Source organism: Rhodococcus sp. B10 (genome assembly GCF_011770055.1).
Lineage (GTDB): Bacteria > Actinomycetota > Actinomycetes > Mycobacteriales > Mycobacteriaceae > Rhodococcoides > Rhodococcoides kyotonensis_B.
Genome location: NZ_JAAFYV010000045.1, coordinates 1 through 41697, shown reverse-complemented (window position 1 = coordinate 41697; position 41697 = coordinate 1). Strand labels below are relative to the sequence as shown.

Here is a 41697-nt window from a genome sequence, read left to right as displayed (position 1 = left end):
GTGTCAGTACCGGGAAGATCTGTTCCTGGAAGTACGCGGACAGGCGTTCGCGTTCGGCGTCGTCGAGGTCTCGCCACCGGACGATCTCGATGCCCTCGGATGCCAACTCGGGCAGGATCGAGTCGAGCAGCACCCGCGCGTGGCGACGCGCAAGTTCCTGTGTCCGTTCGCCGATCAGTGCGAGCTGTTCACGGGGAGTGAGACCGTCGGCGGATCGGACCGACAGCCCCGTCTCGTCACGACGTTTCAGTCCTGCGACGCGGACCATGTAGAACTCGTCGAGATTCGAGGCGAAGATGGCGAGGAACTTCGCACGCTCGAGGAGTGGAAGCGACGAATCCTCCGCGAGAGCGAGAACGCGTGAGTTGAAGTCCAGCCAGCTCAATTCGCGGTTCAGATAACGATTTTCGGGCAGAGCGTCCTTGTTCTGCACGACCTCGGGAGTAGTGGCGGCCGGTAGGGCGGACGGACTGCTCGGTGTCACGTTCGCCAGGGGAGCACTCCATTCCGCAGCCTCGACACCGCCCGAAGGGCCAGTGGATTCCGATTCGCCGGTCTGTACTTCGCTGTCGCTCACGAGAACGATCATCCCCCATTCCGTCGACGGTTGAAACTCGGATCGGCCATTTCGATCGCGATGCCGTGGCCGCATCACCAACCGAGCGTACGGAGAACTTCCGCGGTGGCGGGTCCGACACCCAACGAGAGTGCTTGTCGCACGTCGTCGATCGTGTCCACGTCGAGACGGAGGCCGGGCCAGGTGCCGTCGAGATCGTCGGCGCCCGACTGTCGGTGACGCTGGGCCGACGCCGGTCCGAACAGGGGAGTGAAGTCGCTCGCACCTGCCTTCAGGATCAGTGCAGCCGTTCCCGTTCCGTGATGATCGCTGACGACGGACCTCGACGCCGGACGTGCGGTCTCGTAGGCTTCGGCGAGTTCCTCCGAACGCAATGCGGGCAGATCGGCCTGCAGGACGATGATGTCGTGTTCTCCGCCGGCACGAGCGGAGGTCATCGCAGCCGAGAACGCCGAGTTCAGTCGATCGGCGGACGTGCCGTCCTCGCCTGCCGGATCCTCGACGACGAGAGCCCCCAACTCGTCCGCCACGTCGGCGACGGTCGGATCCGGCGTGACAACGGTGATCGACCCGACTGCCTCCACCGCACGGGCCGCCTGCACGGTGTCACGCAGCATCGCCACGACGAGCCGCGCCCGATCGACGTCCGAGAACGAATCGGCCAACCTCGTCTTGGCGGTGGTCAGATCCTTCACTGCGATGACCACGTGGGCGGTACTCATGGGTACCGATCCTGCCAGCGTGCGCGTCGCGCGCCGAGTTCGACCTCGGTGACGGGGCTCGGGCGGCTACTGTGATGCGGCGGCATGCTGGCGGGGTGGCCGACGCGGATTCCGGCGAGACTTTTCGAGAAGGTGGTTTTCGATGACCAGAGCAGCAGTACTCGGTTCCGGATCGTGGGGAACGGCATTCGCGAAAGTGCTTGCCGATGCCGGGACGGACGTCGCGATGTGGGCCCGACGTGAGGAGTTGGCGTCGGCGATCGCCGACAAGCACGAGAACACCGACTATCTCCCCGGAATCACGTTGCCGTCGTCGATCTCGGCCACGAGCGACCCGGAGACGGCGCTCGACGGGGCCGACATCGTCGTGCTCGCGGTGCCCTCGCAGTCGTTGCGCACCAACCTGGCCACGTGGACCGACTTCATTCCGGCGGATGCGACGTTGCTCAGTCTGGCCAAGGGAATCGAGACCGGAACGTTGCTGCGTATGAGCCAGGTGGTCGGTCAGGTGACGGGGGCGGATCCCAGTCGGATCGCGTCGTTGTCCGGCCCGAATCTCGCGCGGCCGATCGCGGAGGGTCAGCCGGCTGCGACGGTCATCGCGTGCCCGGATTCCAGGCGCGCGCTCGAGATTCAGAAGTCCTGTGCGACAGGCTATTTCCGTCCCTACACCAATTCCGACGTCATCGGCTGCGAAATCGGCGGTGCGTGCAAGAACGTCATCGCCCTCGCCTGCGGAATGGCGAGTGGCGTCGGCTACGGCGAGAACACGCTCGCGTCGATCATGACGCGCGGCCTCGCCGAGATCATTCGGCTCGGCACCGCGCTCGGCGCGAAGCCGGCGACGCTGGCCGGTCTCGCGGGCGTCGGCGATCTCGTCGCGACATGCTCGTCGACGCTGTCGCGCAACCGCACGTTCGGTGAGCGTCTCGGGTCGGGCGGATCGATGGAGAGTGCGCAGGAAGCTGCACACGGTCAGGTCGCCGAGGGCGTCAAGTCCTGCACGTCGGTACGTGCGCTGGCCGAGAGCTACGACGTCGAGATGCCGCTCACCGAAGCGGTCCACCGCGTGTGCCACGAAGGATTGTCGGTTCCCGACGCCGTCGGGCATCTGCTCGGCCGTCGTATCAAGCCCGAGTGAAGGTGGGCCACGTCCACTGTGGCCGATGAGGTGGCGGTACGGTTTGGAACCGTGAGCACACCCCGTACCAAGGTCGCCGTCCTCTTCGGCGGCCGGAGCAACGAGCACGCCGTGTCCTGTGTATCCGCAGGCAGCGTGCTGAAGCATCTCGATCCGGAGCGGTACGAGGTCGTCCCGATCGGCATCACTACCGACGGCGCCTGGGTGCTCGGCGCCTCGGACCTCGAAGCACTGGCCATCCACGGCCGTGAACTTCCGTCCGTGGACAAGGACGGCGTCGCGCTGGCACTGACGGCCGATCCGACCCGTCGAGGCGCGCTCGTCGGACTCGGGGAGGGCGACGCGGGCAAGGTGCTCGACGCCGTCGACGTCGTCTTCCCGATCCTGCACGGCCCGTACGGCGAGGACGGAACGGTTCAGGGGTTGCTCGAGCTCGCAGGCATTCCGTACGTCGGCCCGGGCGTCCTCGCCAGCGCTGCGGGAATGGACAAGGAGTTCACGAAGAAGTTGTTGGCGGCGGAGGGGCTGCCGGTCGGCAGGCAGGTGGTGCTCCGGCACGACACCGAATCGTTGACCCCTGCGCAGCAGGATTCGATCGGACTGCCCGCATTCGTCAAGCCCGCGCGTGGCGGATCGTCCATCGGCATCTCACGGATCGTCGCGTGGAGCCAACTTCCGGCGGCCATCGCCGAGGCTCGTCGCCACGATCCGAAAGTGGTTGTGGAAGCCGCCATTCACGGGCGTGAGGTCGAGTGCGGTGTTCTCGAGTTTCCGGACGGTGCCGTGCGCGCGAGCGCGGTCGCCGAGATCAAGTTGCCCGGCGCCGACGCGAACGACCACTCGTTCTACGACTTCGACAGCAAGTACCTCGACGACGTCACCGAATTCGACTTGCCCGCCGATCTTTCCGAGGACGTCGCCGACCGAATCCGTGCGATCGCGGTCGACGCGTTCCGTGCGCTCGATTGCCAGGGACTCGCGCGTGTCGACTTCTTCGTCACCGACGACGGCCCCGTCATCAACGAGATCAACACGATGCCCGGATTCACCTCGATCTCGATGTACCCGAAGATGTGGGGCGAAAGCGGTGTCGAGTACGGGGCCCTGCTCGATACGTTGATCGAGACGGCCGTCGCCCGGGGTGTCGGACTGCGCTAGTTCGGGGTCTGACGCAGAGGCGCAGGATCGAGCGGTGTCTGCGGCAATGCGGCGGTGATTGCGTTCGACGCGTCCTGCAGCGGTGTCGGTCCCGACCCACCGGGAACGGTCAATGCGACGTAGACGGCGCGGTCGACGGCGAACCACGTACTGGCGTCGATGCCGGAGTCGGCACCGGACACCTCGAACCATTGCACATCGTTGACGACCTGCAGGGGCGCTGCGACGTCGAACCCGTCAGGTCGGTCGAGGCCACAACGCAGGACGACAGGTTCGGACTCGTCGTCGCCTGGTGCCCACGCGCGAGCGCCCGCCGGGGCAGGGTCGAGCAGTTCGGCCGAGCGGTAGTCACCGAGTTGCTCGGGCAGAGCGCCCAGCAGCGAGGTGCATTCCGGACTCTCGGCTTCGGGCGCGTTCACCGGTCCGAGTGCTTCGGGTGGGCGCGTGGACTTGCCCGACACCATGACGGCCGCGACGATGACACCGATCAGCAGCGCGACCGGAAGCGCGACCGCCGTCGCGATGACCGCCGGGTGACGCCGCTCGGGTTGCTCCTGAAGTGTCGGCTCTGTCGGTGGCTGGGGCCTGGATTCGGGTTCGCTCATGGTCCTTCGGTCTTTTCGCAGTGTGAGGTCAGTGCTGGTCGACGACCTGGCAGGTCAACGTGCGAGTGATCGAGTCGACCTTCTGGATGTGTCCGACGATGTCGCGAACCTGTGCGTCGCCTTCACCCTCGGCGCGCACGACGACGTCGTACGGTCCGGTCACTGCTTCTGCCGACACCACGCCGGACACCTCGCGCAACGCGGATGCCACGAGGCCCGCGCGCCCCACCTCGGTCTGAACGAGGACGAATATCTGCACCATTGCTGGTCCCTTCCGGCGATCCTCGGCCGCGACACCGGCGGTAGTGTCGAGCGAGGGGAACGTGATCGTGGTGAACAGTTCACCGCCTGCGCACCTGCCGCTAAAAGTACCGCAGCGGCGAATCGGGTCCTCGCGCGCACGACCACCATCGACACGAGGGAGCTTTCGTCATCGACAACGGAGAGACGACCGTCGGCAGCGTCGGCGAGTTCGGTGTCATCGACAGGATCACCCAGGGGCGGCATCATCCGGCCGACACGGTCCTCGGCCCGGGAGACGACGCGGCGATCGTCGCCGCGCCCTCGCGATCGGTCGTGGCTACGACGGATATGTTGGTGCAGGGCAGGCATTTTCGACTGGACTGGTCGAGTCCGGTCGACATCGGACGTAAAGCGATTGCGCAGAACGCTGCGGACGTCGTGGCGATGGGTGCACGGTGCACCGGCTTCCTCGTCGCCCTCGGCTGCCCGTCGGACACGCCGATCTCGGTCACCGACGGACTCACCGACGGGCTGTGGCTCGAAGCCGAGCGCACGGGAGCGGGCATCGTCGGCGGTGATCTCGTGCAGTCGGAAAGCCTCGTGATTTCGATCACCGCCCTGGGGGATCTGGACGGGCGACCCGCCGTACTCCGTTCCGGGGCGCAACCGGGAGACGTCGTCGCCGTCGCCGGTCGGCTGGGACGGTCGGCCGCTGGGCTCGCCGTCCTGCTGGCGGGAATCGACGGTCACGACGGACTCGTCGACGCGCATCGGGTTCCCAGCCCGGACTATTCCCGAGGGGCGGCTGCCGCGCGTGCGGGTGCGACGTCGCTCACCGACGTCTCCGACGGGTTGCTCGCCGACCTCGGGCACATCGCGGACGCGTCGTCCGTGTCGATCGACGTCGTCACGGAACTGCTGCACCCTGACGACGACATGCGCTCTGCGGCAAACGAACTCGGGGTGTCCGTGTTCGACTGGATGCTCGGCGGAGGTGAGGACCATGCGTTCGCCGGAACCTTCCCGGCGAGCGTGATTCTGCCCGACGGATGGGTCGTGATCGGGGCCGTGCACGACGGGTCGGGCGTCACCGTCGACGGGAGAGGCCACGACGGGAGCCACGGCTGGTCGAGCTTCTCCGTGTGAGGACGGTTTCTCGGCTATGTTGCACGATATGACGAAGAAGCAGCTCGCGGAGGTAGTCGAAAAGGGTTGGGCTACAGCGCTCTCCCCGGTCGAGGATCGAATCACGCACATGGGGAACTTCCTGCGTGAGGAGGTCGCGAACGGTCGGCAGTATCTGCCGTCGGGGGACAACGTGTTGCGCGCGTTCACCCGACCGTTCGACGACGTCCGTGTCCTGATCGTCGGGCAGGACCCGTACCCGACGCCGGGACATGCGGTGGGACTGAGCTTCTCGGTCGCCCCGGATGTGCGCCCGGTGCCGCGTTCGCTCGCGAACATCTTCAAGGAGTACACCGAGGATCTCGGCTTCCCGACGCCTACCTCCGGCGATCTGACGCCGTGGGCGGATCAGGGTGTGCTGCTGCTGAATCGAGTCCTCACCGTCGAACCGGGTGTCGCCGCGTCGCACCGACGGAAAGGGTGGGAAGCGGTGACGGAACAGGCCATTCGAGCGCTCGTCGCCCGCTCCGAATCCGGTGAATCGGCGGGCTTGGTCGCCATTCTGTGGGGACGCGACGCGGCGACGCTGAAGCCGATGCTCGGAAGCACCCCGTACATCGAATCGGCCCATCCCTCACCGCTGTCCGCGTCGCGCGGATTCTTCGGTTCTCGGCCGTTCAGCAGAACGAACGACATCCTCGCCGACGGCGGCCACCGGCCGATCGACTGGCGGCTGCCCTAGCGGAGGAGAGGATCAGGAGAAGTCGGGGCGACGCTTCTCGACGAACGCGTCGACGCCTTCGCGTCCGGTAGGACTGTCGGCGGCGGCCGAGATGGACTCCGTCTCCGCAGCCAATTGCTGTGCGAGAGTGTTGTTCTCGGACTGCAACAGCAGCGCTTTCACGCCCTGGAACGCCGCGGTCGGGCCCGCGGCGAACGTGCGCGCCAGACGTTCGGCCTCGCTCACGATGATGTCGTCACCCACCAGACGGCTGAGGATGCCGAGGCGAACGGCTTCCTCGCCGTTGATGATCGAGTCGTTCAGCAGAATGTCCCGCGCCCGAGTGGAACCGACGATGCGGGGGAGCGTCCACGTCAGTCCGCCGTCCGGAGTGAATCCGATTCCGGGGTAGGCGGGACGAAGTTTGGTCGCGCGGCCGCCGATCGCGACGTCGGCGTGGCACACGATGCTCATGCCCGCGCCCGCCGCCCAACCCTGGACGCCTGCGACGATGGGCGCCGTGGCTGCGGCGAGCTCGGAGACGAAAGCGTGGAACGCGTCGGCGACCTCGCGCACGTACGCGCCGCGATCGGGTGCGTCGGCGAAGGCGCGGACGTTGCCGCCTGCACAGAAGTTCGGACCGGATCCGACGAGCAGAACACATCCCGCGCGAAGTTCGTCTGCGTTCAGCAACCGAAGTGCCGCAGCGCCTTCCGTCATCGCGTCACCGTTCAGCGACGTTCCCGCGGCCTCGGTGGCCACGGTGATTCTCAGTACACCGTCCTCGAGATGGACGTAGTTCGCGCTTTCGATGTTGGTCACCGTCGCACTGTAACGTGCCTCACCCGAGCGGACGCGAACCCCCTCCGGCAGATACGACGATGCCCCCGAAAACAACTGTGCCCCGACGCTGAACAGCGTCGGGGCACAGTCGATGATGCAGTCGGTGAGGGCTCGATCAGCCCCGAACCACCTTGCCGGCCTTGAGGCAGGAGGTGCACACGTTCATGCGCTTGCTGTTGCCGGGGGCAACCTGAGCGTGAACGGTCTGGATGTTCGGGTTCCAGCGACGGTTGGTCCGTCGGTGCGAGTGCGAGACCGACTTACCGAAGCCGGGCCCCTTGGCGCATACGTCGCAGACGGCAGCCATAGTCGCGAACTCCTTGATAGATGTTGTTCATTACATGAGGGCATTTGCTCCGACACGTACGGCGCGCACAGCACACCGTGCCGCATCAGGCAACCCTGCAAGAATAGCCGTGCCCCCGGAATTAACCAAACCGCCACCTGAGGGCGTACGTCACAGCCGCTGGGAACGGTAGCCGCGCGTCACCGAGTCTAGGCTTGTCCGGTGTCGGTCCGCCGACGGACGGGGAGTTCTCGATCGATCTGCAGCGTCGAACAGGGGGTGTACGTGGCGGAGAGCGAGCTCGAGGCGACGTCGACAGAACTCGGCGTCGACGAGTTGCGTACGTGGGCGTACCGATGTGTCGACGATCTGACCGCGCGGTGCGACGAGATCAACGAGCTGAACGTCTTTCCCATCCCCGATTCCGACACAGGAACGAATCTGGTGTTCACCGTCCGCGCCGCCGTCGAGAGCATGCGTGCGGCCGGACCCGACGCGGATCTGCGGGCGACGGCGTCGGCCCTCGCGGCGGGAGCAGTGGCAGGCGCGCGAGGAAACTCGGGCGTCATCGTGTCGCAGGTTCTGCGAGCGGTCGCCGAAGTGGCGTCTCGTGGCTCATTCGACGGTGCGGCGTTGACCGATGCTCTCGTGCGCGCAGCCGAACTCGTCGTCGAGGTCGTCAGCGTTCCGGTGCAGGGCACCATCGTCAGCGTGCTCGCGCGGGTGGCCGAGGACGTGGCGTCGCTCGATCGGCAGGCCGACGTGGCGGTGGTGGCTCGCCGGGCTGCCGAATCGGCGTCCAGTGGGCTGGATCGCACACGCAAGCAGTTGCCCGCGCTCGACGCAGCAGGTGTCGTCGACGCCGGAGCACTCGGTCTCCGCGTGATGCTCGACGCACTCGCCACCACGCTGACCGGTGCTGTCCCGTCGCGGCAGCGTTATCACCGACGGGTCGACCCGCAGACGCGACGAAGCGCCTCACCCCGGTTGCTGCCGCGCGCGACGGCTGTCGGCGACGTCACGCACGGCGAAGCGACGGTCGGATACGAAGTTCTGTACGGGATTCGCGACATCGACGACGACGGTGCGCGACAGCTTCGACTCGGCCTCGCAGACATCGGGGATTCCGTCGTCGTGGCGGGCGACGGCGACGGCGGGTGGTCCGCGCACGTCCACACCGCCAATGCAGGGCTGGCCGTGGATGTCGGTCTGAAGATCGGGAACGTGCACGGGGTGAGGATCGAAGTGCTGGAGTCCGCCGAGGCGGGTTCGGGTGGGCACTGTCACCCGGGTGACTCCACTGCCGACGTTCGCGGTGGGCGCGACATTCTCGCGGTCGTGGCGGGCGACGGTGCCGAAGGGCTCTACTCGGGCGAGGGTGCGAGCGTCCTCCGATCCGACAGACAACGCCTCGGGCCTGCCGAACTGTGCGCCGCGATCGTCGAGTCGAACCACCCCGAAGTTCTCGTCCTGCCCAACGGAGCTCTGTCCGCCCAGGAATTGGTGCACGTCAGCATCGCGTCGCGCAACGCGGGCAAGGACGTGCTGATGCTGCCGTCCGGTTCGATGGTGCAAGGACTCGCTGCGCTCGCGGTCCACGACGCGTCGCGTGCAGCGGTGGACGACGCCTTCGCGATGTCCGAAGCGGCGGCCGGCACCCGGTGGGCGTCGCTGCGTCACGCCGAGGAACGCTCGCTCACGTGGGTCGGAACCTGCGAGCCCGGTGACGGTCTCGGACTCGTCGGGCACGAAGTCGTCGTCATCGGCCCCGACGGGGTCACCGCCGGCCGCGACCTGCTCGATCAACTTCTGTCGGTGGGTGGTGAGATGGTGACGATGCTGATGGGGCGGGCCGCGTCGGACGAGTTGGGTGAGCAGCTGACCGAACACGTACGCACCCGCTATCCAGGTGTGGAAGTCGTCGTCTACCACGGCGGGCAGATGGACGAACTGGCGCAGCTCGGCATCGAGTGACTGACGAGAAGGGACGGACGACAAGCAATCATGGCCGTACTCTCGGATCGGCTCGACTCCGTGTTGGGCGCCACTGTGGCCACGCCGCTGCACGAGTTCTTCGACATCTCCACCGTCGAGGACCTGCTGCGTCATTACCCACACCGGTACATGACCCACGGCGGGGAACTCAGCGAGAAGGAACCGCCGGAAGGTGAACACATCACCATCGTCGCCACCATCTCGTCGGCGACGATGCGGCAGATGAAGGTACGCAAGGGCCAGTTTCTCGCGGTGTCGCTCGCGGCCGACGGCCAGCAGATCGACGCCAGCTTCTTCAACCCGCACAAACTCAAGCACGTCCTGGTGCCGGGACGCCGTGGCATGTTCTCCGGGAAGGTCAAGTACTTCGGCCGTCGCTGGAATCTCGCACACCCCAGTTACGTGCTGCTCGGTGGTGACGACGAGGACGGCGCGATCGTGCCGGCCGGCCGGATCGTCGGAGGCGGGGCGCTCGCCGGCTTGGCTCGCGGGTCGGTCGACTCCTCGGGCAGCGTGGACATGGCCATGTTCGAGCGCAGGTACGTGCCGATCTATCCGGCCACCAAGGACGTCGAGAGCTGGACGTTCATGCGCTGCGTTCGTCAGGTTCTCGACCGACTCGACCCGACGCCGGATCCTGTTCCGGCCGACATCCTGGCCGATCGCGATCTCGTCGACCTGGACACCGCACTTCGATGGATTCACTTTCCGGACTCCTCGGAGCAGAAGGAACAAGCCCGTGAGCGTCTGAAGTTCGACGAGGCGCTCGCGGTGCAGTTGGTGCTGGCATCGAGGCGTCGGGACGTCCAGGCGCGGTCGGCTCCGCCGTGCCCGCCGCGGACCGACGGCATCGCGGCCGAATTCGAACGCCGACTTCCGTTCTCGCTGACCGAAGGTCAGCTCACCGTCGCGGGGGAGATCTCCGACGACCTGTCCCAGGGCCACCCGATGTCCCGGCTGCTGCAGGGCGAAGTCGGCTCGGGTAAGACCGTCGTCGCGCTGCGGGCGATGTTGCAGGTCGTCGACGCAGGCCACCAATGTGCGTTGTTGGCACCGACGGAAGTGCTTGCCGCCCAGCACGCTCGTTCCATCACGTCGATGCTCGGTTCGCTCGCGACCGCGGGCGAACTGGGATCGCACGATCTCGCGACGAAGGTCGCGTTGCTCACCGGGTCGATGAGTACGGCGGCCAAGAGGTCGGCGTTGCTGGACGTGGTCACCGGGGATGCAGGCATCGTCATCGGCACGCATGCACTCATCCAGGACCGCGTCGAATTCATGGACCTGGGCATGGTCGTCGTCGACGAGCAACACCGATTCGGCGTCGAACAGCGAGATGCGCTGCGGGGTAAAGCCCGTGAGGGCACGAGCCCACACCTGCTCGTGATGACGGCGACGCCGATTCCGCGAACCATCGCGATGTCGTCCCTCGGTGATCTCGAAACGTCCACGCTGACGCAACTTCCGCGTGGTCGATCGCCGATCGTCAGCAACGTCGTGTCGTCGAAGGACAAGCCGGCGTGGGTCGGTCGCGCGTGGGAACGCATCGTCGAAGAGGTCGAGCAGGGTAGGCAGGCGTACGTCGTGTGTTCGCGGATCGGCGGCGACGAGGACGAGAAGCCGGCCAAGAAGGCGTCCGACGAGGGAACGAATCTGCCCAAGCCGAAGGCCGCGCTCGACATGTTCGACATGCTGCGTGACGGTCCGCTGGCGCAGCTACGAGTGGGACTCCTGCACGGACGTATGCCGTCCGACGAGAAGGACGTCGCGATGTCCGAGTTCAATGCGGGCGAGATCGACGTTCTCGTCTGCACGACCGTCGTCGAAGTCGGCGTGGACGTGCCCAACGCGACGGTGATGGTGATCGTCGACGCCGACAGGTTCGGGATCAGTCAGTTGCATCAATTGCGCGGCCGTATCGGCCGAGGTGGCCACCAGGGTCTGTGCATCATGATCACCCAACTCGGCGGCGGCGGTCCGACGGCAGAGCGCTTGAAGTCGGTGGCGGCCACGAACGACGGATTCGAGCTGGCCAAGCTCGACCTCGCGATGCGGCGTGAAGGCGACGTCCTCGGAGCAGCGCAGTCCGGCACGGTCAGCAGCCTTCGTCTGCTCTCGCTCTTCGACGACGAGGACGTCATCGCCGACGCGCACGACTGCGCCCGCGCGTTGTTCGACGCAGACCCGCAGTTGGAGAACAGCCCGGGCATCGCCACGATGATGAAATCGGCGTGGCGGTCGGACCGAATAGACTTCCTCGACAAGTCCTGACCGGGGTCTGCCGACCTCTGCACCGTTCAAGCAACGCATTTTGGTCAATTTGTCCCACATCTCGAGACTGAGGTCACATCGACAGCGCTCGGCGGCGGTAGGTTGAGCCAATGTTCTCCAAAGTGTTGGTTGCAAATCGCGGCGAGATCGCCATCCGAGCGTTCCGCGCGTCGTACGAGTTGGGTGCCGCGACAGTGGCTGTCTTCCCCTTCGAGGATCGCAACTCGGTCCATCGAACGAAGGCCGACGAGGCGTACGAGATCGGCGAGAAGGGTCACCCCGTTCGCGCCTACCTGTCCGTGTCCGAGATCGTCGCCGCCGCGAAACGGGCAGGCGCCGACGCGGTGTACCCGGGCTACGGGTTCCTCTCGGAGAACCCGGACCTCGCCGCCGCGTGCGCCGAGGCAGGCATCACGTTCGTCGGGCCGTCGTCCGACGTGCTCGAGCTGACGGGCAACAAGGCCAGGGCGATCGCCGCGGCCAAGCGTGCAGGCTTGCCCGTGTTGGCGTCGTCGGAGCCGTCGAGCGACGTCGACGAGTTGGTGGCCGCATCCGAATCGATGACCTTCCCCGTGTTCGTCAAAGCCGTGGCCGGTGGCGGTGGCCGCGGTATGCGACGCGTGGCCGAACCCGCGCAGCTGCGTGAGTCCATCGAGGCCGCGGCGCGTGAGGCGGAGTCGGCGTTCGGCGATCCGACGGTGTTCCTCGAACAAGCCGTCATCGACCCGCGTCACATCGAGGTCCAGATCCTCGCCGACGGCGAGGGCAACGTCGTCCATCTCTTCGAGCGCGACTGCAGCCTGCAGCGTCGACACCAGAAGGTCATCGAGCTCGCACCCGCACCCAACCTTCCCGCCGAGGTGCGCGAGAAGATCTGCGCCGACGCCGTCGCGTTCGCGAAAGAGATCGGCTACTCGTGTGCAGGCACCGTCGAGTTCCTGCTCGACACTCGGGGCAACCACGTCTTCATCGAGATGAACCCTCGCATCCAGGTCGAGCACACCGTGACCGAGGAAGTGACCGACGTCGACCTCGTGCAGGCACAGCTACGGATCGCGTCGGGGGAGACCCTTGCCGACCTCGGCCTGAGCCAGGACAAGATCGTGCTGCGCGGTGCCGCACTGCAGTGCCGCATCACCACCGAGGACCCGGCCAACGGGTTCCGTCCCGACACCGGTCGCATCACCGCCTACCGCACCCCGGGCGGCGCAGGTGTCCGTCTCGACGGCGGTACGACGCTCGGCGCCGAGGTCGGTGCGTACTTCGACTCGATGCTCGTCAAATTGACTTGTCGCGGACGGGATTTCGAGACCGCTGTGGCGCGTGCGCGCCGTGCGGTGGCCGAGTTCCGCATCCGCGGTGTCGCGACGAACATCCCGTTCCTGCAGGCCGTTCTGGTCGATCCCGACTTCACCGCGGGACGCGTCACGACGTCGTTCATCGAGGAACGTCCGGAGCTGTTGACCTCGCGCACCTCGGGTGACCGCGGCACGAAGATCCTCAACTACCTCGCCGACGTGACGGTCAACAAGCCGCACGGGGAGCGCCCGTCGACGGTGTACCCGCAGGACAAGCTTCCCGAGGTGGACTTCTCGAAGCCCATTCCGGACGGCAGTCGTCAGCGTCTGCTCGCGCTCGGGCCCGAGGGCTTCGCGCGCGATCTGCGCAGTCGCAAGGCGCTCGGCGTCACCGACACGACGTTCCGCGACGCGCACCAGTCGCTGCTCGCGACGCGTGTACGAACGTCCGGGCTGCTGATGGTGGCACCCTACGTCGCGCGTACGACGCCGGAACTGTTGTCGATCGAGGCATGGGGCGGTGCGACGTACGATGTGGCGCTGCGGTTCCTGCACGAGGACCCGTGGGAGCGCCTCGCGGCGTTGCGTGAAGCGGTGCCGAACATCGCGCTGCAGATGCTGCTTCGCGGACGCAACACCGTCGGCTACACCCCGTACCCGGAGAAGGTGACCCGCAGCTTCGTCGCGGAGGCCACCGACACCGGTATCGACATCTTTCGCATCTTCGACGCGCTCAACAACGTCGACCAGATGCGTCCGGCGATCGACGCGGTGCGTGAAACCGGTACGGCCATCGCGGAAGTCGCGCTCAGCTACACCGGCGACCTGTCCAACCCGAACGAATCGCTCTACACGCTCGACTACTACCTGAAGCTGGCCGAGCAGATCGTCGACGCCGGTGCGCACATCCTCGCGATCAAGGACATGGCAGGCCTGTTGCGTGCTCCTGCCGCGAAAACCCTTGTGACAGCACTGCGCTCGAACTTCGATCTCCCGGTGCACGTGCACACGCACGACACGCCGGGCGGACAGTTGGCGACGTATCTCGCTGCGTGGGAGGCAGGCGCGGACGCCGTCGACGGTGCAAGCGCCGCGATGGCCGGAACCACCTCGCAGCCCGCACTGTCGGCGATCGTCGCCGCGGCAGCACATTCCGAGCGCGACACCGGTCTCGACCTGGACGCGGTATGCGACCTCGAACCGTACTGGGAGGCGCTGCGCAAGGTGTACGCGCCGTTCGAGTCCGGACTTCCGGCACCGACGGGCCGCGTCTACACGCACGAGATTCCGGGCGGCCAGTTGTCGAACCTGCGGCAGCAGGCGATCGCCCTCGGCCTCGGCGACAGGTTCGAGACCGTCGAAGCGAACTACGCTGCGGCCGACCGGATGCTGGGCCGTCTGGTCAAGGTGACACCGTCGTCCAAGGTCGTCGGCGATCTCGCGCTGGCTCTGGTCGGCGCGGGCGCGTCGGCCGAGGAGTTCGCCGAGAACCCACGGGCATACGACGTTCCGGACTCGGTCGTCGGATTCCTGCGCGGAGAACTGGGCACACCCGCGGGCGGATGGCCGGAACCGTTGCGCACGAAGGCATTGGAAGGTCGCACCGAGCCCAAGCCCGAGACGCCGATCTCGGAGGAGGACGAGAAATCGCTCGACGGAACCTCTGCCCAGCGTCGAGATGCACTGAATCGCTTGCTGTTTCCCGGACCGACGGCCGAACTGGCAGCGCACCGCGAGAAGTACGGCGACACGTCGCGGCTGTCGGCGAACCAGTTCTTCTACGGCCTGCGTCAGGGCGAGGAGCACCGGGTCAAGCTTGAGAAGGGCGTCGAACTGCTCATCGGACTCGAAGCGATCTCCGACGCCGACGAGCGCGGCATGCGCACGGTCATGTGCATCCTCAACGGCCAGTTGCGGCCGGTGTCGGTGCGGGACCGCTCGATCGCCTCCGATGCCCCGACGGTGGAGAAAGCGGATCGGTCCGATCCCGGACACGTGCCTGCCCCGTTCGCAGGCGTCGTCACGCTGTCGGTGTCCGAAGGCGACAAGATCGCCGCGGGAGACGTCGTCGGCACGATCGAGGCCATGAAGATGGAAGCCGCGATCACCGCCCCCAAGGGTGGCACGGTCACCCGTCTCGCGATCGGCAACGTCCAGCAGGTCGAAGGCGGCGATCTGCTGCTGGTGATCAAAACCGGATCGGGCGCGGAGGCGCCGAGCGCGTGATGCGTAACCTTCTGTAGATGACCAGGATCGTCGCAGGCATTGCAGGAGGACGGCGGTTGAAGGTGCCGCCTCGCGGTACACGTCCCACGTCGGAACGTGTCCGCGAGGCGCTCTTCAGCTCTCTCGATTCCAGGCTCGACCTCGACGGTGCCGTCGTGCTCGATCTGTTCGCGGGATCGGGAGCCCTTGGCCTCGAAGCACTTTCGCGTGGAGCGTCGTCGGTTCTGTTGGTCGAGTCGGATGCTCGCGCGGCGTCGGTCGTGCGCGACAACGTCTCCGGCGTCGGCCTGGCGGGTGCGACGGTTCGCTGCGCGCCCGTGTCGGCGGTGCTGGCCGCGCCGGCCGACACGCAGTACGACCTCGTGATGGCAGATCCGCCGTACGCCGTCAGCGATGCCGCGGTCGAGAAGATGCTGCAGGACCTGCTCGCCGGGAACTGGCTCGCGCCGGAAGCCGTTGTGGTGCTCGAACGTTCGTCGAGATCGCCCGAGACCGCATGGCCGGACGGGCTCGTTCCGGAGAAGGTCAAGAAATACGGCGAGACGCGTATCGAGATCGCGAGCGTGGCAGCGTCGCCCGGCTCCTGACGCGTCCTCGGTGATAGCGTCTTCGTCCATGACTGGAGCTGTGTGCCCTGGATCCTTCGACCCCGTGACCAAAGGTCACCTCGACGTCATCACCCGGGCTGCAGCGCAGTTCGACGAGATCATCGTCACGGTGATGATCAACAAGAGCAAGCGCGGACTGTTCACGGTCGACGAGCGCATCGAACTGTTGAAGGAAGCCACCGGCCATCTCGGAAACGTGCGGGTGTCGTCGTGGCACGGCCTGCTGGTCGACTACGCACGCCAGGAAGGCTTCACCGCCATCGTCAAGGGACTGCGCGGCGCCAACGACTTCGACTACGAACTGCAGATGGCGCAAATGAACCAGAAGTTGTCCGGCGTCGACACGCTTTTCATTCCGGCGAACCCCACGTACAGCTTCCTGTCGAGTTCTCTCGTGAAGGAAGTGGCGATGTTCGGCGGCGACGTCGAGGACATGGTTCCTGCTCACGTTCACGGACCGCTCCTCGAGCGCATCGCCGAACGCAAGGCGGAGTAGCGCGCGACACGCTTGTTCCGACACACCGCGGGCGCGTCGCGCACGGGCGGGGATCTGCAGGCAAACTGGACTGTGCTCGATCTTTCTTCGTTCGACGATTGGGGTTACCGGTGTATCGCGTATTCGAGGCGCTCGACGAACTCGTCGCCATTGTCGAGGAGGCGCGCGGTGTCCCGATGACAGCCGGTTGCGTCGTCCCCCGTGGCGACGTGCTGGAACTGCTCGACGACGTCCGTGATTCCATCCCCGGCGAGCTCGACGACGCCCAGGACGTGCTCGACCACCGCGACAAGCTCGTGGGCGATGCTCGCGCCACGGCCGACAAGACCGTCACGTCGGCCAATCAGGAGGCGCAGGACACCGTCGAGAATGCTCGGGATTCGGCCGACCGCATTCTGGCCGACGCCAAAGCCCAGGCGGACCGCATGGTCGCCGAAGCGAAGGCACACGCCGAACAGCTGGTCGACGACGCCACCGACACTGCCGAACGGACCGTGGAGGACGGCCGTCGGGAGTACGAGGCCGTGACGACGCGGGCGCGCACCGAGGCCGATCGCATGATCGAGTCCGGGCAGGCGGCATACGACCGCAGCGTGGCGGACGGCGTCGCGGAACAGGCTCGTCTCGTCGCGCAGACCGAGGTCGTTCAGGCCGCGCACGCGGAATCGGCGCGGGTCATCGACGAGGCGCACGCGGAGTCGGATCGGATGCGCAGTGAATGTGACGTGTACGTCGACACGAAGCTCGCCGAGTTCGAGGAGTTCCTGACCGGCACCATTCGCTCGGTCGGACGAGGTCGTCAACAGCTTCGCACCGGGTCCGGCGTCCCCGATTATGGAACCGACCCGGCCGACGATGTCCGTCGGTCACGCCGTTCGTAGTCGTCCTCGCTCGGGATCCGGGGCCGCAGTTTGCCCCGACATGCATGCATGCGTATCGTTGTGTGGTTGCCTGATGCACGGTTCGACGACTCGTCGTGCCTGCGATCGGGCAGACATCCGTCATCGAGCAGGAAGATTCACTGTGTCAACCGGTCGTAGTACCCCCCGTCCCGACGCGGACGCGGGTTTCGTGCTGGACGTCGACAATCTGGGTCGCAGGCCCGGGTCGATGAAACAGATCCAGCGGACGGTCGCCGCGCCGTCGCGCATCGGGCTCGACTCGATCGCGATCAGCGAAGGATCGCCCGTCGAGCTCGACCTTCGGTTGGAAGCAGTGTCCGAGGGCGTTCTCGTCACCGGCACCGTGCGTGCCGACACGACGGGGGAGTGCTCTCGCTGCCTCGAACCGGTGACAGGTGACGTCGACGTCTACCTCACCGAGCTGTTCGCCTACCCGGACAGCGTGACGGAAGAAACGACCGACGAGGACGAGATTCATCGCGTCGTCGACGATCGGATCGACCTCGAACCGGTCATCGTGGACTCGGTCGGACTGGAGCTTCCGCTCTATCCGCTGTGCCGCGAAGACTGCGAGGGATTGTGCCCCGAATGTGGCGTTCGCCTGGCGATTGCTGAATCCGGCCACAGTCATGACATACTGGATCCTCGCTGGGCTGGTCTTGCAGCCAAATTTGGCGTGGGCTCAGAACCGAGCACAGAACTTGTGAACAACGAAGCCGAGGAGAAGTAGAAGTGGCTGTCCCGAAGCGCAAAATGTCGCGTTCCAACACGAGGTCGCGTCGTGCACAGTGGAAGACCACTGCGCCCACCCTCGTCACCTGCCCCAACCGCGGTTGCGGCGAGAAGACCCTGCCCCACATCGCGTGCCCCTCGTGCGGCACCTACAAGGGTCGCCAGGTAGCAGCAGCGGTCTGATCCCAGGATCGGACGAATTGTGACGAACAAGGGCAGTTCTACCTACAGGAACAGCTCGACAGCCGGCAGCGGCGGGGACGACCGAGAGTCGCTCCTCGCCGCTCTTGGCGTTGTACTGGACGAATCACTGCTGACGTTGGCGTTGACGCACCGCTCGTACGCGTACGAGCAGGGCGGGCTGCCGACGAACGAGCGCCTCGAGTTCCTCGGAGACTCGGTGCTCGGACTCGCGATCACCGAACGGCTGTATGCGGTGCACCCGGACAAGTCCGAGGGCGAGCTCGCCAAGATCCGCGCCAGCGTCGTGAACATGCACGCTCTGGCCGAAGTGGCACGCGGCCTCGGCGAGGGCGGACTCGGTCGTCATCTGCTGCTCGGTAAAGGCGAAGAGCAGACCGGCGGGCGTGACAAGCCGAGCATCCTCGCCGACGGTATGGAATCGCTCCTCGGTGCGATCCATCTGCAGCACGGAATCGACGTCGCGCGCGAGGTCGTGTCCCGACTGTTCGCGGACCTGCTCGATCGTGCACCCCGACTCGGCGCAGGGCTCGACTGGAAGACCAGCCTTCAGGAACTGACGGCGGGCAAGACGCTCGGCGTCCCCGTGTACGAGATCTCGTCGACGGGCCCCGATCACGACAAGGAGTTCACCGCGACGGTTCTCGTCGGCGGTCACGCGTTCGGTGTCGGTATCGGGCGGTCGAAGAAGGAAGCGGAGCAGAAGGCCGCAAGCACCGCGTGGAATGCGTTGTCGGACAGCGAAGAAGAATCCGACGGCGGCACCGACGTGGCGTCGGGCAGCGTGGATGCCTGAGCTTCCCGAAGTCGAGGTCGTGCGCCTCGGTCTCGAGGCGCACGTCGTCGGGTCGCGCATCGACTCGGTCGACGTCCTGCATCCGCGTGCTGTGCGCCGCCACTTCGCGGGCGAGCGAGATCTGGTGGCCCAGTTGCGTGGTCGTCGAATCGCGTCGGCGCAGCGGCGCGGAAAATATCTGTGGTTGCCACTCGACCCCGGCGACATGGCGATCGTCGTGCATCTGGGCATGAGTGGGCAGATGCTCGTCCAGCCGCCGACCGTTCCCGACGAGAAACACTTGCGGATCAGGGCACACCTCGATTCCGGCGCCGATCTACGATTCGTGGACCAGCGCACGTTCGGGGGGTGGGCCGTCGCCCGACTCGAAGTGGTCGACGGCACCGAAGTTCCCGAACCCGTGGCACACATCGCACGTGACCCCATCGACCCGCTCTTCGACGCCGAAAAGGTCGTGGAAGTGTTGCGCGGCAAGCACACCGAGATCAAACGGGCACTGCTCGACCAAACCGTCGTGTCCGGTGTCGGCAACATCTACGCCGACGAAGCATTGTGGCGAGCCAAGATTCACGGCAACCGCATCGCCGACACCCTGACGCGACCTGCGCTTCGGCGTCTTCTGACGTCGGCGCACGCGGTGATGGGCGAGGCCCTCGCACAAGGCGGTACGTCGTTCGACGCGCTGTACGTCAACGTCAACGGCGAATCCGGTTATTTCGATCGATCGCTCGACGCATACGGACAAGAGGGTCGTCCGTGTTCGCGTTGCGGTGCGCCGATCAGGCGTGAGAAGTTCATGAACCGGTCGTCGTACAGCTGCCCGAAATGTCAGCGTAAACGGTAGAGGCGTTCAATCCGGTACTGCGCTGCCGCGACGCTCCGGCGCGACGGCCCGACGCAGTAAGTCCCCGAGCGTCTCCAGCTCGGCCGGGGTGAGCCCGGAAATCAGCGGCGACGCTCCCCGCAGCCCCGCGAGCAGTGTCCTTCGGCGCTCGGCCCCCTCGGCGGTGAGAAGTATCTGCTTGGCCCGTCGGTCGGTGGGGTGTGGGCGGCGCTCGAGCAAGCCCTGGCTTTCCAGGTAGTCGATGACAGCGGTGGCGTTGGACGGCTCACAGCCCATTTGCTCGGCCAATTCACGCATCGTCATCGGGCCGGTCAGCTCCCTGAGGGCGGAGGCCTGGGAAACGGTGAGTCCGTGCGCGCCGACGCGCGCGCGCTGGCGGGCCGTGCTCTGGGTGTCGACCTCGTGCACGAGCTTGGCCAGCTCCCAGTCCGCCGCCACCATCGAATCCGTCGACGTCATGATCACACTCTAGCAATACCCTTCAGACCATGATAGATATGATCTGAATAGTTCAGTTCATATCTAAATGGAGGTTCGATCATGACGAACGAAATTGACACACGGGAGCGCCTTCGCCGCCCGTCCGGTGTCCGTTCGCTGACTCTCGGCGAGACCAAGCTCACCTATGTTCCCGATGGCGTGGCCAGACTCGACGCCCGAATGTTGCTGCCGGAACCGTCGGAAGAGGACTGGGCGCAGAACGCCGAGTATCTGGACGAGGACGGTCACCTGGTGGCGGGCGTCGGCGGACTGCTGGTCGAGCGCGACGGGCACGCACTACTGATCGACGCGGGCGTCGGACCGTTGACGATCGGCCCGCCGATGAACCCGTTCGGCGTTCTGTCCGGCGGTGCGTTGCTGGACAACCTGGCGAGAATCGGTTGCAGCCCAGCCGATATCGACGCGGTCGCATTGACGCACCTGCACACCGACCACTTCGGTTGGGCATGGCATCCGGCTCCCGGCAGCACCCGCCCCGCCTTCACCGAAGCCGATTACCTTGTCGCCGAGACGGAATGGGCCAACCGTCACGTCGCCGAAGAGCAGGGGCAGGCCGACATGATCAAGGCTCTCGCGCCGCACGTCCGGACCGTGGTGGAGAACGAGGAAGTCTTCCCCGGCGTTCGGGTCATGTCCGCTCCCGGCCACAGTCCTGGCCATTCCGGGTTCGTCATCGAAGCGGACGGGCAGCGGGTGATCGCCTTCGGCGACGCGTTCCACTCTCCGGTTCAGATCACTCATCCGTTGTGGGAGAACACATTCGACCACGATCACCGGCAGGCAACCGCCCTGCGCCACCGCCTCGTGCTCGAACTGGCCGGGTCCGACGCCATCGGCTTCGGTATCCACTTCGCCGACGTACCGTTCGGACGAGTTCGCATCGAAGACAACCGGGCGACCTGGCACCCCGTCGACGACTGACGAAGCACGATCCGGTCCGCGCCTCGGGGACCATCCGCGTCGATCACGACGTCGGTGGCACTGTCTAGAATCTGCTGTCATGGCTGACGAGAGCACACCGACAGAGCTGTGGGTCGAACGCACGGGCACCCGCCGGTACACCGGCAAGAGTTCGCGAGGGGCCGAGGTGTCGATCGGTTCCGAGTCGGTGGACGGAGTCTTCACTCCCGGTGAACTGCTGAAGATCGCACTGGCGGCATGCACCGGTATGAGCTCGGACCTGCCTCTGTCACGCAGGCTCGGAGACAACTACGACGCCACCGTCCGAGTCTCGGGCGCCGCGGACCGCGAGAACGAGCTGTACCCGGACCTCCACGAGATTCTCGAACTCGACCTCAGCGAGCTCGACCCCGAGGCGCAGCAGCGGTTGCTGACCGTCGTCGAGCGGGCGATCGACAAGGTCTGCACCGTCGGCCGCACGCTGAAGGCGGGCACGAAGATATCCCTCGACGTCGTCACGGACGCCTGACATGAGATGGGGGGCGGCTCTGGGGGTACTGGCGACGACGTGCGGGGCAGTGGTGGCCGTCGCTCCCACGGCAGCGGCAGCCCCCGCGTGCGCACCGTGGACCGTCAGCACGGTCGCGTCGGGGCTCGGCCTGCTCGAGAACGTGACGTTCGACGACCGAGGAACCATGCTGCTGTCCCGGACGTCGCTCACCGGTCCCGGCGCCATCGCCGGTCTGACGCCGGACGGGACTCGGTCGGTCGTCGTTCCGGACGTGACCGCACCCGGTGGGCTCGTCGTGCGCGGCGACACCCTGTATTTCACGACCGGCAACGGCTTCTCGTCGGGACTTCTCGACGTTCACGACGGCACGGTCGAGGCCGTCGACCTCGACACCGGTGCGCGCACGGTGGTGGCGCGCGACGTCGTCATGCCCAACGGCCTTGCCGTGCTCGACGACGGTGACCTCCTGGTCACACGCAATCTCGGCACGCCGAGCGGCGTCACACGGGTCGACGCGGGCGATCCCAACTCGGCTCGATACGTGCGCACGGACGTCGGGAGCGCCAACGGTCTGGCCGTGGACGACGGAACGGTGTACGTGTCGAACACGTTCGAGCCCGAACTGGCGATCACCGTTCTCGACGCGTCGAACCTCGGTGGGGATGCTCGTCGCATTCCGGTCGACGGATTCGGACCTGTCACCGCGTCGGACGACTTGACCGTCGGGCCGGACGGACAGATCTACCTCGCCCAGAACCTCGCCGGTCGAGTACTGCGCATCGACCCCGAGTCCGGTGCGTCGTGCGTCATCGGAACCGGCCTGCCGGCGACCTCGGCGGTCGAGTTCGGTGGTGTCGGATGGGACCCGGATTCGCTGTACGCCACGAGTTTCGACGGCTCGGTCCGCCGGCTGGCCCCCGCATGAGCGACGAACGACTGACTGCGTGGGTCCACGGAACCGTGCAGGGTGTGGGTTTTCGATGGTGGACGCGGTCTCGGGCGCTCGAACTCGGTCTCGTCGGGCACGCCACCAACCATGCCGACGGCCGTGTTCTCGTCGTCGCCGAGGGCTCGCGCGAGCGGCTGGAACGACTTCTCGACTTGTTGCGCGGCGGGACGACTCCCGGCGTCGTGTCGCTCGTCGTGGAATCCTGGGATCCAGCACGCGGCGGACTCTCCGGGTTCGTCGAGCGTTGAGGCCTGACGTCGGCGACTGGAGTGTCGACCGAACAGGTCGGACCTACCCGGTAATCTGACTCGTCATGCATCTCAAGAGTCTGACGCTGAAGGGCTTCAAGTCCTTCGCCTCGGCGACGACTCTTCGTTTCGAACCGGGAATCACCTGCGTCGTCGGACCCAACGGGTCGGGTAAGTCCAACGTCGTCGACGCGCTCACCTGGGTCATGGGGGAGCAGGGCGCGAAAGCGCTGCGCGGCGGGAAGATGGAAGACGTCATCTTCGCCGGCACGTCCGGCCGGGCGCCGCTCGGCCGGGCGGAAGTGACGCTGACCATCGACAACGCCGACGGTGCACTGCCCATCGATTACACCGAGGTCTCGATCACCCGGCGCATGTTCCGCGACGGTGCGGGCGAGTACGAGATCAACGGCAACTCGTGTCGGTTGATGGACGTGCAGGAACTGCTCAGCGACTCCGGTATCGGACGCGAGATGCACGTCATCGTCGGACAGGGACGCCTCGCCGCCATTCTCGAATCGCGGCCCGAGGACCGACGCGCCTTCATCGAGGAGGCCGCGGGTGTTCTCAAACACCGCAAGCGCAAGGAAAAGGCCGTCCGCAAACTCGACGCGATGCAGGCCAACCTCGCGCGTCTGACCGACCTCACCGCCGAGCTCCGGCGTCAGCTCAAGCCGCTCGGCAGGCAGGCCGAAGTCGCGCGGCGTGCACAGACCGTCCAGGCCGATCTGCGCGATGCGAAGCTGCGCCTGGCCGCCGACGATCTCGTGACGCGTCGTGAGGCATTCGCCAGCCAGGAACAGGACGAAGCGGCGCAACGCGAGCAGTACGCCGTCGTTCAGGACACCCTCGAAGCCGGAAACGTCGCGCTCGGCGAGCTCGAGCAGTCGGTCGCCCGTCTGACACCCAGTGCCGAGGCGGCGAGCCAGACCTGGTTCCAGCTGTCCGCGCTCGCCGAACGCGTGAACGCCACCATCAGGATCGCGAAGGAACGCGCACGTCACCTCGACAGTGCGCCGTCGACGGGCCGCGGTCAGGATCCCGACGAGCTCGAGCAGCAGGCCGAACGCGTCGCCGAGGAAGAGATGGAGCTCGTCGAGGCCGTCGAGATCGCCCGCGAGACGCTCGAAGCAGCGCGCGAGCAGCTGATGGAACGTGAGTCGGCCGCAGCCGAGGCCGAACGCGCCCACATGGCCGCCGTGCGCGCCGTCGCCGATCGTCGTGAGGGATTCGCCCGGCTGTCCGGGCAGGTCGACACGTATCGAACGAAGGTCGAGTCCATCGATGCCGAGGTAGCTCGGTTGTCGGTCGCCATCGACGAAGCCCGTCAGCGCGGCGACGTCGCGCAATCGGAGTTCGACAGCGTCCAGGACCAGATTTCAGGGCTCGATGCAAGCGAACTCAGCCTCGACACGCACTACGAGCGTGCGGTCGCCGCACTGCGCAGCGCCGATGCTCGCGTCACCGAGTTGCAGAACGAGGATCGAACCGCGGGCAAGAAGGTCGCGTCGTTCCAGGCGCGCATCGAAGCACTGACGATGGGCCTCGAACGCAAGGACGGCGCGGGCTGGCTCATCGAGAACGGCCAGTCCGGTCTGTCCGGCCTGCTGGCCGAGCGGATCACGATCGAGCCCGGATTCGACGTCGCCATCGCGGTGGCCATGGGTCCGGTCGCCGACGCGGCACATGCCGACTCGTTCGCGAGCGCGCGCGAGGCCGTACGGGCACTCCGCGAAGCCGACGGAGGCCGAGCAGCGATCGTGTTCGACGGCACCGCCGTCGAGGCGCAGCATCGGTCGGTCACCCTGCCCGACGGGGCACGGTGGGCTCTCGACGTCGTGTCGTACCCGGATTCGTTGGCCGAGTCGATGCTCGCCCTGCTCGGTGACGTCGCAGTCGTCCCGTCGCTCGACGACGCAGCGTCGCTGGTGGCGTCGGCGCGTGGCGTGCGTGCGGTGACGACGGCGGGCGATCTCGTCGACGCGGGCCTGGTCACCGGTGGTTCGGATCGTCGGCCCAGCACGCTGGAGGTACAGGCCGCGATCGATACGTCCATGGTCGAACTCGCTGCGGCCGAACGCCGTTCGGCCGAGCTGGAAGCTGCGTTGTCGGGCGCGCTCGCCGAGCAGTCCGACCGCAAGGAATCGGCCGAGCAGGCATTGGCCGCCCTCAACGAGTCGGATGCGGCCATGGCTGCGGTCTACGAACAGCTGGGCCGCCTCGGCCAATTGGCGCGATCCGCCCACGCCGAGTCGACGCGTCTGTCCGAGCAGCGAGCGGCCGCGGAGACCGGTCGAGAGGAAGCTCTGGGGGCGCTGGCGGAACTCGAGGAACGGCTTCGACTCGCCGAGGACGAACAATCCGGGTTGGAGGGCACCAGCGACTCCACCGAGTCCACCATCGCCCGCGAGACAGCCGCGGCCGCGTTGGCGGAGGTCCGTGCCGTCGAGGTCGAAGCACGCCTGAACGTGCGCACCGCCGAGGAACGTGCGCAGTCGCTGCGTGGACGCGCCGACTCGTTGCGCCGAGCGGCTCGCGCCGAGCGCGAGGCCCGTGCCCGTGCCGAACGCGAGATGGCATCGCGACGGCATGCAGCTGCCGTCGCCGAGGCCGTGGCGTCCGCGGGAGAGCGCGTCGCCGAGCGGTTGGCGATGGTCGTCGACGAGGCCGCGTCCCGTCGCGACGAGCTCGCCGAACGCAAAGCGACGACGACGGCCGAGCTCGAACGCGTCAAGGAACAGGTGCGCGCGTTGCAGGCGCAGCTCGCGTCGATCACCGACGCCGTGCACCGCGACGAGGTAGCCCGCGCCCAGGCGGCACTGCGCATCGAACAGCTGGAAGCGAGCATTCTCGAGCAGCACGGCATCGGTCTCGACGATTTGATCGCCGAGTACGGGCCGGACATCGCGTTGCCGCCGACCGACCTGGAGATGGCCGAGTACGAAGCAGCGAAGGAACGCGGCGAACAGGTCGTCGCCCCCGCACCGATGCCGTTCGATCGTGTGACGCAGGAGAAGCGCGCCAAGAAGGCCGAACGCGATCTCGCGACACTCGGCAAGGTCAACCCGCTCGCGCTCGAAGAGTTCGCCGCGCTCGAGGAGCGCTACAACTTCCTCTCGACGCAGCTCGAAGACGTCAAATCGGCGCGCAAGGATCTGCTCGAGGTCGTCGCCGACGTCGACGACCGCATCCTTCAGCTGTTCACCGATGCCTGGCTCGACGTCGAGCGCGAATTCACGCAGGTGTTCGCGAAACTGTTCCCCGGCGGGGAGGGTCGACTGATTCTCACCGAACCCGGCGACATGCTGACCACCGGTATCGAGGTGGAAGCGCGACCGCCCGGCAAGAAGGTCAAGCGGTTGTCGCTGCTGTCCGGCGGTGAGAAATCACTGACCGCGGTCGCGATGCTCGTGGCCATCTTCCGTGCGCGGCCGTCCCCGTTCTACGTCATGGACGAGGTCGAGGCCGCGCTCGACGACACCAACCTGCGGCGGCTGATCGGGCTGTTCGAGCAGCTACGGGAGAAGTCGCAGCTCATCGTCATCACTCACCAGAAGCCGACGATGGAGGTCGCCGACGCGTTGTACGGCGTCTCGATGCGCGGCGACGGCATCACGACGGTCATCTCGCAACGGTTGAACCGGGATCGCGTCGAAACCATCGGCAGCGCAACGATCGACGAGGATTCCGTGGTGGATCCCGCGCCGGCGCCGCCGGCATGACACGGCTGACGCGGGCGCTGTAGCGCATCGTGACAGGATGGTCCCCGTGAGTACCGAAGCGTGGATCGTCGTCGCGGCCGTTCTGGCCATTCTTGTCGTCGTGCTCGTCGCGGGATTCGTTCTGTCCCGTCGCCGCCGCGTGTCCTTCCAGTCCAAGGACACCAAGGCCGTCGAGGAAACTCCGAAGGACAGATCGGGTGGTTACAAGGCGGGCGGTGGCTTCTCGTTCAGCCAGGGCACCGCCACCGCCGAGCCGGAGCTCGCCCCGAAACCCAAGCCGCGCCCCGAGCCGACTCCGCGGCCGGAACCGACGCCCACACCCGAGCCCGCTCCGACGCCAGAGCCCGCGCCTGCTCCCGAACCCGCGCCGACACCGGAGCCCGCTCCGACGCCCGAGCCTGCGCCTACACCTGAGCCCGCTCCGACGCCCGAGCCCGCGCCTGCTCCCGAGCCCGCTCCGACGCCCGAGCCCGCGCCGGAACCTGCTCCTGTCCCGCCGCCCGAGCCCGAGCGTCCTGTCATCGAGGAGATCGCACCCACCGAGGGCCGGATCGACCGACTGCGTGGCCGGTTGTCCCGGTCGCAGTCCGCGGTCGGGAAGAGCTTGCTGGGACTGCTCGGTGGTGGCGATCTCGACGAGGATTCGTGGGAGGAAGTCGAGGACACGCTGCTGATCGCCGACATCGGGTCGTCGACCACGGCGGAGATCATGTCGACGCTGCGTGAACAGATGGCGGCGCGCAGCATCCGCACCGAAGCGGATGCGCGAGCACTGCTGCGCGAGGTCCTCGTCGCGCAACTGCACCCCGAGTTCGATCGGTCGATCAAGGCGCTGCCGCACGAAGGTACGCCTGCAGTGCTGCTCGTCGTCGGTGTCAACGGCACCGGCAAGACGACGACCACCGGCAAGCTCGCCCGCGTGCTCGTCGCCGACGGCCGCCGGGTTCTGCTCGGCGCGGCCGACACGTTCCGCGCCGCAGCAGCGGACCAGTTGCAGACGTGGGCCGAGCGCGTCGGTGCGGACGTCGTGCGCGGCAAGGAAGGCGCCGATCCGGCCGCCGTCGGATTCGACGCGGTGTCCAAGGGCATCGAGCAGGGTGTCGACGTCGTCGTCGTGGACACGGCCGGGCGTCTGCACACCAAGTCGGGCCTGATGGACGAGCTCGGAAAGGTCAAGCGCGTCATCGAGAAGCGAGCGCGCGTCGACGACGTGCTGTTGGTTCTCGACGCGACGGTCGGACAGAACGGTCTGATGCAGGCACGTGTGTTCGCCGAGGTCGTGGACATCAGCGGCGTCGTACTGACCAAGCTCGACGGCACCGCGAAGGGCGGCATCGTGTTCCAGGTCCAACGCGAACTCGGTGTTCCGGTGAAGCTCGTCGGGCTCGGAGAGGGCGCCGACGACCTGGCGCCGTTCGAGCCGGGGGCGTTCGTCGACGCACTGCTCGGCTGACATCAGGTGCGGCCGTCCGCCGCACGAAGCCACACGAAACACGCCCCGCCGAACCGTCGGCGGGGCGTGTTTCGTCGTTGCGGACGGGGTCGTTCGAGGGTGTCCGGTTTCGACCGCTTTTCCCCGGTTTCGTGCTCGAAGCAAAACCGGCGAAAGAACGAAACGCCTGGACGAAACGTACTAGCAACACATTCCGTCTGTCCGTTCACATGCGCGAAACACCGGAGTGTCACCGATGAAACCTAGTGAAACCACTCTTTGTCCAGACCACGCGCCAACCGGTGCGTCAGATAAGGAGGGTGTACGTGAGTCCCGAGGATTTGTTGGCCAACTCCGGCAATGCCGCCTGGATGCTGGTGGCCGCATCGCTGGTGCTGCTGATGACGCCAGGCCTGGCGTTCTTCTACGGCGGCATGTCGCAGCAGAAGTCCGTGCTGAACATGATGATGATGTCGTTCGGCTCGATGTTCGTCGTCGCCATCATCTACGTTCTGTGGGGTTGGTCCATGTCCTATGGCACCGAGAACATCGGCGGGATCTTCGCGAACCCGTTCGAGTTCTTCGGACTGAAGGATTCGATCACCGACGCGGACGGCAACTTCATCGCCGGTGCCTGGGGCTACGCCAACGTGATCGACATCGCGTTCCAGGTGACCTTCGCGATCATCACCGTCGCCCTCATCAGCGGTTCCATCGCAGGCCGCGTCAAGTACGGAACGTGGCTCGCGTTCGCAGGTATCTGGGTCACGCTGGCCTACTTCCCGCTGGCACACATGGTGTGGGGCGGTGGACTCCTCTCGGGCTCCGAGGACGGACTCGCGGCCAAGCTGTTCGGCACAACCGACGACGGTGAGGGCGGCCTGGTCGCCTCCGTCGCACCGATCGACTTCGCCGGTGGCACCGTCGTTCACATCAACGCCGGTATGGCCGGCCTCGTGTTGGCGCTGATCGTAGGTAAGCGTGCCGGATTCGGCCGCGTCGCATTCCGCCCGCACAACCTGCCGTTCGTCATGCTCGGCGCTGCACTTCTGTGGTTCGGTTGGTTCGGCTTCAACGGTGGATCTGCATTCGCCGCCGACGGTGTCGCCGGTCTCGCCTGGGTCAACACCACCACGGCCACCGCTGCTGCCATCGCAGGATGGCTCGTCGTCGAGCGCATTCGCGACGGCAAGGCCACCAGCCTCGGCGCTGCGTCGGGCATCGTCGCCGGTCTCGTCGCCATCACGCCTGCCGCCGGTGCTCTCACGCCGATCGGCTCGATCTTCCTCGGCGCCATCGCCGGTGTTCTCTCCGCTCTCGCAGTCGGCCTGAAGTTCAAGTTCGGCTACGACGACTCGCTCGACGTCGTCGGTGTCCACCTCGTCGCAGGCCTGTGGGGAACCGTCGCCATCGGCTTCTTCGGATCCGAGACCGGCCTGTTCTACGGCGGTGACTACAAGCAACTCGTCGTCCAGATCGTCATCGCTCTCGTCGCACTGATCTTCACCGGCATCATCACGACCGTCATTGCATTCGCGCTGAAGCCGCTCGGTTGGCGTGTGTCGAAGGAAGACGAAGCCAAGGGAATCGACGAAGCCGAACACGCCGAGACGGCGTACGACTTCGCCTGACAAGGTAGAGATAGGAGCGAATCGAAGCTCCGCACGCAACCGGGCACTCCAGAGCTTGTGAAGGGAAGCAGAAAATGAAGCTGATCACGGCAATCGTCAAGCCGTTCACGTTGGAGGACGTCAAGACGGGTCTCGAACAGGCCGGTGTGCTTGGCATGACGGTCAGTGAAGTCCAGGGATACGGACGTCAGAAGGGCCACACCGAGGTATACCGAGGCGCCGAGTACTCGGTCGACTTCGTGCCGAAGGTGCGCGTCGAGGTCGTCGTCGACGACGCCGCGGTGGAGAAGGTCGTCGAGGTCATCGTCGAAGCCGCTCGCACCGGCAAGATCGGCGACGGCAAGGTGTGGGTTTCGCCGGTCGACTCGGTCATCCGGGTACGTACCGGGGAACGTGGTGCCGATGCGCTCTGACCCCACTGGGTCGCGGGCAGGCGGCCCCGGCTCTGCAGCGAAAGCTGCAGGGTCGGGGCCTTCGGCCTCTGGGCCGTCCGCTACCAAGAGTTCCGATGCGGCGGCAGACCTGGCGCGCGCCAGGAAACAATTGCTCGACGGCGGAACACGCGGACGCCGTCTCGACGCGCCCGCGCTGAGGCAGGCGCTCGTGGACCTTCACGAGTTCTGGCTCACCACGAAGGGTGCCGAACTCGGGATCAAACCCGATTCGGGATTCGCGATCGTTGCAGTCGGAGGCCTCGCGCGCCGCGAATTGCTTCCGTACTCCGATCTCGATCTCGTACTGCTCCACGACGACATGGACCCCGAGTTGGTGTCGGAGGTGGCCGACAAGCTGTGGTATCCGCTGTGGGACGCCCACATCAAACTCGACCACAGTGTGCGCACGGTGCCGCAGGCTCTGCAGGTGGCGTCGACGGATCTGACTGCAGCGCTCGGCATGCTCGAAGCCCGTCACATCGCGGGAGACGTCGAGCTCAGCAATCTGCTGATCGGCGGAGTGCGGCGCGAGTGGCGTACCGGCATCCGGTCGCGGTTCGACGAACTGATCACCCAGACGCAGTCGCGGTGGTCGCGGAGCGGCGAAATCGCACATCGCGCCGAACCGGACCTCAAGAGCGGTCGTGGTGGACTGCGGGACGTCCAGCTTCTCGACGCGCTGTCCATCGCCCAGCTGACCGACGGCATGCCGGGACTCGGTCCGCAGTCTCCGGGAGGAGGACTCGCCTTCGCCCACACGCGCATGCTCGACGTCCGAACCGAACTGCATCGTGTTGCCGGCCGCGCCCGCGACCAACTGCGTGCGCAGGATGCCGACGAGATCGGTGCAGCACTGCGCATAGGAGACCGGTTCGACCTCGCCCGCGTTCTCAGCGACTCGGCACGCACCATCAGCTACTCGGTGGACGTCGGGCTACGCACCGCCGGGAATTCGCTTCCACGACGCGGGCTGTCGCGTCTGCGCCGAGTGCCCGTACGTCGGCCGCTCGACGAAGGCGTCGTCGAGCATGCAGGAGAGGTCGTGCTCGCCCGAGATGCCCGTCCGAGCAAGGATCCGGGACTCATCACCCGCGTGGCGGCCGCGTCGGCGCAGTACGGGATGCCGATGTCGGCGTCCACGTTGAGCAGACTCTCCGACAGCGCACCCGAACTGCGTGAACCGTGGCCCAAGGAAGCGGTGAACGATCTGTTGGTCCTGCTCGGCTCCGGTCGACGCTCGATCCCGGCGATCGAGGCACTGGACCGCACCGGCCTGTGGGGGCGCTTGCTGCCCGAGTGGGGTGCCGTCCGCGACCTTCCGCCGCGCGACGCGGTGCACACCTGGACTGTCGACCGGCATCTCGTCGAGACCGCGGCGTACGCGTCGGCGCTGACGACGCGCGTCGCTCGACCCGATCTGCTGATCCTCGGGGCTTTGATCCACGACATCGGCAAGGGTCGCGGGGGAGACCACAGCGTCGTCGGCGCCGAGTTGGCGACGCAGATCGGTAACCGGCTCGGGCTCTGGCCGTCGGACGTGGCACTCCTGACCGCGATGGTGCGTCACCATCTGTTGTTGCCCGAGACAGCGACACGACGCGATCTGGACGATCCCGTGACGGTGCAGACCGTCGTCGACGCCCTGGGCGCCGATCCGGTTCTTCTGGAGCTGTTGCACGCGCTCGCCGAGGCCGACTCGCTCGCGACGGGTCCGGGAGTGTGGGGTGATTGGAAGGCGTCGCTGATCCGGGAGCTCGTGCGGCGGTGCAGGCTGGTGATGGCAGGGGAGTCGTTGCCCACGCCCGATCCGCTCGACCCGGCTCACGTCGAGTTGGCCGAGAAGGGTGGCGTACACGTCGATCTGCAGCCGACCGAGGGGTCGCACACGTTCGTCGTGACGGTCGTCGCGCCGGACACCCCCGGTTTGTTGTCGGACGCCGCGGGTGTTCTCGCGCTGCATTCGCTGCGCGTGTTGTCGGCGTCCCTCGGCAGTCACGACGGTTCGGCGGTCAACTCGTTCGCCGTCACGCCGTTGTTCGGAGCTCCGCCTCAAGCGGGGCTGCTGCGTCAGGAACTCATTCGCGCACAGGCCGGTGAGCTCGATCTGGTGGCGGTGCTGAACGAGAAGGAACGGAATGCTCGCCCTCCGGTTCTCGACGGGGAGGACTCGGCGGTGCCGGTGCTGTACGCCCAGGCTCCTCCGCGCGTGTTGTGGTTCGACGGGACCGAACCGGGACAGGTCGTGCTCGAACTGCGGGCCGAGGACCGGCTCGGCCTGCTCTGTCGACTCGCGAGCGCGCTGGAGAAGCTCGGTGCCGACGTGCGGTGGGCGCGGGTGGCGACTCTCGGTACGTCCGTCGTCGACGCCTTCTGCATCGACCTGACCGGATCGGACACTCGTGCGACACGCGAGGAGATCGAAGAAGCGATTCTCGGTGTGGTTCCCGCCCCGGAACCGCCGAGACCACCGGAAAAGCCCGAAGGAACCTAGGTACGGTGTCGGCCAGGCGTCGAATTCCCATCGTTCGTAGTGAGATCTCATAAAGATTCGGTTACGGTGTTTGCGCGCGAGATCGTTTTGTTACGTTTCCCGCCAGCAGACGAAAAGCGGGTCCGAGCAGTGACTGCTCGGGGGCGCACGCCGACGACTGATGAGGTAGACACTGTGGGATCCCACCGGCGGTCGAACATTTACGTTCCGGCCGATACAGATTCGACGACACCACGTGGGCGCCACAGGGCGACGGAGGACTCCAAGGATTCGGGGTTGAAGGCGGCGACCATCGTCGCCGCCACCGGTGCGATCGTCGCGGGTGCGGCTCAGATGGGAACGGGTACCGCGTCGGCGGCACCTGCTCCCGCGCCGCAGGCCCCCGCGGCGGCTGTGCCGTTCCAGATCCCGCCGAACCTGCTCCCGGCCGGGTTCGAACTCCCCGCGGGCATCCAGTTGCCGGAGAACATCCAGCTGCCGCCCGGCATCGAGATTCCCGACACCTCCGACCTTCCCGCACTCGGGCTGCCGGACGTCGGCAAAGCGGCTCAGGATCTGTTGCAGGGACTGCAGCCGCTGAAAGAGAAGGCCGTGCAACCGGTTTCGGGTGTTCTGACGTCGAGCTTCGGTTCGCGATGGGGAACGCACCACGGTGGGCTCGACGTCGCGGCCCCCATCGGAACGCCCGTTCTTGCCGCTGCCGACGGCGTCGTCACCGCGGCAGGGCCTGCATCGGGGTTCGGCTTGTGGGTCAAGGTCATGCACGCCGACGGCACCGAAACCATCTACGGCCATGTCGGCAACTACTCGGTGGCCGAAGGACAGCAGGTCTCGGCGGGCCAACAGATCGCGACGGTCGGCAACCGAGGTCAGTCCACCGGCCCGCACCTGCACTTCGAGGTCCACGACCCGAGTGGGGTCAAGGTCGACCCGGCGCAGTGGTTGGCCACCCGCGGGGTGTCGGTGACCTGGAACGACGCAGCACTAAACGCGTAGGCAATCCTGCGGACCGCGCTCTGTCGGCCTCGATGACGACGGGGCGCGGTAGCGGGCGCTAGTCTGGAGCCTGCTCTACTCGTCTGTTCAGGCCCCATTCGCAATTGGCTCAGGAGTGCAATCGGTGTTCGAATCCCTATCCGACAGGTTGACCGGGACCCTCAAGGACCTGCGTGGCAAGGGTCGACTCTCGGGGGCCGACATCGATGCCACAGCCCGTGAAATCAGGCTCGCGCTGCTCGAAGCCGACGTCGCTCTGCCCGTCGTGCGTGAGTTCATCACGCGCATCAAGACGCGCGCCAAGGGCGCCGAGGTCTCGGGCGCTCTCAACCCGGCCCAGCAGGTCGTCAAGATCGTCAACGAGGAACTCGTCGGCATTCTCGGCGGCGAGACGCGCCGGCTGACGTTCGCCAAGACGGCGCCGACGGTCATCATGCTGGCCGGTCTGCAGGGTTCCGGTAAGACGACGCTCGCCGGCAAGCTCGCCAAATGGCTCAAGGAGCAGGGACACACACCGCTTCTGGTCGCGTGTGACCTCCAGCGCCCCGGTGCTGTCAGCCAGCTCCAGATCGTCGGTGAGCGTGCGGGCGCCACGGTGTTTGCTCCGCACCCCGGCACGTCGATCGGTGGCGGCGAGAACGAGCTCGGCATCTCGGCTGCCGACCCGATCGAGGTCGCACGTGCCGGTGTCGCCGAAGCACGCACCAAGCAGTACGACATCGTCATCGTTGACACCGCAGGCCGTCTCGGTATCGACACCGAACTGATGAATCAGGCCGCGGGCATCCGAGACGCCGTGCAGCCCGACGAGACGCTGTTCGTGCTCGACGCGATGGTCGGTCAGGACGCGGTCAGCACCGCGCAGGCCTTCCGGGACGGCGTCGGGTTCACCGGCGTCGTGCTCACCAAGCTCGACGGCGACGCCCGAGGTGGTGCGGCGCTCAGCGTGCGCGAGGTGACGGGCGAGCCCATCATGTTCGCGTCGACCGGTGAAAAGCTCGAAGACTTCGACGTCTTCCACCCGGACCGTATGGCCAGTCGAATTCTCGGCATGGGTGACGTCCTCAGCCTCATCGAGCAGGCGGAGCAGCACTTCGACGCCGAGCAGGCCGAGGCGACCGCCAACAAGATCGGTTCCGGTCAGCTCACGCTCGACGACTTCCTCGAGCAGATGATGGCCGTCCGCAAGATGGGCCCGATCGGCAACCTGTTGGGCATGCTCCCGGGTGCAGGCCAGATGAAAGAACTGGCCAACATCGACGAGAAGCAGCTCGACCGTGTGCAGGCGATCATTCGTGGCATGACGCCGCAGGAACGCAACGATCCGAAGATCATCAACGCGTCGCGGCGTCTACGCATCGCGAACGGATCGGGCGTCAAGGTGTCGGACGTCAACCAGCTCGTGGACCGGTTCTTCGAAGCGCGCAAGATGATGTCGGCGATGGCAGGCCGCATGGGCATGCCCGGCGCGCGCAAGCAGGTCCGCAGCAAGAAGGGCAAGAAGGGCAAGAAGGGCGGACGCGGGCCGACTCAGCCCAAGATCAGGGGCGGTTTCCCCGGCATGCCCGGTGGAATGCCCGCGGGAATGCCGGATCTGTCGGGCATGCCCAAGGGTCTCGACCAGCTACCCCCGGGACTCGAGGGCATCGACCTGTCGCAGTTGAAACTGCCGAAGAAGTAGCGGACCGACCGTGCCCGCCTTCCGGGTTCGGGGTCGGCCGGTGCCGTCGGAGGATCCGGTCGATTTCTGGATCGTCGACGGCCGCATCTCGCTCGACCCGGTCACGCACGCGGACATCTTGTGCGACGACGGGTGGATTCTTCCCGGCCTCGTCGACGCGCACTGCCACGTGGGCATCAAGTACGGCGGCGGCCACGAGGATGTCGACGGCGCCGTCGAACAGGCGAGGGCCGAACGGGACGTCGGCGTGCTGCTGCTGCGCGATGCAGGCTCGCCCGTCGACACACGCGCCCTCGACGATCACGACGACCTGCCCCGCATCATCCGCGCGGGTCGGCACATCGCGTCCCCCAAGCGGTACATCCAAGGCCTCGCGATCGACGTCGAGGACGAGTCGCAACTACCGGAAGTCGTTGCGCGACAAGCACGTTTCGGTGACGGCTGGGTCAAACTCGTCGGCGACTGGATCGATCGCAGCGTCGGCGACCTGAGGCCCCTGTGGGACGAGAAGATCCTGCGAGCATCGATCGACGCCGCCCACGCCGAGGGCGCTCGCGTCACGGCGCACGTCTTCGGTGAGGACGCCCTGCCCGGGTTGATCTCGGCGGGCATCGACTGCATCGAGCACGGCACCGGCTTGACCGACGAGACCATCGAGATGATGGTCCGGCACGACACCGCGCTGGTGCCGACTCTCGTGAACATCGCGACCTTTCCCGACATCGCCGCGTCGGCGTCGAAGTACCCGATCTACGCACGTCACATGCGCGACCTGCACGCGCGGGTCAGCTCGACCATCGGTCGAGCGCACGATGCGGGCGTGTCGATCTACGCGGGTACCGACGCGGGCGGATCCATCCGGCACGGGCGTATCGCCGACGAGGTGCAGGCGCTGACCGAAGTCGGAATGACGCCGACCGAGGCGCTCGGCGCCGCGAGCTGGAGTGCCAGATCGTGGCTCGGATGGCCGGGTCTGGAACACGGCGCTCCCGCGGACCTTCTGGTCTACGACGTCGATCCCCGGACGTCACCGGCGGTGCTGTCACATCCCGACGTCATCGTTCTGCGCGGTGTGCCGCAGCGTCGCCGACAGGTCGATTAACTTCCGGCGGCGCTCGTCTGGCACAATGGACTGCTGTTCGCCCGTCTCCGGTTACGTACCGCACGGCGGTCACGACACCCCATCAACGCAAAACCGGGTGCGCGGTCCACGCGCACCGCTGAATTGCGGAGTGACCAACTCGAAAGGCTCTACTTTTCATGGCTGTCAAGATCAAGCTCATGCGCATCGGTAAGATCCGCACCCCGCACTACCGCGTCGTCATCGCCGACTCTCGCACCCGCCGCAGCGGCCGTGCGATCGAGACCATCGGCACGTACGAGCCCAAGCAGGAGCCGAGCGTCATCGACATCGATTCCGAGCGTGCTCAGTACTGGCTCGGCGTCGGCGCTCAGCCCACCGAGCCCGTCGAGGCTCTGCTGAAGATCACCGGTGACTGGCAGAAGTTCAAGGGCCTCCCCGGCGCCGAGGGCACCCTCCGCGTTGCCGAGCCCAAGCCGTCCAAGCTGGACCTGTTCAACGCTGCGCTCGCTCAGGCCGACGCCGAGCCGCTCGGTGACGCCACCACGGCCAAGAAGAAGAAGGCTCCGAAGGCCGACGAGGCTGCTTCGGCCGACGACGCCGCAGCCGAGACCGCAGAAGCACCGGCCGCCGAGGCTGCTGAGAAGTGAGTGCCGTGGTCGCCGACGCCGTCGAGCATCTCGTTCGTGGCATCGTCGCCAACCCTGACGACGTTCGCGTCGAATTGATCACCGGCCGTCGCGGACGCACCGTGGAAGTTCACGTGCATCCCGACGATCTCGGCAAGGTCATCGGTCGCGGAGGTCGGACGGCAACAGCTCTGCGCACGCTGGTCTCCGGTATCGGAGGCCGCGGAATTCGCGTCGACGTCGTCGACACGGATCAGTAGCGCAGCACACATGGAGCTGGTAACCGGCCGTGTGGTGAAGTCACACGGCATCCGCGGCGAGGTCGTCGTCGAGGTTCGCACCGACGAACCCGACGATCGCTTCGCCGTGGGGTCGGTGATTCGCGGGCGTAAGCCACGCGATACCACCGGCGAGGTCGACTACACGGTGGAAGCCGCCCGGGAACACTCCGGGCGGCTTTTGCTGCGCCTGAAGGGAATCGATTCCCGGGACGCCGCCGACGCCCTCCGCGGCACACTGTTCATGGTCGAGTCGGACGATCTCGAATCCTCCGACGACCCGGACGAGTTCTACGATCACGAGCTCGAAGGTCTGACCGTGCAGCTCGCCGACGGTACGGTCGTCGGAACGGTTCGTGAGGTACTGCATTCCGCGGCAGGCGAATTGCTGTCCATCCGTCCCGCCGACGGAAGCCGATCCGAAGTGCTCGTGCCGTTCGTGGCTGCCATCGTCACGTCGGTGTCCCTGGCCGACGGCACGGTCGTGATCGATCCGCCCGAAGGTCTCCTGGATCCGGAGTAGACATCGTGAAACTCGACGTCGTCACGATCTTTCCCGAATACCTGGACCCGTTGCGAACTGCCTTGCTGGGCAAGGCGATCGACAAGGGCCTGGTGTCGGTGGACGTACACGATCTGCGTAGCTGGACCCACGACGTGCACAAGGCCGTCGACGATTCGCCGTACGGCGGCGGACCCGGAATGGTCATGAAGCCCACCGTGTGGGGCGACGCGCTCGACGACGTCCTCACCGAGGACTCTCTTCTCGTCGTCCCGACTCCGGCCGGTGTGCCGTTCACGCAGCGCACCGCCGAGCGATGGTCACAGGAGAAGCACATCGTCTTTGCATGCGGACGCTACGAGGGCATCGATCAGCGCGTGTTCGACGACGCGGCCACCCGTGTGCGCGTCGAAGAGGTGAGTATCGGCGACTACGTCCTCATCGGGGGAGAGGCCGCCGTTCTCGTCATGGGCGAAGCCGTCGTGCGGTTGCTGCCCGGCGTGCTCGGGAATCAGCAGTCGCACCAAGAGGATTCGTTCTCCGACGGGCTCCTCGAAGGCCCCAGCTACACCCGGCCCGTCCGGTGGCGTGGGCTCGACGTCCCGGACGTCCTGTTGTCGGGCGATCACGCGAAGGTCGCCGCGTGGCGCGCGGAGCAATCACTGCAGCGGACGCGTGAACGCCGTCCTGATCTGCTCGCCGACTAGTCGACCCGGCCGTCCGGGAAGAGCATCGACACGACGCCCGTGATGGTGTCGCGCGCATGCTGGGCGCTGCTGTCGTCCGTGACGTCGACGACGGCGGTGTCGGGGTAGTGCTCCCAGTCGTCGTCGTAATGGACCTCTTCGCGTGAGATCACGGCGATGACGTAGTCGTCGTTGCTCCCCACCGTGCCCGTCGACAGGTGCACCCACCGGCCGGCGATGCAGCACATCCAGCCCTGCTTGACGGCCCAGACCGGTTCGGACGGAAGGCCGTCGACGATTCCGAAGTGCTGGTGATAGCCGTCCGTCGCCACCGGAGTCGACTCGCGGAGGAGATCCTCGATCGTCGACGTCGACGTCGCGGACAGGCCGCCGGTGCCGTCGACGAGTTGCGCGTAATACGTGACGATGTCGGCTGCCGTCGTCATCGTGTTCCACCACAGTCCGTCCCACGGAGGCGACGTAGCCGCGAGGCCGTAGCGTTCGGCCACCCGTACGACGATGTCGTTGCCGCCGTACTCGTCCCAGAGATAGTTGGCGGCGTCGTCGCTGGACGACTTCAACATCACCTTCAGCAAGGTCATCTCGTCCTCGGCGAGGGGAACCTGCGCGACGTCGGCCTCGTGGAGAACCTCGTCGGCGATGAAAAGCTTGGAGACCGAAGCGGTTTCGCTCTGTATGGTGTCACCGTTCGAGAAATAGGATCCGGTTCGTCGGTCGAGAACGGCGAACGACACCTCCGCGCCTCGACCCGCCGCCGACGCGATGGCCGCCGGGATGCGCGAATCGAGATCGAGATCCTGGACCGTCTCGGTGTCCGGGAACGGTGACGACGACGTCGCGGACGACGCGCCCGACGCGGAATCGGCAGGAACGTCGCAGCCGGTGACGAGAACGGCGATCGCGGCGAACAGTGCCGTGCACGAGAGCGCCAGGACTTGCATGGGCCTGGACATCCTCGGTCTCCTGCACTGGTCACTGATGAACGTGTCCCACACTAGCTGTAGGGTCGTGCGCCGTGACGACTGCTCTGAAAACTGTGAACAAGCGCATAGCCGAGGAACTCGACGTATCCGAAGGTCAGGTCAGCGCTGCCGTGGATCTGCTGGACAGCGGATCGACCGTGCCGTTCATCGCTCGGTACCGCAAGGAAGTCACCGGCATGCTCGACGACGCGCAGCTCCGTCAGCTCGAAGAACGGCTCCGGTACCTCCGTGAGCTCGACGAGCGACGCGACGCGGTCATCGAATCGATTCGCTCGCAGGGCAAGCTCGACGAGGCTCTCGAACAATCACTGATGCTGGCCGAGACCAAGGCCCGCGTCGAGGACATCTACCTGCCGTTCAAGCCCAAGCGTCGGACCAAGGCGCAGATCGCGCGCGAGGCGGGCCACGAACCCGTCGCCGACGCCCTCATCACCGATCCCACCACCGATCCCGCGTCGTACGACTCCGAGCAGCTCGACGGCGCGCGCGCCATCCTCGTCGAGCGCTTCGCCGAGGACGCCGACCTGGTGGGCGAACTGCGTGAATTGATGTGGACCCGTGGAAAACTGGTCTCGACCGTGCGCAAGGGCAAGGAAGAAGGAGGCGCCAAGTTCGCCGACTACTTCGAATTCTCCGAACCGTTCACGTCGTTGCCGTCGCACCGCATTCTGGCGACGCTGCGCGGCGAGAAGGAAGAAGTTCTGTCCCTGGGGTTCGAACCGGAGCAGGACGAGACGCCTCCCGGTGAGCGGACGGTGTACGAGGGACGCATCGCCACCGCGTTCGGTATCGCCGACCAGGGCAGGGCCGCGGATCGGTGGTTGCTCGACACGGTGCGATGGGCTTGGCGTACCAAACTGCTCGTGACCCTCGCCATCGACGTTCGGATGCGGCTTCGCCAGTCCGCGGAGCAGGATGCCGTCGACGTCTTCGCTACCAACCTGAAGGACCTGCTGCTCGCTGCGCCCGCGGGCAATCGCGCGACGATGGGCCTGGACCCCGGGTTCCGCACCGGGACGAAGGTCGCGGTCGTCGATTCGACCGGCAAGGTCGTCGACCACGACACGATCTACCCGCACAAGCCCCAGGGCAAATGGGATCAGGCTGTCGCGACGTTGGCCGCGCTTGCCGCGAAGCATTCGGTCCAGCTCATCGCCATCGGCAACGGCACGGCGTCCCGCGAGACCGATGCGCTTGCTGCCGACCTGATCTCGAAGTTCCCGGAAGCGGGTCTGACCAAGGTCGTCGTGTCCGAGGCAGGCGCTTCGGTGTACTCGGCGTCGGCATACGCGTCGAGCGAACTTCCCGAGCTCGACGTCTCGATCCGAGGCGCCGTCTCCATCGCGCGTCGGCTGCAGGATCCGCTCGCCGAGCTCGTGAAGATCGATCCCAAGTCCATCGGCGTCGGCCAGTACCAGCACGACATCTCCGAATCCCTGCTGGCGCGTTCGCTCGGTGCGGTCGTCGAGGACGCGGTGAACGCTGTCGGCGTCGACGTCAACACCGCGTCGGTCCCGTTGCTGTCGCGTGTGTCGGGCATCGCCGGTTCGCTTGCGGAAAGCATTGTCGCGCACCGTGATCAGAACGGTCCCTTCACCTCGCGCTCCAAGCTGAAGGACGTCGCGCGTCTCGGGCCGAAGGCATTCGAGCAGTGTGCCGGCTTCCTGCGGATCCAGGACGGCGACGATCCGCTCGACCGGTCGAGCGTGCACCCCGAGGCGTACCCGGTGGTTCGCCGCATCGTGGATTCGGCGGGCGTCGGGGTGCTCGAGGTCATCGGCAACACGTCGCTGCTGCGCGGTCTGCAGCCGCAGCAGTTCGCCGACGAGCGCTTCGGTATCCCGACGGTCACCGACATCATCGCCGAACTCGAGAAGCCGGGCCGCGACCCGCGACCGGAATTCAAGACGGCGACGTTCGCCGCCGGGATCGAGAAGGTCGCCGACCTGAAGCCGGGCATGACGCTGGAAGGCGTCGTCACCAACGTGGCAGCGTTCGGGGCCTTCGTCGACGTCGGTGTGCACCAGGACGGACTCGTCCACGTCTCCGCGATGTCGCACAACTTCGTCAAGGATCCGCGCGAGGTCGTCAAGTCGGGTGACGTCGTCAAGGTCAAGGTCATGGAGGTCGACGTCCCACGTCAGCGCATCGGCTTGAGTCTGCGCCTCGACGACGAACCGGGCGCGGCCGCCAAGGACAAGCCTCGTGGCGGGTCCGGCGGGGGACAGCGC

38 protein-coding genes and 1 pseudogene are annotated in these 41697 nt (G+C 66.5%); 31 read left to right on the top strand and 8 right to left on the bottom strand.

The window, feature by feature from the left end; all coding sequences use genetic code 11:
* Together RhoFasB10_RS23390 and cofC are read right to left on the bottom strand one after the other, a co-directional pair.
* Window positions 1–493: pseudogene (locus RhoFasB10_RS23390) on the bottom strand (RNA degradosome polyphosphate kinase); the annotation flags it as partial.
* A gap of 158 nt (window positions 494–651) precedes the next feature.
* A complete protein-coding gene (gene cofC, locus RhoFasB10_RS23385) occupies window positions 652–1299 on the bottom strand; it encodes a 2-phospho-L-lactate guanylyltransferase (RefSeq protein WP_174551449.1) in 648 nt (215 codons plus the stop codon).
* A gap of 142 nt (window positions 1300–1441) precedes the next feature.
* Here cofC and RhoFasB10_RS23380 point away from each other — a divergent pair, with 142 nt between their 5' ends.
* Window positions 1442–2440, top strand: a complete 999-nt coding sequence (locus RhoFasB10_RS23380; protein ID WP_167678828.1) for an NAD(P)H-dependent glycerol-3-phosphate dehydrogenase — start codon at window positions 1442–1444, stop codon at window positions 2438–2440.
* A 51-nt stretch (window positions 2441–2491) separates the two neighbouring features.
* Complete coding sequence (locus tag RhoFasB10_RS23375) at window positions 2492–3598, top strand: D-alanine--D-alanine ligase family protein (RefSeq protein ID WP_068429138.1); 1107 nt, start codon at window positions 2492–2494, stop codon at window positions 3596–3598.
* Here RhoFasB10_RS23375 and RhoFasB10_RS23370 read toward each other — a convergent pair.
* Together RhoFasB10_RS23370 and RhoFasB10_RS23365 are read right to left on the bottom strand one after the other, a co-directional pair.
* On the bottom strand, window positions 3595–4203 hold the full coding sequence (locus RhoFasB10_RS23370) for a DUF3515 domain-containing protein (protein ID WP_068428491.1): 609 nt from the start codon (window positions 4201–4203) through the stop codon (window positions 3595–3597). The two genes, RhoFasB10_RS23375 and RhoFasB10_RS23370, sit on opposite strands and share 4 nt — an antisense overlap.
* Window positions 4204–4231: 28 nt before the next feature.
* Complete coding sequence (locus RhoFasB10_RS23365) at window positions 4232–4465, bottom strand: Lrp/AsnC ligand binding domain-containing protein (protein ID WP_068428494.1); 234 nt, start codon at window positions 4463–4465, stop codon at window positions 4232–4234.
* A gap of 170 nt (window positions 4466–4635) precedes the next feature.
* Here RhoFasB10_RS23365 and RhoFasB10_RS23360 point away from each other — a divergent pair, with 170 nt between their 5' ends.
* Both RhoFasB10_RS23360 and RhoFasB10_RS23355 read left to right on the top strand, forming a co-directional pair.
* A complete protein-coding gene (locus RhoFasB10_RS23360; protein WP_084423862.1) occupies window positions 4636–5592 on the top strand; it encodes a thiamine-phosphate kinase in 957 nt (318 codons plus the stop codon).
* Window positions 5593–5620: 28 nt separating this feature from the next.
* Window positions 5621–6313, top strand: coding sequence for a uracil-DNA glycosylase (locus tag RhoFasB10_RS23355; RefSeq protein ID WP_068429139.1), 693 nt, complete (start codon window positions 5621–5623; stop codon window positions 6311–6313).
* A gap of 12 nt (window positions 6314–6325) precedes the next feature.
* Here the strand turns inward: RhoFasB10_RS23355 and RhoFasB10_RS23350 are convergent, their stop codons facing one another.
* Complete coding sequence (locus tag RhoFasB10_RS23350) at window positions 6326–7114, bottom strand: enoyl-CoA hydratase-related protein (protein ID WP_068429141.1); 789 nt, start codon at window positions 7112–7114, stop codon at window positions 6326–6328.
* Window positions 7115–7250: 136 nt separating this feature from the next.
* Window positions 7251–7442 carry a 50S ribosomal protein L28 gene (gene rpmB, locus RhoFasB10_RS23345; protein WP_008717389.1) on the bottom strand — a complete coding sequence of 64 codons (192 nt, stop codon included), beginning with the start codon at window positions 7440–7442 and terminating at the stop codon, window positions 7251–7253.
* A gap of 264 nt (window positions 7443–7706) precedes the next feature.
* On the opposite strand from rpmB, the gene RhoFasB10_RS23340 reads away from it, so the two are divergent.
* From RhoFasB10_RS23340 to mutM, 10 genes are all read left to right on the top strand, one after another.
* Window positions 7707–9395 (top strand): DAK2 domain-containing protein, encoded by a 1689-nt coding sequence (locus RhoFasB10_RS23340; RefSeq protein WP_174551450.1) that lies wholly within the window; start codon window positions 7707–7709, stop codon window positions 9393–9395.
* A gap of 30 nt (window positions 9396–9425) precedes the next feature.
* Window positions 9426–11687, top strand: coding sequence for an ATP-dependent DNA helicase RecG (gene recG / locus RhoFasB10_RS23335; protein ID WP_068428503.1), 2262 nt, complete (start codon window positions 9426–9428; stop codon window positions 11685–11687).
* A 110-nt stretch (window positions 11688–11797) separates the two neighbouring features.
* Window positions 11798–15211 (top strand): pyruvate carboxylase, encoded by a 3414-nt coding sequence (locus RhoFasB10_RS23330; RefSeq protein WP_068428508.1) that lies wholly within the window; start codon window positions 11798–11800, stop codon window positions 15209–15211.
* 17 nt (window positions 15212–15228) lie between these two features.
* On the top strand, window positions 15229–15798 hold the full coding sequence (gene rsmD, locus RhoFasB10_RS23325; protein ID WP_068428512.1) for a 16S rRNA (guanine(966)-N(2))-methyltransferase RsmD: 570 nt from the start codon (window positions 15229–15231) through the stop codon (window positions 15796–15798).
* A 28-nt stretch (window positions 15799–15826) separates the two neighbouring features.
* Window positions 15827–16315 (top strand): pantetheine-phosphate adenylyltransferase, encoded by a 489-nt coding sequence (gene coaD, locus RhoFasB10_RS23320; protein WP_114331254.1) that lies wholly within the window; start codon window positions 15827–15829, stop codon window positions 16313–16315.
* 110 nt (window positions 16316–16425) lie between these two features.
* Window positions 16426–17196: a DivIVA domain-containing protein gene (locus tag RhoFasB10_RS23315; RefSeq protein WP_167678826.1), complete on the top strand. Its 771-nt coding sequence runs from the start codon at window positions 16426–16428 to the stop codon at window positions 17194–17196.
* A gap of 142 nt (window positions 17197–17338) precedes the next feature.
* Window positions 17339–17947 carry a DUF177 domain-containing protein gene (locus RhoFasB10_RS23310; protein WP_243636848.1) on the top strand — a complete coding sequence of 203 codons (609 nt, stop codon included), beginning with the start codon at window positions 17339–17341 and terminating at the stop codon, window positions 17945–17947.
* 2 nt (window positions 17948–17949) lie between these two features.
* A complete protein-coding gene (rpmF, locus tag RhoFasB10_RS23305) occupies window positions 17950–18132 on the top strand; it encodes a 50S ribosomal protein L32 (RefSeq protein WP_080733022.1) in 183 nt (60 codons plus the stop codon).
* Between the two features lie 19 nt (window positions 18133–18151).
* Window positions 18152–18946, top strand: coding sequence for a ribonuclease III (gene rnc / locus RhoFasB10_RS23300; RefSeq protein ID WP_114331252.1), 795 nt, complete (start codon window positions 18152–18154; stop codon window positions 18944–18946).
* Window positions 18939–19790, top strand: coding sequence for a bifunctional DNA-formamidopyrimidine glycosylase/DNA-(apurinic or apyrimidinic site) lyase (mutM, locus tag RhoFasB10_RS23295; RefSeq protein ID WP_167678824.1), 852 nt, complete (start codon window positions 18939–18941; stop codon window positions 19788–19790). Before rnc ends, mutM begins: the two co-directional genes overlap by 8 nt.
* Before the next feature lie 6 nt (window positions 19791–19796).
* Here mutM and RhoFasB10_RS23290 read toward each other — a convergent pair whose 3' ends face one another.
* Window positions 19797–20249 (bottom strand): MarR family transcriptional regulator, encoded by a 453-nt coding sequence (locus RhoFasB10_RS23290; RefSeq protein ID WP_068429147.1) that lies wholly within the window; start codon window positions 20247–20249, stop codon window positions 19797–19799.
* 81 nt (window positions 20250–20330) lie between these two features.
* Between RhoFasB10_RS23290 and RhoFasB10_RS23285 the strand changes: the two genes are divergently transcribed.
* From RhoFasB10_RS23285 to trmD, 16 genes are all read left to right on the top strand, one after another.
* On the top strand, window positions 20331–21212 hold the full coding sequence (locus tag RhoFasB10_RS23285; RefSeq protein WP_167678822.1) for an MBL fold metallo-hydrolase: 882 nt from the start codon (window positions 20331–20333) through the stop codon (window positions 21210–21212).
* 79 nt (window positions 21213–21291) lie between these two features.
* The gene (locus RhoFasB10_RS23280; protein WP_167678820.1) at window positions 21292–21720 is read left to right on the top strand and encodes an OsmC family protein; all 429 of its coding nucleotides are present in this window, start codon (window positions 21292–21294) and stop codon (window positions 21718–21720) included.
* A gap of 1 nt (window position 21721) precedes the next feature.
* The gene (locus RhoFasB10_RS23275; RefSeq protein ID WP_167678818.1) at window positions 21722–22627 is read left to right on the top strand and encodes an SMP-30/gluconolactonase/LRE family protein; all 906 of its coding nucleotides are present in this window, start codon (window positions 21722–21724) and stop codon (window positions 22625–22627) included.
* Window positions 22624–22899 carry an acylphosphatase gene (locus tag RhoFasB10_RS23270; RefSeq protein ID WP_068428534.1) on the top strand — a complete coding sequence of 92 codons (276 nt, stop codon included), beginning with the start codon at window positions 22624–22626 and terminating at the stop codon, window positions 22897–22899. Before RhoFasB10_RS23275 ends, RhoFasB10_RS23270 begins: the two co-directional genes overlap by 4 nt.
* A 65-nt stretch (window positions 22900–22964) precedes the next feature.
* A complete protein-coding gene (gene smc, locus RhoFasB10_RS23265; RefSeq protein WP_167678816.1) occupies window positions 22965–26621 on the top strand; it encodes a chromosome segregation protein SMC in 3657 nt (1218 codons plus the stop codon).
* Between the two features lie 37 nt (window positions 26622–26658).
* The gene (gene ftsY, locus RhoFasB10_RS23260; protein WP_206031264.1) at window positions 26659–28074 is read left to right on the top strand and encodes a signal recognition particle-docking protein FtsY; all 1416 of its coding nucleotides are present in this window, start codon (window positions 26659–26661) and stop codon (window positions 28072–28074) included.
* Between the two features lie 350 nt (window positions 28075–28424).
* Window positions 28425–29684, top strand: a complete 1260-nt coding sequence (locus tag RhoFasB10_RS23255) for an ammonium transporter (protein WP_206031271.1) — start codon at window positions 28425–28427, stop codon at window positions 29682–29684.
* Between the two features lie 74 nt (window positions 29685–29758).
* Window positions 29759–30097: a P-II family nitrogen regulator gene (locus RhoFasB10_RS23250; RefSeq protein WP_019664269.1), complete on the top strand. Its 339-nt coding sequence runs from the start codon at window positions 29759–29761 to the stop codon at window positions 30095–30097.
* Window positions 30087–32609 (top strand): [protein-PII] uridylyltransferase, encoded by a 2523-nt coding sequence (locus tag RhoFasB10_RS23245; RefSeq protein ID WP_068429155.1) that lies wholly within the window; start codon window positions 30087–30089, stop codon window positions 32607–32609. The genes RhoFasB10_RS23250 and RhoFasB10_RS23245 overlap by 11 nt, the downstream gene beginning before the upstream one ends.
* A 174-nt stretch (window positions 32610–32783) precedes the next feature.
* Window positions 32784–33605 carry a M23 family metallopeptidase gene (locus tag RhoFasB10_RS23240; RefSeq protein WP_068428542.1) on the top strand — a complete coding sequence of 274 codons (822 nt, stop codon included), beginning with the start codon at window positions 32784–32786 and terminating at the stop codon, window positions 33603–33605.
* Between the two features lie 124 nt (window positions 33606–33729).
* Window positions 33730–35286: a signal recognition particle protein gene (gene ffh, locus RhoFasB10_RS23235; protein ID WP_068429158.1), complete on the top strand. Its 1557-nt coding sequence runs from the start codon at window positions 33730–33732 to the stop codon at window positions 35284–35286.
* Between the two features lie 10 nt (window positions 35287–35296).
* Complete coding sequence (locus RhoFasB10_RS23230; RefSeq protein ID WP_068428545.1) at window positions 35297–36388, top strand: amidohydrolase family protein; 1092 nt, start codon at window positions 35297–35299, stop codon at window positions 36386–36388.
* A gap of 158 nt (window positions 36389–36546) precedes the next feature.
* A complete protein-coding gene (rpsP, locus tag RhoFasB10_RS23225) occupies window positions 36547–37017 on the top strand; it encodes a 30S ribosomal protein S16 (RefSeq protein WP_068428548.1) in 471 nt (156 codons plus the stop codon).
* Window positions 37014–37256 carry an RNA-binding protein gene (locus RhoFasB10_RS23220; protein WP_003939023.1) on the top strand — a complete coding sequence of 81 codons (243 nt, stop codon included), beginning with the start codon at window positions 37014–37016 and terminating at the stop codon, window positions 37254–37256. Before rpsP ends, RhoFasB10_RS23220 begins: the two co-directional genes overlap by 4 nt.
* A gap of 10 nt (window positions 37257–37266) precedes the next feature.
* On the top strand, window positions 37267–37797 hold the full coding sequence (gene rimM / locus RhoFasB10_RS23215) for a ribosome maturation factor RimM (protein WP_068428551.1): 531 nt from the start codon (window positions 37267–37269) through the stop codon (window positions 37795–37797).
* Between the two features lie 5 nt (window positions 37798–37802).
* A complete protein-coding gene (trmD, locus tag RhoFasB10_RS23210) occupies window positions 37803–38483 on the top strand; it encodes a tRNA (guanosine(37)-N1)-methyltransferase TrmD (protein WP_068428554.1) in 681 nt (226 codons plus the stop codon).
* Here trmD and RhoFasB10_RS23205 read toward each other — a convergent pair.
* On the bottom strand, window positions 38480–39436 hold the full coding sequence (locus RhoFasB10_RS23205; protein ID WP_068428557.1) for a serine hydrolase: 957 nt from the start codon (window positions 39434–39436) through the stop codon (window positions 38480–38482). The genes trmD and RhoFasB10_RS23205 overlap by 4 nt on opposite strands.
* Before the next feature lie 62 nt (window positions 39437–39498).
* Here RhoFasB10_RS23205 and RhoFasB10_RS23200 point away from each other — a divergent pair.
* On the top strand, window positions 39499–41697 hold a 2199-nt coding region (locus RhoFasB10_RS23200), incomplete at its 3' end, for a Tex family protein (protein WP_167678811.1).

Bases quoted from the DNA above. Each gene is read 5' to 3' on its own strand.
- recG (WP_068428503.1), top strand. From the start codon at position 9,426: ATGGCCGTACTCTCGGATCGGCTCGACTCCGTGTTGGGCGCCACTGTG.
- RhoFasB10_RS23275 (WP_167678818.1), top strand. From the start codon at position 21,722: ATGAGATGGGGGGCGGCTCTGGGGGTACTGGCGACGACGTGCGGGGCA.
- RhoFasB10_RS23380 (WP_167678828.1), top strand. From the start codon at position 1,442: ATGACCAGAGCAGCAGTACTCGGTTCCGGATCGTGGGGAACGGCATTC.
- RhoFasB10_RS23205 (WP_068428557.1), bottom strand. From the start codon at position 39,436: ATGTCCAGGCCCATGCAAGTCCTGGCGCTCTCGTGCACGGCACTGTTC.
- ftsY (WP_206031264.1), top strand. From the start codon at position 26,659: ATGGTCCCCGTGAGTACCGAAGCGTGGATCGTCGTCGCGGCCGTTCTG.
- RhoFasB10_RS23370 (WP_068428491.1), bottom strand. From the start codon at position 4,203: ATGAGCGAACCCGAATCCAGGCCCCAGCCACCGACAGAGCCGACACTT.
- rpsP (WP_068428548.1), top strand. From the start codon at position 36,547: ATGGCTGTCAAGATCAAGCTCATGCGCATCGGTAAGATCCGCACCCCG.
- rsmD (WP_068428512.1), top strand. From the start codon at position 15,229: ATGACCAGGATCGTCGCAGGCATTGCAGGAGGACGGCGGTTGAAGGTG.
- RhoFasB10_RS23290 (WP_068429147.1), bottom strand. From the start codon at position 20,249: ATGACGTCGACGGATTCGATGGTGGCGGCGGACTGGGAGCTGGCCAAG.
- RhoFasB10_RS23330 (WP_068428508.1), top strand. From the start codon at position 11,798: ATGTTCTCCAAAGTGTTGGTTGCAAATCGCGGCGAGATCGCCATCCGA.
- smc (WP_167678816.1), top strand. From the start codon at position 22,965: ATGCATCTCAAGAGTCTGACGCTGAAGGGCTTCAAGTCCTTCGCCTCG.
- RhoFasB10_RS23355 (WP_068429139.1), top strand. From the start codon at position 5,621: ATGACGAAGAAGCAGCTCGCGGAGGTAGTCGAAAAGGGTTGGGCTACA.
- cofC (WP_174551449.1), bottom strand. From the start codon at position 1,299: ATGAGTACCGCCCACGTGGTCATCGCAGTGAAGGATCTGACCACCGCC.
- RhoFasB10_RS23280 (WP_167678820.1), top strand. From the start codon at position 21,292: ATGGCTGACGAGAGCACACCGACAGAGCTGTGGGTCGAACGCACGGGC.
- rimM (WP_068428551.1), top strand. From the start codon at position 37,267: ATGGAGCTGGTAACCGGCCGTGTGGTGAAGTCACACGGCATCCGCGGC.
- coaD (WP_114331254.1), top strand. From the start codon at position 15,827: ATGACTGGAGCTGTGTGCCCTGGATCCTTCGACCCCGTGACCAAAGGT.
- RhoFasB10_RS23270 (WP_068428534.1), top strand. From the start codon at position 22,624: ATGAGCGACGAACGACTGACTGCGTGGGTCCACGGAACCGTGCAGGGT.
- RhoFasB10_RS23285 (WP_167678822.1), top strand. From the start codon at position 20,331: ATGACGAACGAAATTGACACACGGGAGCGCCTTCGCCGCCCGTCCGGT.
- mutM (WP_167678824.1), top strand. From the start codon at position 18,939: ATGCCTGAGCTTCCCGAAGTCGAGGTCGTGCGCCTCGGTCTCGAGGCG.
- rpmB (WP_008717389.1), bottom strand. From the start codon at position 7,442: ATGGCTGCCGTCTGCGACGTATGCGCCAAGGGGCCCGGCTTCGGTAAG.
- RhoFasB10_RS23245 (WP_068429155.1), top strand. From the start codon at position 30,087: ATGCGCTCTGACCCCACTGGGTCGCGGGCAGGCGGCCCCGGCTCTGCA.
- RhoFasB10_RS23255 (WP_206031271.1), top strand. From the start codon at position 28,425: ATGCTGGTGGCCGCATCGCTGGTGCTGCTGATGACGCCAGGCCTGGCG.
- RhoFasB10_RS23365 (WP_068428494.1), bottom strand. From the start codon at position 4,465: ATGGTGCAGATATTCGTCCTCGTTCAGACCGAGGTGGGGCGCGCGGGC.
- RhoFasB10_RS23250 (WP_019664269.1), top strand. From the start codon at position 29,759: ATGAAGCTGATCACGGCAATCGTCAAGCCGTTCACGTTGGAGGACGTC.